The 54,484-nt window shown below is 63.8% G+C and carries 48 protein-coding genes (1 of these 48 only partly in view); 26 read left to right on the top strand and 22 right to left on the bottom strand.

Annotation, left to right across the window (positions count from 1 at the left end):
* Together QD208_RS06105 and QD208_RS06100 are read left to right on the top strand one after the other, a co-directional pair.
* A partial coding sequence (locus QD208_RS06105; RefSeq protein ID WP_279836193.1) for a hypothetical protein occupies positions 1-436 on the top strand: 436 nt, incomplete at its 5' end.
* Between the two features lie 96 nt (positions 437-532).
* The gene (locus tag QD208_RS06100; RefSeq protein WP_153636314.1) at positions 533-811 is read left to right on the top strand and encodes an SEC-C metal-binding domain-containing protein; all 279 of its coding nucleotides are present in this window, start codon (positions 533-535) and stop codon (positions 809-811) included.
* A gap of 72 nt (positions 812-883) precedes the next feature.
* Here QD208_RS06100 and QD208_RS06095 read toward each other — a convergent pair whose 3' ends face one another.
* Positions 884-2,635, bottom strand: coding sequence for a cobalt chelatase (locus QD208_RS06095; protein WP_153636313.1), 1,752 nt, complete (start codon positions 2,633-2,635; stop codon positions 884-886).
* Positions 2,632-3,732: an AAA family ATPase gene (locus QD208_RS06090; protein WP_242007674.1), complete on the bottom strand. Its 1,101-nt coding sequence runs from the start codon at positions 3,730-3,732 to the stop codon at positions 2,632-2,634. Before QD208_RS06090 ends, QD208_RS06095 begins: the two co-directional genes overlap by 4 nt.
* A gap of 171 nt (positions 3,733-3,903) precedes the next feature.
* Here QD208_RS06090 and thiO point away from each other — a divergent pair, with 171 nt between their 5' ends.
* The 3 genes from thiO (at position 3,904) to QD208_RS06075 (ending at position 7,273) form a co-directional block, all read left to right on the top strand.
* Positions 3,904-5,043: a glycine oxidase ThiO gene (gene thiO, locus QD208_RS06085; protein ID WP_153636312.1), complete on the top strand. Its 1,140-nt coding sequence runs from the start codon at positions 3,904-3,906 to the stop codon at positions 5,041-5,043.
* A 263-nt stretch (positions 5,044-5,306) separates the two neighbouring features.
* Positions 5,307-5,693, top strand: a complete 387-nt coding sequence (locus QD208_RS06080; RefSeq protein WP_153636311.1) for a nuclear transport factor 2 family protein — start codon at positions 5,307-5,309, stop codon at positions 5,691-5,693.
* A gap of 116 nt (positions 5,694-5,809) precedes the next feature.
* Positions 5,810-7,273 (top strand): FAD-dependent oxidoreductase, encoded by a 1,464-nt coding sequence (locus tag QD208_RS06075; protein ID WP_279836183.1) that lies wholly within the window; start codon positions 5,810-5,812, stop codon positions 7,271-7,273.
* Positions 7,274-7,498: 225 nt separating this feature from the next.
* On the opposite strand, the gene QD208_RS06070 is transcribed toward QD208_RS06075, so the two are convergent.
* On the bottom strand, positions 7,499-9,118 hold the full coding sequence (locus QD208_RS06070) for a PLP-dependent aminotransferase family protein (RefSeq protein ID WP_153636310.1): 1,620 nt from the start codon (positions 9,116-9,118) through the stop codon (positions 7,499-7,501).
* Between the two features lie 487 nt (positions 9,119-9,605).
* Here QD208_RS06070 and QD208_RS06065 point away from each other — a divergent pair, with 487 nt between their 5' ends.
* From QD208_RS06065 to QD208_RS06050, 4 genes are all read left to right on the top strand, one after another.
* Complete coding sequence (locus QD208_RS06065) at positions 9,606-10,697, top strand: TRAP transporter substrate-binding protein (protein WP_279836181.1); 1,092 nt, start codon at positions 9,606-9,608, stop codon at positions 10,695-10,697.
* A gap of 161 nt (positions 10,698-10,858) precedes the next feature.
* Positions 10,859-11,452, top strand: a complete 594-nt coding sequence (locus QD208_RS06060) for a TRAP transporter small permease (protein WP_279836180.1) — start codon at positions 10,859-10,861, stop codon at positions 11,450-11,452.
* Positions 11,449-12,792: a TRAP transporter large permease gene (locus tag QD208_RS06055; RefSeq protein ID WP_197738683.1), complete on the top strand. Its 1,344-nt coding sequence runs from the start codon at positions 11,449-11,451 to the stop codon at positions 12,790-12,792. The genes QD208_RS06060 and QD208_RS06055 overlap by 4 nt, the downstream gene beginning before the upstream one ends.
* A gap of 45 nt (positions 12,793-12,837) precedes the next feature.
* Positions 12,838-13,314 carry a universal stress protein gene (locus QD208_RS06050; protein ID WP_043331347.1) on the top strand — a complete coding sequence of 159 codons (477 nt, stop codon included), beginning with the start codon at positions 12,838-12,840 and terminating at the stop codon, positions 13,312-13,314.
* Between the two features lie 191 nt (positions 13,315-13,505).
* Here QD208_RS06050 and QD208_RS06045 read toward each other — a convergent pair whose 3' ends face one another.
* The 4 genes from QD208_RS06045 to dctP all read right to left on the bottom strand — a co-directional run bounded on the left by QD208_RS06045 (position 13,506) and on the right by dctP (position 17,531).
* Positions 13,506-14,264: an IclR family transcriptional regulator gene (locus tag QD208_RS06045; RefSeq protein ID WP_043331346.1), complete on the bottom strand. Its 759-nt coding sequence runs from the start codon at positions 14,262-14,264 to the stop codon at positions 13,506-13,508.
* 171 nt (positions 14,265-14,435) lie between these two features.
* Positions 14,436-15,713: a TRAP transporter large permease gene (locus QD208_RS06040; protein WP_054555518.1), complete on the bottom strand. Its 1,278-nt coding sequence runs from the start codon at positions 15,711-15,713 to the stop codon at positions 14,436-14,438.
* A gap of 10 nt (positions 15,714-15,723) precedes the next feature.
* Positions 15,724-16,305: a TRAP transporter small permease gene (locus QD208_RS06035; RefSeq protein WP_082388272.1), complete on the bottom strand. Its 582-nt coding sequence runs from the start codon at positions 16,303-16,305 to the stop codon at positions 15,724-15,726.
* Entirely contained in the window at positions 16,305-17,531 is a 1,227-nt protein-coding gene (gene dctP / locus QD208_RS06030; RefSeq protein WP_172978708.1) for a TRAP transporter substrate-binding protein DctP, read from the bottom strand. The genes QD208_RS06035 and dctP overlap by 1 nt, the downstream gene beginning before the upstream one ends.
* A gap of 711 nt (positions 17,532-18,242) precedes the next feature.
* On the opposite strand from dctP, the gene QD208_RS06025 reads away from it, so the two are divergent.
* The 3 genes from QD208_RS06025 to trxC all read left to right on the top strand — a co-directional run bounded on the left by QD208_RS06025 (position 18,243) and on the right by trxC (position 21,723).
* Positions 18,243-19,886 (top strand): choline dehydrogenase, encoded by a 1,644-nt coding sequence (locus tag QD208_RS06025; RefSeq protein WP_153636308.1) that lies wholly within the window; start codon positions 18,243-18,245, stop codon positions 19,884-19,886.
* A 79-nt stretch (positions 19,887-19,965) separates the two neighbouring features.
* Positions 19,966-21,033 (top strand): YeiH family protein, encoded by a 1,068-nt coding sequence (locus tag QD208_RS06020; RefSeq protein WP_279836173.1) that lies wholly within the window; start codon positions 19,966-19,968, stop codon positions 21,031-21,033.
* A gap of 252 nt (positions 21,034-21,285) precedes the next feature.
* Positions 21,286-21,723, top strand: coding sequence for a thioredoxin TrxC (gene trxC / locus QD208_RS06015; protein WP_279836171.1), 438 nt, complete (start codon positions 21,286-21,288; stop codon positions 21,721-21,723).
* Between the two features lie 123 nt (positions 21,724-21,846).
* Here the strand turns inward: trxC and QD208_RS06010 are convergent, their stop codons facing one another.
* Complete coding sequence (locus tag QD208_RS06010; protein WP_279836169.1) at positions 21,847-22,668, bottom strand: SDR family oxidoreductase; 822 nt, start codon at positions 22,666-22,668, stop codon at positions 21,847-21,849.
* Between the two features lie 466 nt (positions 22,669-23,134).
* Between QD208_RS06010 and QD208_RS06005 the strand changes: the two genes are divergently transcribed.
* Positions 23,135-23,503 carry a hypothetical protein gene (locus QD208_RS06005; RefSeq protein ID WP_043331343.1) on the top strand — a complete coding sequence of 123 codons (369 nt, stop codon included), beginning with the start codon at positions 23,135-23,137 and terminating at the stop codon, positions 23,501-23,503.
* Positions 23,504-23,721: 218 nt separating this feature from the next.
* On the opposite strand, the gene QD208_RS06000 is transcribed toward QD208_RS06005, so the two are convergent.
* From QD208_RS06000 to QD208_RS05975, 6 genes are all read right to left on the bottom strand, one after another.
* Complete coding sequence (locus QD208_RS06000; protein ID WP_043331342.1) at positions 23,722-24,057, bottom strand: zinc ribbon domain-containing protein YjdM; 336 nt, start codon at positions 24,055-24,057, stop codon at positions 23,722-23,724.
* Between the two features lie 220 nt (positions 24,058-24,277).
* Positions 24,278-25,219, bottom strand: a complete 942-nt coding sequence (locus tag QD208_RS05995) for a hydroxymethylglutaryl-CoA lyase (RefSeq protein WP_279836166.1) — start codon at positions 25,217-25,219, stop codon at positions 24,278-24,280.
* 5 nt (positions 25,220-25,224) lie between these two features.
* Entirely contained in the window at positions 25,225-27,492 is a 2,268-nt protein-coding gene (locus tag QD208_RS05990; protein ID WP_279836164.1) for an acetyl/propionyl/methylcrotonyl-CoA carboxylase subunit alpha, read from the bottom strand.
* Between the two features lie 166 nt (positions 27,493-27,658).
* Entirely contained in the window at positions 27,659-28,498 is an 840-nt protein-coding gene (locus QD208_RS05985) for an enoyl-CoA hydratase-related protein (protein WP_279836161.1), read from the bottom strand.
* A gap of 83 nt (positions 28,499-28,581) precedes the next feature.
* Complete coding sequence (locus QD208_RS05980) at positions 28,582-30,189, bottom strand: carboxyl transferase domain-containing protein (RefSeq protein WP_054555514.1); 1,608 nt, start codon at positions 30,187-30,189, stop codon at positions 28,582-28,584.
* A gap of 56 nt (positions 30,190-30,245) precedes the next feature.
* The gene (locus QD208_RS05975) at positions 30,246-31,415 is read right to left on the bottom strand and encodes an isovaleryl-CoA dehydrogenase (RefSeq protein ID WP_279836159.1); all 1,170 of its coding nucleotides are present in this window, start codon (positions 31,413-31,415) and stop codon (positions 30,246-30,248) included.
* 493 nt (positions 31,416-31,908) lie between these two features.
* Here QD208_RS05975 and QD208_RS05970 point away from each other — a divergent pair, with 493 nt between their 5' ends.
* The 3 genes from QD208_RS05970 (at position 31,909) to QD208_RS05960 (ending at position 34,586) form a co-directional block, all read left to right on the top strand.
* Positions 31,909-32,649, top strand: coding sequence for an ATP-binding cassette domain-containing protein (locus QD208_RS05970; protein WP_153636301.1), 741 nt, complete (start codon positions 31,909-31,911; stop codon positions 32,647-32,649).
* Positions 32,650-32,657: 8 nt separating this feature from the next.
* Positions 32,658-34,223 (top strand): glycine betaine ABC transporter substrate-binding protein, encoded by a 1,566-nt coding sequence (locus QD208_RS05965; RefSeq protein WP_279836154.1) that lies wholly within the window; start codon positions 32,658-32,660, stop codon positions 34,221-34,223.
* A gap of 189 nt (positions 34,224-34,412) precedes the next feature.
* Positions 34,413-34,586, top strand: a complete 174-nt coding sequence (locus QD208_RS05960) for a hypothetical protein (RefSeq protein ID WP_165873989.1) — start codon at positions 34,413-34,415, stop codon at positions 34,584-34,586.
* A 363-nt stretch (positions 34,587-34,949) separates the two neighbouring features.
* Here QD208_RS05960 and QD208_RS05955 read toward each other — a convergent pair whose 3' ends face one another.
* From QD208_RS05955 to QD208_RS05935, 5 genes are all read right to left on the bottom strand, one after another.
* The gene (locus QD208_RS05955) at positions 34,950-36,254 is read right to left on the bottom strand and encodes a TRAP transporter large permease subunit (protein WP_043331336.1); all 1,305 of its coding nucleotides are present in this window, start codon (positions 36,252-36,254) and stop codon (positions 34,950-34,952) included.
* 1 nt (position 36,255) lies between these two features.
* Positions 36,256-36,813, bottom strand: coding sequence for a TRAP transporter small permease (locus QD208_RS05950; RefSeq protein ID WP_043331335.1), 558 nt, complete (start codon positions 36,811-36,813; stop codon positions 36,256-36,258).
* Positions 36,814-37,073: 260 nt separating this feature from the next.
* On the bottom strand, positions 37,074-38,093 hold the full coding sequence (locus QD208_RS05945) for a TRAP transporter substrate-binding protein (RefSeq protein WP_248377138.1): 1,020 nt from the start codon (positions 38,091-38,093) through the stop codon (positions 37,074-37,076).
* A 224-nt stretch (positions 38,094-38,317) separates the two neighbouring features.
* On the bottom strand, positions 38,318-39,229 hold the full coding sequence (locus QD208_RS05940) for a LysR family transcriptional regulator (RefSeq protein WP_107336255.1): 912 nt from the start codon (positions 39,227-39,229) through the stop codon (positions 38,318-38,320).
* 132 nt (positions 39,230-39,361) lie between these two features.
* On the bottom strand, positions 39,362-39,802 hold the full coding sequence (locus tag QD208_RS05935; protein ID WP_054555510.1) for a VOC family protein: 441 nt from the start codon (positions 39,800-39,802) through the stop codon (positions 39,362-39,364).
* Positions 39,803-40,085: 283 nt separating this feature from the next.
* On the opposite strand from QD208_RS05935, the gene QD208_RS05930 reads away from it, so the two are divergent.
* The 3 genes from QD208_RS05930 to QD208_RS05920 are packed head-to-tail and all read left to right on the top strand — an operon-like array spanning position 40,086 to position 42,558.
* Positions 40,086-40,853 (top strand): 5-oxoprolinase subunit PxpA, encoded by a 768-nt coding sequence (locus QD208_RS05930; RefSeq protein WP_153636297.1) that lies wholly within the window; start codon positions 40,086-40,088, stop codon positions 40,851-40,853.
* Positions 40,853-41,599 (top strand): allophanate hydrolase subunit 1, encoded by a 747-nt coding sequence (locus QD208_RS05925; RefSeq protein WP_279836144.1) that lies wholly within the window; start codon positions 40,853-40,855, stop codon positions 41,597-41,599. Before QD208_RS05930 ends, QD208_RS05925 begins: the two co-directional genes overlap by 1 nt.
* On the top strand, positions 41,596-42,558 hold the full coding sequence (locus QD208_RS05920) for a biotin-dependent carboxyltransferase family protein (protein ID WP_279836142.1): 963 nt from the start codon (positions 41,596-41,598) through the stop codon (positions 42,556-42,558). The genes QD208_RS05925 and QD208_RS05920 overlap by 4 nt, the downstream gene beginning before the upstream one ends.
* Before the next feature lie 482 nt (positions 42,559-43,040).
* On the opposite strand, the gene QD208_RS05915 is transcribed toward QD208_RS05920, so the two are convergent.
* The 3 genes from QD208_RS05915 to QD208_RS05905 form a co-directional block, all read right to left on the bottom strand.
* The gene (locus QD208_RS05915) at positions 43,041-44,036 is read right to left on the bottom strand and encodes a class I SAM-dependent methyltransferase (protein WP_279836141.1); all 996 of its coding nucleotides are present in this window, start codon (positions 44,034-44,036) and stop codon (positions 43,041-43,043) included.
* Positions 44,033-45,730 (bottom strand): AMP-binding protein, encoded by a 1,698-nt coding sequence (locus QD208_RS05910; protein WP_279836214.1) that lies wholly within the window; start codon positions 45,728-45,730, stop codon positions 44,033-44,035. Before QD208_RS05910 ends, QD208_RS05915 begins: the two co-directional genes overlap by 4 nt.
* A gap of 373 nt (positions 45,731-46,103) precedes the next feature.
* On the bottom strand, positions 46,104-46,625 hold the full coding sequence (locus QD208_RS05905; protein WP_324690366.1) for a MerR family DNA-binding transcriptional regulator: 522 nt from the start codon (positions 46,623-46,625) through the stop codon (positions 46,104-46,106).
* A gap of 314 nt (positions 46,626-46,939) precedes the next feature.
* Here QD208_RS05905 and QD208_RS05900 point away from each other — a divergent pair, with 314 nt between their 5' ends.
* The 7 genes from QD208_RS05900 to QD208_RS05870 all read left to right on the top strand — a co-directional run.
* Positions 46,940-48,535 carry a CoA-acylating methylmalonate-semialdehyde dehydrogenase gene (locus QD208_RS05900; RefSeq protein WP_279836139.1) on the top strand — a complete coding sequence of 532 codons (1,596 nt, stop codon included), beginning with the start codon at positions 46,940-46,942 and terminating at the stop codon, positions 48,533-48,535.
* Positions 48,536-48,620: 85 nt separating this feature from the next.
* On the top strand, positions 48,621-49,787 hold the full coding sequence (locus QD208_RS05895; RefSeq protein WP_279836138.1) for an acyl-CoA dehydrogenase family protein: 1,167 nt from the start codon (positions 48,621-48,623) through the stop codon (positions 49,785-49,787).
* Between the two features lie 53 nt (positions 49,788-49,840).
* Positions 49,841-50,659, top strand: coding sequence for an enoyl-CoA hydratase (locus tag QD208_RS05890; RefSeq protein ID WP_279836137.1), 819 nt, complete (start codon positions 49,841-49,843; stop codon positions 50,657-50,659).
* On the top strand, positions 50,656-51,840 hold the full coding sequence (locus QD208_RS05885) for an enoyl-CoA hydratase/isomerase family protein (RefSeq protein ID WP_215823244.1): 1,185 nt from the start codon (positions 50,656-50,658) through the stop codon (positions 51,838-51,840). The genes QD208_RS05890 and QD208_RS05885 overlap by 4 nt, the downstream gene beginning before the upstream one ends.
* Positions 51,841-51,925: 85 nt before the next feature.
* Positions 51,926-52,840: a 3-hydroxyisobutyrate dehydrogenase gene (mmsB, locus tag QD208_RS05880; RefSeq protein WP_279836130.1), complete on the top strand. Its 915-nt coding sequence runs from the start codon at positions 51,926-51,928 to the stop codon at positions 52,838-52,840.
* 63 nt (positions 52,841-52,903) lie between these two features.
* Positions 52,904-53,317, top strand: coding sequence for a rhodanese-like domain-containing protein (locus QD208_RS05875; protein ID WP_107336265.1), 414 nt, complete (start codon positions 52,904-52,906; stop codon positions 53,315-53,317).
* A 120-nt stretch (positions 53,318-53,437) separates the two neighbouring features.
* Positions 53,438-54,484 carry the 5' portion of an MATE family efflux transporter gene (locus tag QD208_RS05870; RefSeq protein WP_279836124.1) on the top strand. It continues 333 nt past the right edge of the window, so only the first 1,047 of its 1,380 coding nucleotides appear in the window; it begins with the start codon at positions 53,438-53,440; the stop codon falls past the right edge of the window.

Below are 54,484 nucleotides of genomic sequence, written 5' to 3'. Positions count from 1 at the left end.
CCCCGTCGGTGGCGATCAGGCACCAACGGCAGGATTTGTGCAGTGTTTCCTTAATAGTGATTGTGTAGTTATAGACGGTGAAGGTATTTCTAATCTTTACGATACTTATTCTTTTAGATATAAGTCTTCAGAGAATAAAGTAAGTTATTTCTGGGACGATATGATTGAGGCTTTTACTTATCATATACTTAACAATAGTGCTGAGTATACTAATTTCATAAGTCATAGTGAAGCTGAGGAGGGTATTCGAGAGTTAGCTAGAAGCAATAGATTTGAGAGGCGAATGTTAGCGGAAACTTTTTTGGAGTTTTATTATAAGGCTGTACCATCAAAGCGTGGTACTAGGCTCATGATAGATCCATATGACTCAACCAAGGCATATCTTTTTTTGCACTTCCCGATATGTTTGCAGCAGACAACAGATATAGAAGATTAAGGCGAGAGTTGCTAGGAGGCTATTGTGCTATTAATTTGTATCTCAATAGAGGGGTTAGTAGAATATATGGTATAGGTTTTAAAACTCGTGAGAATAATGCTAAGCTCACTAGAGATTTTTTTTGGTGAAGGGCAAGATTTTGTTTCTCTCAAAGTAAATGAGCTAGATGCCGATTTCTATAATGAAGCAGAGAAGTTACACGATAGATATGTGGAAGATGGTCTGCTTGCCTCTAGAGAGATATTTAATAGAACTTCAAATGAATTTCCTGAGGCGCGAGAAGTAAAAGTAAGTAAGAAATTAAAAGGTAGCGCACGAAATCATCTTTGCCCATGTGGTAGTGGTTTGAAAGTCAAGAAGTGCTGTGGCATATGATTTAGATGAATGCCGTGGTTAAACAGCAACACTTTTCTCATATAACTTATAGCTTGTTAATTATGTTTCCCATTAGTTTATCCCCTGATGCCGGCACGCTAGCGCCATGTGATAGACGATTTCATCGGCGAGGGCGTTGTCGAGGGTGCGTTCAAGATCGATGATCAGCTGGTTGGGGTAGTAGGCGCTGAGGTCCAGCCCGACGCCGAGGCCGAGGATGGCCTGGCGGCCGGAGCGGGTCTGTTGCGCGACAACCTGCTTGAGGTGGCTGTCGAGGTACTGTTCATCATTGGCCATGTTGGTGGCGCTGTCACAGGGGCTGCCATCGGAGATGACGACCAGCAGACGGCGCGCGCCTTCGTCGGCAGGAGTGTTGTCCGCGAGTCGTGAGCAGGCCCATTGCACGGCTTCGCCATCCACGCCTTCGCGGTAGAGATCAGCCTTGAGCAGGGCGCCGAAGTTGCGGCGTGCACGTCGCCACGCCAGTGAGGCGGGCTTGAAGACCAGATACTGCACTTCATTCAGGCGGCCCGGACGCGCGGGCTTGCCGGCGCGTCGCCAGTCCTTCAGGGCGCGGCCGCCATTCCAGGCGCCAGTGGTGAAGCCGAGCACCTCGGTGGGCACACCGGCCATGTCGAGCGCGCGGGTGAGTATCTCGATCAGCATCGCCACCGCCTCGCCATGCACCTTCATCGAACCGGAGCAGTCGATCAGGAAGCTGACCTGCGCACTGGCCTCGGGCACCCAGCGCTCGCGCTGGAAGACCCGCCGCTCGGCCGGCGAGGAAATCACCTGACTCAGCCGCCGCCCATCGATGATTCCTTCCTCCTCCCCGAAGTGCCAGCCCTCACGCTGCGGCGAGCTGAAATGGCGCGCCAGCTGACGTGCCAGGCGCCGCACGTTGATCTTCTGCTCCGCCAGACGCGTATCCAGCGCCTGACGATACTCATCGAGCAGGGCAGCGCGCATGCGCCTGGCCGGTTCCAGCTCGCGGTCATAGGCCGTGGTGAACACCTGATAGGGCAGCAATTCCTCCGGTGCGCCACGCCGATGACTCGGCAGCTGCGACGCCGCCTGCTCCTCGAGCAGACTCGCTTCCTCATCCTCGTTTTCCAGAAACAGCGCGAAGCGCTGACTGGCCTCTGACTCGTCATCCTTCTCGCCGTCCTGCTCCTCCAGTGATTCGGCCAGTTCCTGCTCCAGCCACAGGCTGATGTTCAGCGCATGCTGCTGATAGGCCGCCTGATCGAAACGCGTGCGTCTCAGCCCCGCCATGTCAGCGCCCAGCGCCTGATAGAAGGAGGCGCGCGTCGTCTCGATGTAATCCTCCGTCTCGTGGATCACCGCACAGGCCATCAGGCGCGACCAGCACGACTGGATGACGCTGTAGATGAGGATGCCGCTGCTCGTCTCGGTCAGGCCCGCGTGATAGAAGGCCAGGCACCAGTCGGTGAAGCGCCGCGCCAGATTCTCCTTCACGCCGGGCATGTCAGGGTCGACCAGCGCCTCGACGCGCAGCTGCTCCAGCAGGTCATAGATCAGGCGGGTTTCCGGCAACGCCGGACGCGCCGCCAGATGCAGCGCCTCGTCGGTGTGGAGCAGGCGCAGCGCGATGGCATCGCTGACCGCGCGATAGTTGTCGAGCGTGCAGTCATCTTCCTCAAGGCGCAGATGCGGCGTGCGCAATGGCAGCGCCTGAGCATGCCGACTCAGACGCCGCCCCCGATAGGCCCAGCCGGCCTGACCGCTGAGTGCCCCGAGACTCGCCGCCGAAAGCTCCTCGAGATACTGCTGACGACGGCGTACCTGCTGGGCCGCACTCATGCCCGGGCTCCCTTGTCGCTGTCCTGTTCATCCATCAGGTCGCTCTCCATTAGCGCCGCGGATTCCTCCAGCTCCTTGGCGAAACAGCGCTGATAGAACTCGGCGACCAGCGGGCGCTCATGCTCATCGCACTTGTTGAGGTAGGAGAGACGGAAGGCCAGCGCCGGATTGCGGAAGATCTCGCAGTTCTCCGCCCAGGTGATCACGGTACGCGGCGACATCAGGCTCGACAGGTCGCCATTGGCGAAGCCCTTGCGGGTGAGGTCGGCCACCGCGACCATCGCGCGAATCAGGGCGCGGCCACGCTCGTTGTCCTTGGCGGGCACACGCGCCAGCACGATCTTCACCTCTTCCTCACGCGGCAGGTAATCCAGCTTGGCGACGATGTTCCAGCGGTCGATCTGCGCATGGTTGAGCAGCTGGGTGCCGTGATAGAGCCCATCCTGATTGCCAAGCCCGACGGTATTGGCGGTGGCGAACAACCGGAATTGCGGATGCGGGCGAATCACGCGGTTCTGATCCAGCAGCGTGAAGTGGCCGTCACGCTCCAGAATGCGCTGGATGACGAACATCACGTCCGGACGGCCGGCATCGTACTCATCGAAGATCAGCGCGATGGGGCGGGTCAGCGACCAGGGCACGATGCCCTCCTGGAATTCGGTGACCTGCACGCCGTCGCGAATCACGATGGCGTCCTTGCCGACCAGGTCCAGCCGGCTGACATGGCCATCGAGATTGACGCGCAGGCACGGCCAGTTGAGACGCGCGGCGATCTGCTCGATATGGGTCGATTTGCCGGTGCCGTGCAGGCCCTGAACCATCACGCGGCGGTTGTTGGTGAAGCCGGCGAGGATGGCGAGGGTGACATCGGGATTGAAGCGATAGGCGTGATCGATTTCCGGCACGTGGGCGTCGCGCTCCACAAATACCGGCACCTTGAGGTCACTGTCGATGCCGAACAGCTCGCGCACGCCGCGCAGCTCAGTGGGCTGCAACTGACCGGCGGGCAGCGGCTGCTCGGCAGAGGCGGCGGGGCCTGCATCGCTACTGGCAGAGCTTGTATCACTGCTGGAAGGCGTCAAGGTGGCGTCGCTCACGGGGTGTCTCCCTCGTCATTCTTGTTGGTGGCTGCCCGGTGGACCTGTCGCGGGGAGACAGGCAAACCGGGCGGCGGCAATGCTGTGAATATAGCTTTGTTTCTAAAAATAATGCAAATCGTATCGAAATATGAGATTTGTGATTATTCATTCCCCGCAGGAGCAAGGCAGATGAGCGATACCCTGATCATTGGTGGCGGCGTGATGGGCATGATGATGGCGTGGCAGCTGGCCGAGGCCGGCCAGACGGTCACGCTGCTGGAGCGCGGCCAGTGCGGACGCGAGGCATCGTGGGCCGGTGGCGGCATCGTCTCGCCGCTGTATCCGTGGCGCTATTCGAGCGCCATCTCGTCACTGTCACGCTGGTCAGAAGGCGAGTACCCCAGGCTTGCCGAGGCGCTCAAGGACGCCACCGGCATCGACCCCGAATACCGCCAGAAGGGCCTGATCTATCTGCGGGTCGAGGATGAGGCGCTGGCGCTGGACTGGGCGCGCACCCAGCACAAGCCGCTGGAGGTGATCGAGCGTGAGGCGCTCTATGCGCGCGAGCCGCATCTGGTCAGCGGCCATCAGCAGGCGCTGTGGATGCCGACGCTCGGCAGCATCCGCAATCCGCGACTCGGTCAGGCGCTGCGTGCGCGTCTGCTGGCGCATCCGCGTATCCGGGTGCGTGAAGACTGTGAGGTCACGCAGCTGGTGCTTGCCACGCCGTCGCGTGTCACGGGCGTCCGGCTTGTTGATGAGACCGTCAGCGCAGACAACGTCGTGGTGTGTGGCGGCGCCTGGAGTGGCAAGTTGCTGGCGGCCGCCGGCGTGCTGCTGCCGGTGCGCCCGGTGAAGGGCCAGATGATGGTCTTCAATCCGGTGGCGGCGGGGCTTTGCAGTGTGGATGAGCCGCTGCTGTCGCGGGTGGTGCTGTGCGATGGTCGCTACGTGATTCCGCGCGCCGATGGGCGGATTCTGATCGGCTCGACCCTGGAGCATCAGGATTTCGACAAGTCCACCACCGCGCAGGCACGCGAGTCGCTGCATGCCAGCGCCGCGAGCATTCTGCCGGCGCTGGGTGAGCTGGTGCCGGAGCATCACTGGGCCGGCCTGCGTCCGGGTACGCCGGATGGCACGCCCTTCATCGGCGCGGTGCCGGGGCTTGATGGCCTCTACGTGAATGCCGGTCACTATCGCAATGGCCTGGTGCTGGCGCCCGCCGCCACGCGCCTGCTCAGCGACATCCTGCTCGGGCGCGAGAGCTTCATGTCAGCGGAGGCCTTCATGCCACCGGGCGTGGCAGCGCCCACGGCCCTCGCAGGCTGACTCTCCCCAGGGCGGCGCTTGGTTGGCGATTGGACGGCCTTGGTACAGCATCAGCGCGGCGCGATGGGACCAGTTGGCGCCAGGGCAGCCCCCTTGGTGCCAACTGGCCCAATCGGTGGCTGCCAACTGGTGCTAAAGGGCGGTGCGAGTGTCGGCGTAGTCTCGGGTCATGGCGCAGCGCTTGCTGCCGCTCATCAGCTCAACAACAAGCTCAGCCAAAAGCTCAACAACAAGCCCAACAACAAGACTGCGGAGCCCGACCCATGACTCACCAAGCCACCATCGAACTGCTGACCGCCTTCTGCGACGCCCTCAACCGTCACGACATCGACGACTGCCTGTCGATGATGACCGATGACTGCGAATTCCTCGCCATCGCCGGGCCGGAACTCGAAGGCAAGACCTTCGCCGGTCAGGACGCCGTGCGTGCGGGCCTCTCCGCCGCCTGGCAGAACGCGCCGGATGCCCAGTGGATCGACACGGAAATCTTCGCCGATGGCGAGCGTGGCTTCGTCATCAGCACCTATACCGGCACCACCGCCGATGGCGCGCGCAGCGAAGCGCGCATGATCGACGCCTTCACGCTGCGAGACGGCAAGATCGCGATCAAGAACGCCTTCCGCAAGAACCGTCCGCCCGTCAACGTCTGAGCGCCAGCGGCGCACCGACCAGGGAAGAGGTTTCTGAAGCTGTCTTTGCCTCGGGGGCAGCACGTCATGGCGTCAGGTCATGGCGTGCGCCCCGCGGGTGAGAGGAGGTGTTCGAGATGGAAACTATCGTGCAGCACGGCGCCCGGCCGTCGGACATGGGCAACGAATCAGAGCAGCGTCCGGCCACTCAGGCCTCGCGGCCGTATGACCCGGCCTACGACCCGCTGGTGAGTGCCACCCCCGGCGAAGGGCGCGACTACGCGCCGACCTACTGGGTCGCCACCGCCGGTGAGCCGCCGGCAGACGATGGCCCGGTGATGGGCGATATCGACGCCGATGTGGTGATCGTCGGCTCCGGCTTCACGGGGCTGACCGCCGCCATCGTGCTGGCCGAGAAGTACGGCATCAAGGCCACCGTGCTGGAGGCCAATCGGGTCAGCTGGGGCTGTTCGACCCGCAATGGCGGTCAGGCGCAGTGTGCCACCGGTCGCCTCAAGCGTTCGCAGTGGATCGAGCGTTACGGGCTCGAGGCCGCCCACGGCCTGCACCGCGAGTGCGTCGAGGGCATGGAGAATTTCAAGGAGCTGATCAAGGACATCGACTGCGATCCGCAGCCGGGCGGCCATCTGTACATCGCCCACCGCGAGCGCATGATGCCGGGGCTGGAGAAGGAAGCGCGCCTGTTGCGCGAGACCTTCAACTACGATGCCCGCATCATCGATGGCGCCACGGTGCGCAATGAGTGGGTCGGTGATGAAGAGGCCTGCGGTGCGATGCACGAGCCGGAAGGCATCGGCGTGCACCCGGGCAAGTTGGCCTTCGGCTATCTGCGCAAGGCGCGCCGCCTGGGCGTCAAGGTGCACCCGGCAAGCCCGGTGGAGAGCTGGGAGACCCGCGATGGCGTGCACTATCTGACGACGCCGGGTGGCGTGGTCAAGGCGCGCTCGGTGGGCATGGCGACTGGCGGCTACACCTCCGGCAAGCTGCATCCGGAGCTCGACAAGCGCCTGATGCCGGTGCTCTCCAACTCGCTGGTGACGAGCCCGCTGACGGCGCAGGAAATCGAGGCGACCCGCTTCCATACCCATCAGGTGCTCACCGACACCCGCGTGCTGCGCCACTACTATCGCCTGCTGCCGGACAACCGCCTGCAGATCGGCAGCCGCAGTGCCGTCTCGGGGCGTGATGCGCCCAAGGCGCAATACGAGCAGCTGCTGATCGCCGACATGCACCGCAAGTTCCCCGCGCTGAGCGGCATCGAGGTCGATTACTCCTGGTGGGGCTGGGTGGATGTCAGCCACGACATGATGCCGCGCATCCATCAGCCGGACCCCAAGCAGAGCATCTATTACGCCATGGGCTATGGCGGCAACGGCGTGATGTATTCCGCCCAGGCGGGCAAGCGCCTCGCTCAGTGGATCGCCAGGGACGCGGCGGATCTGGTGCTGCCGATCTTCCAGTCACGCCTGCCGTATCCCAATGTGCTCAACAAGGTCGAATCCCCGCTGTTTGCGCCGTTCCGTCGCACCGGTCAGCGTTGCCTGTATCGCTGGTACGCGATGAAGGATGAAGCGCAATAGGTGTGACTTGGCACTGATGCCACGATGACCCGGATGCTCCCGTATTGATCGCGCTTCATGATCAGTGAGGGAGCATCTTTGTTATCCATAGGATAATCATTGCGAGTTATCGTTGCTTGGGAATGGGCAGGGTTTGCCTCAGCCATGGCCGATACGGCGGCTCGCCTCGCCTTTTTTCTCCTTGCCTTTCATCTCCTCGCCTCTCATCTCCTCGCAAGGATCAGGCTAGCTGGCGCGCTGTTGACGTGATGCGCCGTGGGGAGTGGGCAGGGCGGGCTGAGGGGGTAACGGCTGTGCTTGTGTTTCCGGTGCGTCCGTCTTCGTTGCGTCCATCTCCGGTGCTTCTGTCTCTGCGCCTGCAACTGACGGCGCCTCCTCCATCGCCAGCGGCACCTGCGCGGCCAGCTTGAGGATGCCGGCTTCGATGCGTGATTCCGGAATCGCCGAGAAGCCAAGCCGGAAGTAGTGGCGGTGGCTGCTGCGATCGCAGAAGAAGTGCAGGTCACCGACCTCGATCAGGATGCTCTGCTCACGGGCGAGGGCGGCCAGGCGGTGGGCATTCAGGCTCTTCGGGCCGTGCATCCAGAAGCAGGAGCCGCCGTAGGTGGCCGGCGTGCTCATCATCGGTAGATGGCGCTGGATGGCGTCACGCATCAGCAGGAAGCGACGCTGCATCACCTGGTGCATCTGATTGATCAGGCTGTCGTGATAGCCGCGCGCGATGAAGAGTCCCACCGCACGCTGATTGTTGGTCGGCGGATGGCGCAGCATCAGGCGGCGCAGGGCGCGGGCCTCTCGAATCAGGGTCGGGTGCGCGACCATGTAGCCCAGACGCAGACCGGGGGCGAGGGTCTTGGAGAGGCTGCCGACATAGATGACGCGCTTGTGGCGGTCGAGGCTCTTGAGCGCGGGTGTCGGGTTGTCGGCGTAGTTGCTCTCGCTCTCGTAGTCGTCCTCGATGATCAGGAAGTTGCCGGTCTCGGCCATGTCCAGCAGCTGGCGGCGGCGCTCCAGCGGCAGGGTGATGGTCGTCGGCGACTGGTGGCTGGGCGTGACATATACCAGGCGGCAGTCCTTGAGCGATTCCAGCGGCTGCATGCCCTTGTCGTCGATGGGCAGCAGCTGGATGTCATCGGTGAAGGTGCTGGCGATGTTGTACATGTCGACGTAGCCGGGGTTCTCCATCGCGAAGCGCTGGCCCTGCTTGAGCAGCAGCATGCAGCTGATCCACAGCGCCTGCTGGGTGCCCACCGTGATCAGGATTTCCTCCGGGCTTGCCCAGACGCCGCGGCGGGGCAGCAACCGCTGGTGGATCTGCTCGATCAGCAGCGGGTCGTCATTGTTGAGGTGGTCCACCGACCAGCTGCGAATCGACGGCACGCTCATCGAGTCGCGGCTGCATTCGCGCCAGTGCTGGGTGGGGAAGAATTCCGGGTCCAGCTGGCCATAGAGAAAGGGGTAGTCGTACTGGTGCCAGTCGCCGGGCTTCTCGATGGCGCGCTGCACAGAGGGCTTGAAGGCCAGCCGCTCATCCCAGTCAAGGCTGTCGGCCTCGATGTCATTGAGGCGCACCGGCGTGTCGGCGCGACCCTTGAGAATCTCGGGATTGATGAAGTAACCGCTGCGCTCGCGGGCGATCAGAAAGCCGTCTTCCAGCAGCTGCTCATAGGCCAGCATCACGGTATTGCGCGCGACATTCAGCTCGCGGGCCAGCTTGCGGCTGGAGGGCAGCGCGACATCACGTGGCAGATGGCCTTCGAGAATCGCCTGGGAAATCTGCTCGCGAATCTGGAATTGCAGGCTTTCCTTGCGCGAGGAATCGAGGTGAAACAGCGGGTGGCTCATGCGTGTTCTCTATTGTTTTCGCGAGCGTGTCGTCACGAGGACTTTCCAGCGGAAGTGTCCGTTTTATATGCATTTTCTGTACCTGATTGCCCCGCGGTGCGCCGTCAGTGAGTGGCGCGTGTGACACTGCTTGCCCTGAGGTGGCAGCCACCGGTACGGCTTCATTGAGGCAGACCCCTGTCGGGAGAGCAATAGCCAGCCGGGACTGGCCCCATCGATGCCGACGGACTGGTTCTATCGAGGAATGGCGCACGGGGAGAAAGTGATCTGGCAGGTACAACGAAAGCACAGTTCAAGCACGACGCGACTTCACACTCCCTTTCCTGGGGCTGTAGATGAGCAGGTGATGGCAATCGTGAATGACATGAGGCGCTGCAGGATAGTGGTGCAGACGCCAGGTCATTGACGATATGAGGTGCAGTACCCCGCTCGCTATCACGCGCAGCCGTCAGGAGCCCGCAACAACAATAACGACGGGACAGACAAGATGATCGACTCGACACAGACCCTTTCAGACCTCCGCTTGCTGACTCGCACTGGCGTATCTCGCACCAGTGTATCTCGCACCAGTGCCTTCAAATCCTCGCTGGCCGTCGCGGTGGCTGCCGCGAGCCTGAGCATGGCCGCCGGCGCCAATGCCGCGACCTGGAAGATGGCCCTCGGCGATGCGGCCGGCGGTACCCAGTATGAACTGGGCAAGACCTTCGCAAGCCTGGTGGAAGAGAAATCCGGCGGCGACATCAAGGTGGACCTGTTCCCCAACGGCCAGCTGGGCAGCGAGCAGGATACCGTCAACAACGCCAGCATGGGGCTCGTTGACCTGTCCGTGGTGGCGATCAACAACCTGACGCCATTCTCGCCGACCGTCGGCGTGCTGACCCTGCCGTATGTCATCCACGGCCCGGACGATGCCAAGGCGCTGACGCAAGGCAAGATCGGCGATGAGCTGCGCGAGAATACCCTGCGCGATTCCGGTATCCGCATTCTGGGCTGGGCCTATTCCGGCTGTCGTCGTCTGACCAATTCCAAGCAGGCGGTCGCCTCACCGGAAGACCTGGAAGGCATGGTCATTCGCGTGCCCAAGAACGAGATCATGATCTCCTCCTACCAGTCCTGGGGCGTCAACCCCAACCCGCTGGCGTGGTCCGAGACCTTCACTGCCCTGCAACAGGGTGTCGTCGATGGTCAGGACAATCCCTACATCACCATCGATGCCATGAAGTTCTATGAGGTGCAGAACCACGTCACCGACAGCTGTTACGTGTTCTCGATGGAACCGCTGATCATGGGCGAAGGCACCTTCCAGAGCCTCAGCGAAGAGAATCAGCAACTGGTGCTGGCCGCCGGTGAAGAGGCGACTTCGCACAGCTACGACTATCTGCTGGCCACCGAGGATTCCATCAAGAAATCACTGGTGGAAGAGCACGGCATGACCATCACCCAGCCCGCCAATGACGAGAAGGAATGGATCGCCAAGGCCTCCAGCATCTGGCCGGACTTCTACGACAGCATCGGCGGCCGCGACAAGCTGGTCGAGGTGCTCGAGACCCTCGGACGTGATCCGTCCAGCGCGCCCTGATGACCTCCTGAACGGCTGAGGCTTTCAAGGCCCGCCCGGATTCCCCTGCCTGCCGGCACCTGTCATGAGCATGCCAGGAGCATGTCGTCGACATGTGATCGCTGGCAGGGGAAACGTGGCGTCAAGTGGTCATCGCTGGCGATGTCGGGGGATGTGTATCCATGCGGGTATTGTTGAAGTTTCTGGATAATATCGAGAACTATCTCTGCCAGTTCCTGCTGGTGGTGTTCGTCATCATTCTCTTCACGCAGATCATGCTGCGTAACCTTTTCAGCTACTCGATTCCCTGGGGAGACGAGTTGGCGACCTATGCCTTCGTGTGGTTTGCCTATCTAGGCGCCGTCTACGCCACACGCATGTCGGCGCATAACCGCGTGACCTTCCAGTTTCGATTCCTGCCGCGTTGGGTGGAAACCCTCTGCGGTGTGCTGACCGATATCATCTGGATCGCCTTCAATGCGGTGTTCATCTATTACAGCTACGACTTCGTGTTCAACAAGATGAATCTGTTCTGGAAGTCACAGACGCTGGGTGTGCCGATGAAGTACTTCTATCTGATTCTGCCGCTGGCCTTTACCGCCATGACGGTGCGCATCATCCAGACCAATTATCTCAAGTTCGTGCGCAAGGAAGACATCGTGGACCCGGATTCCCAGGCAATGGAGGAATTGAAGCAGGGCGGTGACGGCCAGGCCACTGATCCACAGGCCAGCGACGCACAGCTCAGTGACAGACAGGAGGGCGGCAAGTCATGATCGATTCCACCATCATCTACATCCTGTTTGGCGTCTTCTTCCTGCTGCTGGTGCTGGGTGCACCGATCACCGTCTCGCTGGGTGTCGCGGCGCTGGCGACCTATCTGAGCATCGATGAAAACCCGATGGCGTTCGTGCAGATCGCCTTTACCTCGGTGGGTTCCTTCCCGCTGATGGCCTTGCCGGCCTTCATTCTGGCCGGGGCGCTGATGGAGGCCGCCGGCATCTCGCGACGGCTGGTCGATATCGCCGAGGCCTTCGCCGGACCGGTAACTGGGGGGCTCGCCGCCGCCACGGTATTTGCCTGCATGTTCTTCGGTGCGATTTCCGGCTCGGGACCTGCCACCACGGCGGCGGTCGGCATGCTGATGATTCCGGCGATGGCCAAGCGCGGCTACGACCGTGGCTATGCCTCGGCGATCACGGCCTCTTCCGGTGGGCTGGGGGTGGTGATTCCACCGTCGATCCCGATGGTGATCTTCGGGATTTCCGGCATGGGCCTGCAGCCGCCGCCCGAAGCGGTGGCCATGCACGGGGATTTCCAGACCCTGTCCATCCCGAAACTGTTCATCGCCGGCGTCATGCCCGGCGTGGTGATCGCCGGCTTCCTGCTGATGATCAACTACGTGATCTCGAAGAAACGCGGCTATCGCGGGCTGACCAACAGCTGGTCGTGGCCCCATATTCGCGCCACCTTGAAGAAGGGCGTCTGGTCGATGCTGGCGCCCTTCATCATCCTGGGCGGTATCTACAGCGGCCTCTTCACGCCGACCGAATCCGCCATCGTCGCCATCGTCTACACCCTGATCGTCGGCATCTTCCTGCACAAGGAACTCAAGTGGAAGCCGACGCTGCGTACCCTGGAGACCACCACCTGGATCACCGGTCGCGTGCTGCTGATCCTGTTCACGGCGACGGTCTTCGGGCGGTTGCTGGTCGAGCAACGCGTGCCGGCGCATATCGCCGAGGGCATGCTGGCGATGACCGATAACCTCTACCTGATCTGGGCGATGATCATCTTCTTCCTGCTGTTCGTCGGCATGTTCATGGAGACGCTGGCCGCGATCATGATTCTCACCCCGGTGCTGCTGCCGATCATGTACATGCTGGGGATGGACCCGGTGCACGTCGGCATCGTGGTGGTCTGCGCCTTGGCCATCGGCTTCCAGACGCCGCCATTGGGGGAGAACCTCTTCGTGGCCTCGGGGATAGGCGGGGCCTCCATCGAGGAGATTTCCCTGAAGGCATTACCGTTCGCGGCGGGCTCGGTGGCGGCCATCTTCCTGATCGCCTATGTGCCTGAAATCTCGCTGTGGCTACCCAGGGTGATGGGTTACTGAAGCGCCATCTGAACGCTAGCCCTGCAATGAACGAGGAGAAGGACGATGCCGGCAGTCAAACGAATTCTGTGTTGTGTAGGCCTGCGCGGAGACTGCGAGCGGGTACTGGCGCGCTCGGTGTGGTTGGCGGGTGCGACGGGCGCCGAGCTGCATGTGCTGCATACCGTCAAGTCATTGTCGGATGACGTGATGAACACTCTCAAGGTCAACATCCGCCACAAGCCGACGCTGGAGGGCCTGATGCAGCAGCGGCTCGATCAGGCCAAGGAGAGTCTGGAAAAGATGCTGGAGGACTTCTGGAGCACTCATGACAACGGCGACCCGCGGCCGGTGATCGCCGGACTGAATGTGGTGGAGGGCTATCCGGCCTCGGAGATCATCCGCTACGCCACGCGCCATGACTGCGACATGATCATCATGGCCACCAACAAGCGCGGCTTCGTGGCCTCCTATGCGGGCAAGGTCACCAAGGGGGTGATCAAGCGCGCCAGCATTCCGGTGGTGGTGGTACCGACGCCCTGACCACAGGAGAGAGACGCTTGAGGGATAGCGGTACTCAGCAAGTTGGCACATGAAAAACGCTCGCCCCCGCAGACAATCACTGTCTGCGGGGGCGAGCGTTTTGGATCATGGCCCATCGTCAGCGTGGCTCAGGTGTCACACGGGGCTGGACGGGATTGCCTCTTGAGGCATGTGCGCACAGGGCGCACGCCTCAGAGCGTGCCTTCCAGCTCAGTGGCGATCTGGCGCATCAGCGGTGCCCACTCCAAGAGGGAGTCGATGGAGTGGCGCAGGCGCGGCGCGTGGATCGCCAATGTCGCCTGGATCTGGCCGACCTCATCGAAGACCGGCACCGCGATGGCGACCATGCCCTGGATGAACTCCTCATCATCGGTACTCAGCTGGTTGCGCGCCACGGTGTCGAGCGCCTCTTCCAGCGTGGCCCGCGAGGTCAGGGTGCAGGGCGTGTGCGCTTCCAGCGCCAGATGGGCGAGCAGGGCGCGGCGGCGATGCAGCGGCATCAGCGCCAGAAACAGCTTGCCGCTCGCGGTGCAGTGCAGCGGCAGGCGTGAGCCGGGCGCCAGCTGGATGCGCACTGGCCAGTTGGTTTCCACGCGGTCGTAATACATCACCTCGTGGCCATCGAGCAGCGTCAGGTTGCAGGTCTCGCCGACTTCCTTTGCCAGCCGTTCCAGCAGGACACGGCGCGGCACCTTGAGGCCCTCATTGGCCAGTGCGCCCAGCGACATGCGCCGAAAGCGCGGGCCGGGCAGCAGGTGACGGCCATCCAGATCACGGCTGATCAGCTGCTGTTCTTCCAGTTGCTTGAGCAGGCGATGGACGGTCGGCTTGGGGATGTCGAAGCGCTTCTCGAGGTCGGCGGCGCTGACGGCGTGCTGGGTGGTGACGATTTCTTCCAGCAGGCCGAGTGCGCGAAAGAGCGTCGAATTGGTGGGCGTGTCTTTGCTCATCTAGTGTCCTCATCCTGCTGTCGGGCACATGTCACTCGGGGTGACCGGGGCCGACAGGGGCAGGGTGGCAAGGCGTCAGTGCATCGATTCATCACGGCAGTGGGCCCCTTGGCGAAGGCTGCCCTGATGAGACGAAGACAGCCCCTCGCGGGGCTGTCGATGAGGCTAGTGTTACAGGTTTACCAGGAACAGGGAAAGGGAAGGCACCAGGCAGATGGCCAGCCAGCAGGCGATCAGCGCGATGAAATAGGGAATCACGTATTTCACCAGTCTGACGTAGGAGATGCCGGTGATGCTGCTGGCCACGTACAGGTTGAGCCCGAAGGGTGGCGTGACGAAGCCGATGGCGGCACCGACCAGGAAGATGACCGAGAAGTGGATCGGATCGACCCCGGCCTGCTGGGCGATGGGCGCGAGAATCGGCGCCAGGATGATCGTCACCGGCAGGCTTTCCAGAATCATGCCCGCCAGCAGGATGATCAGCATGCAGGTGCCCAGCGTCAGGTAGTAGTTGTCGATGCCGCTGAGCATCTCGCTCAGCGCCTGACCGGCACCCAACACCGACAGCAGCTGCTGCATGACCACCGAGATGGCGATCAGCGGTGCCAGCATGCCGGCGATCTGGCCTGAGCGCAGCATGATGGTCGGCAGCTTCCTGAGGCTGATCTCGCGGGTGATCAACAGCCCCGCGATCATGGTGAATCCCACGGTGATGGCGGCGGCTTCGGTCGGCGAGAACTTGCCCGAGTAGATGCCGTAGACCACCACGCCGATGGTCGCGAAGCCCAGATAGGCCTTGCGCGCCAGTCTGGCGCTGACACCGGCCTTGAAGGGCTGCAGCTGGCCCCAGCCATTCTTGCGCGCCACCAGATAGCAGGCGCCCATCATCGCGACCACCATCAGGGCGCCCGGCACCATGCCGGCGATGAACAGGTCACTGATCGACAGGTTCATCATGAAGCCGTAGACGATGAAGATGATGCTGGGCGGAATGATGATGCCCACGGTGCCGCCGGAGGCCGCCGTGGCGGCGGCGAAGCGTTCGTCATAGCCGTTCTTGACCATCTCGGGCTGCATGATCGAACCGATGGTGGCGGTGGTGCCGGCGTTGGAGCCGGAAATCGCCGCGAACAGCCCACAGGCGCCGAGGGTCGACATGCCCATCCCGCCGCGCATCCAGCTCAGCGTCGAGTAGGCGAAGTCGGAGAGTCGCTTGGCGATGCCCGCCGCGTTGATCAGGTCCCCCGTGAGGATGAACAGCGGCAACGCCAGCAGGCCGAAGAAGCTCAGGCCCTGGAAGAGGGTGACGCCGACATTGGCCAACGTGAAGTCGATCACCAGACTGGTGCCGACCACCCACAGGCCGATGACGAGGAAGATGGGCACGCCGAGCAGGAAGAAGGCGGTCACGCCCGCCGTGATCAGGGAGATCCAGATACCGTCTGTCATGCTGACCTCCTCAGTCCATGATGGACGGTTGCAGGTTGAAGGAATCGCCGCGGCGATAGCGCGCCCAGTCGGCGTAGAGGTTCTGCAGTACGCGATAGATGATCATCACCCACGCCAGCGGCGTGGCGAGGTAGAACCACCACTGCATGACGTTGTCGGTGCCCGGCACGATGGCGTAGTTGTCGTAGGCCAGCGTCACCTGGGTGGTGGTGAAGTAGATCACCATCAGCCCGAAGCCGATCCACAGCACGGCATCGAGGATCAGGCAGGCGAACTGGCCACCGCGCGGCAGCTTCATGCGGATCTCGTTGAGGCTCAGGTGGGTGCGCTTCTTGACGTTGAGCGAGGCCCCGAACCAGGTCAGCCACAGGAACAGCAGCACGGGAATGCTGGTGCTCCAGGGGGCCTGCAGGCCGAAGAAGAAGCGCCGGATGACTTCGACGAAGATGATGCCGGCCATGCCGGAATAGGCGATCAGGATGACGACCTGTTCCAGGTGGGCGTCCAGCCACAGGAAGGGACGCGCCCAGGGCGCGGCCTTCTTGAGGGCAGGTTTCTTGGTCGGTTGGCTGAAGATGGTGGTATCGCCCATTACCCCCTCCACCAGCGCTGCGGCTTGACGTTGACGGCGGCGACATCACGCGGAATCTCGCGCGCGACATCATGGATTTCCTGATAGATGTCGAGACCGCCGGACCACTTGTTGAGGCGTTCGCGCCACTGCTCCCACGGCTCGGGATTGAATTCCGGCGAGCACATCTGCTCCGCGCGTGAGCGTTCGGCGTCCGACAGCGGCGCCACGCGCACGTTGTTCTCGGCGAAGACGGTGCCGGCGGCGGGGTGCTCGGTGGCACCGACGATCTCGAAGCGCCCGGCCTCGTTCATGCCCTGGGTGAAGATCTGCGCGCAGTAGGCGGACTCCATCACCTGGTCCTGCAGCTCGGAACCGAGGCTGTCGAACTTGGGCAGGCTCATGCCGGTGTGCTCGGTGCCGGCGAAGAAGCGCAGGTCGACCGCCTGGGACACCACTGGTGCCATGCCGGCGTAGGCCACGGCGCTCATCCAGGTCTCGGCGCCATCCAGCAGGCCCTGACGCAGGCCATCGAGGGTCTCTTCCCAGGCGACCGGCACCGGGTTCAGGCCCAGCTGCTCCATCGCGATGCGGCCCATCTGGGTGCCGGTGACGCGATTCTTGGTGCCCTTGAGGTCATCGATGCTGGTGACCAGCGGTTTGTCCTGCCACTTGAGGCCGAGCATGATGCCGCGCAGGTCACAGTGGGTGAACAGGAACTGCAGGTTGTGGCGCTGGCGCAGCGGTTCGCGCAGCAGCTGCTCACTCTTCTTGTGATAGAAGAAGTGGAACATCGAGGCGACGGTGGGGAACAGGTAGGCGAAATCCAGCACGTTCAGATACGGCGCGCTGCCCGAGGAATTCTGGGTGGAGGCCGAGTAGATATCGACGATGCCCTGCTGGGTCTTGCCGACGCAGTCCAGCTGGTTGCAGACCTCGTTGCTGCCCATGAACTCGACGCGGATGGCGCCGTTGGTGCGCTCTTCCAGGTCGCGCGCGAAGAACAGCTGACCGGATTTCTGGATATCGAGATTGCGCTCATTGAAGCCCGAGGCACCGAAGCGCAGCTGGAACTTGGGCGCTGTCTTGTAGCGTTTCTGCTGCTCCTGGTCGGCGGCGCGCGCCAGCGTGGACGCGGTGAGACCTGCGCCGAGGCCGGTGGCGGCCAGCAGGGTCGAGGTCAGACCGAAGCGACCCGAGATGTCGAGGAAGTCACGGCGTGACAGCTTGCTGAGTGGCGATGGCATGGTAGTGCTCCCGGTATTGTGTTTGCTTTTGTGGTGGGATGCAGGCCTGGCGGCCGGGAAGTGATGTCGTATCACTCGCCCTGTGTTGGCGTTGTTATGGGTCTTGCGGTGCGGGGCTTGCTTCCGCTGCTTGTCTGGCAAGCCGTTCGTTGATCACTTCTTTAGCCAAGTGATTGTTTATCCTTCCTTATTTGCTGTCCTGATTTGCCCGTCTTTATTTGTCAGGCGTTTTCGCAGTGCCTGTTCAGAGTGTGTCTGTTCAGCGAGTGTCTTTTCTGAGCATGTCTCTTCAGAGAGTGTTTTTTCAGAGCATGTCTCTTCAGAGAGTGTCTGTTCAGAGCGTGCTGGGGCGCTTGTCAGACATATCCGCTATTTCTTCAAAGCCTCTCCAAAACCACTCCAAAGTCTCTTCAAATTCTCTCCACTCCCTCTTCAAACTCTCCTCAATCATGTCTCCAGAGCCCATGAGCCCTGCTTCTGGCCTCTCTGGTGACTGCCATTGATGGCGGTCTGTGTCGTTCTCGCTAGTTCGTATTACATAGTTGGTCGTATAACGAGACGAAAAGTACCGTTACCGGCGTTTCAAATCTCAATGTAGGGCACTTTTTCAGCTTTGGCAAAGATATTGAGACAATACGTTTCGTATTTGACGAATCCAATTTTTGATACCATGATTATGAGACAATATGTCTCGATATGGTATATAAAATAATGAAAACAACACGTTACGCCAATGCCGACGCATCAGCCGCCTATGACTACATCGTGATCGGAGCGGGTTCAGCCGGTTGCGTGCTAGCCAATCGTCTAACCGAAGACCCCTCCATCAAGGTCTTGCTGCTGGAGGCCGGCGGCTCGGACTGGAATCCGTGGATTCATGTGCCGGTGGGCTACTTCAAGACGATGCATAACCCGGCCACCGACTGGTGCTATCTCACCGACCCTGACAAGGGCATCAATGGTCGCCGGCTGCAGTGGCCGCGGGGCAAGGTGCTGGGCGGTTCCAGCTCGCTCAATGGGCTGCTGTATATCCGTGGCCAGCACGAGGATTACGACGACTGGGCGGCCGCGGGCAATCAGGGCTGGGACTACGCGTCAGTGCTGCCGTACTTCCGCAAGTCGGAGTGTCAGGCGCGCGGCGCCAACCAATGGCACGGCACCGATGGGCCGCTGCATGTCTCTGACCTGCGCCTCAAGCGCGAGATCGCCGAGCGCTTCATCGAGGCGGCGGTGGAGGCGGGGATTCCGCTCAACCAGGACGTCAATGGCGAGCGCCAGGAAGGGGTCGGCTATTTCCAGCAGACCACCTACAAGGGCCTGCGCTGCAGCACGGCCAGGGCTTTCCTGCGCCCGGCGCTCACGCGCAGCAATCTGACGCTGGTCAAGCATGCGCACTGTCGCCGCGTGTTGCTGGAAGGCAAGCGTGCGGTAGGAGTGGAGTACGAGGTGAAGGGCACGATCCACACGGCACGCGCCGAGCGCGAGGTGCTGCTGTCCAGCGGCGCCATCGGCAGCCCGCAGATTCTGCAGTGCTCCGGTATCGGTGAGCCCGAGCATCTGGCCAGTGTCGGCGTCGAATGCCTGCACGCGCTGCCGGGGGTCGGGGAAAACCTGCAGGACCATCTGCAGGTACGGCTGGTGTTCAAGACCCAGTGCCGCACCCTCAATGACGAGGTACGTCATCCGCTCAAGAAGCTGGCGGTCGGCACCCAGTACCTCTTCACGCGTACCGGCCCGCTGACGCTGGCAGCCAGTCAGGTGTGCGCCTTTACCCAGTCGCGCGAGGGGCTGACGCGCCCCGACATCCAGTTCCACATGCAGCCGTTGAGTGCCGACAAGCCCGCCGATGGCGTGCATCCGTTCTCGGCGTTCACGTCCTCGGTGTGTCAGCTGCGCCCGCACAGTCGCGGCCAGGTGCGCATCACCAGCGCCGACGCCAGCATCTATCCTTCCATCCAGCCCAACTATCTCAGTGCCGAGGAAGACCGCCGCGTGGTGGTCGATGCCATCAAGGTGGCGCGGCGTATCGCCCAGGCAGCGCCGCTGGCCTCGGTGATCAGCGAGGAGTACGTGCCGGGCGCGCACTACCAGAGCGATGAGGAGTTGCTGGAAGCCGCGCGTCAGTTCAGCCAGACCATCTATCACCCGGCGGGCACCTGCAAGATGGGCCACGATGCGCTGGCGGTGGTGGATGACGAGCTGCGTGTCCATGGCCTGCACGGCTTGCGCGTGGTGGATGCCTCGATCATGCCGGTGATCGTGTCCGGCAATACCAATGCGCCGACCATCATGATCGCCGAGAAGGCCGCCGACATGATCAAGGCCGCCCAGGTGAACATGGCCCAGGCCAGCTAGCAGGCCTGCGTGCCTGAACGACACATCGCGGCGGGGCAGCTTGCCCGTCACCGCTTGCTGGTCTTCAAGAGGAATCCGCGTGGCCACTGACAACAGTTCATCACTGCACGACACACCCACCCCGCCCACCAGCCTGTGGCGGACCCTGGAAGGGTGCGTGCGCACCATCATGCCGGGCCTGTTGATCTGCATCATCATCGCGCTGGCGACCACCTTCATCGCCGATCATTACGGCGGCCCGACGCTGCTCTATGCGCTGCTGTTCGGCATGTCGCTGCACTTTCTCTCCGAGGAGGGGCCGTGCAAGGCGGGCATCGAGTTCGCCTCCAAGACGGTACTGCGCCTTGGCGTGGCCCTGCTGGGCGTGCGCATCACGCTGGAGCAGGTCGCGAGTCTCGGCCTCGGCCCGGTGATCACGGTGGTGCTCGGGGTGGTGGCGACCATCCTGTTCGGCGCGCTGCTGGCCCGCGTGATGGGGCTGGACCGCGACATGGGGCTATTGACCGGCGGCTCGGTGGCCATCTGCGGTGCCTCGGCGGCACTGGCGCTGTCGGCGGTGATGCCGCGCAACGCCACCAGCGAGCGCCACACCATCATGACCGTGGTCGGGGTGACGACCCTCTCGACCGTGGCGATGATCACCTATCCGCTGATCGTCAGGTTGCTGGGGCTGGATGATGCCGAGGCTGGCATCTTCCTCGGCGGCACCATCCATGACGTGGCTCAGGTGGTGGGCGCGGGCTATATCATCTCCGAGCACACCGGGGACGTCTCGACTTTCGTCAAGCTGCTGCGGGTGGCGATGCTGGTGCCGGCGGTGATGGTCTTCATGCTGCTGTTCCGCAGTGCGCGCCAGGCCAATGGCGATGAGGGCGGCAAGGTGCCGATGTTCCCCACCTTCCTGATCGCCTTCGTGGCACTGGTGTTGATCAACAGCCTCGGCTGGGTGCCAAGCGTCGCCGTGGAAGGCTTCACTGATCTGTCGCGCTGGTGTCTGGTGGCGGCGATTGCCGCGCTGGGCGTCAAGACGTCGTTCCAGAAGCTGGCGGTGGTGGGCTGGAAGCCGGTGATACTGATGGTGGTGGAAACCCTCTTCCTGCTGGTGCTGGTGACGCTGTGCATCAAGTTCGGGCTGGCCAGCATCTGAGCGACGCTTGGGTGTGCTAAAGCGCGAAGGGCCCCGCCGTGACTGGCGGGGCCCTTCAGGTTGAGGGCAGGGGGGCGTTCAATTCGTTCAGTTCGTTCAGATCAGGCGGGCTCATACAGCCAGCCAATCAGGGCGATAAGGTGGCTCAATTGCTTCCTGGCCCACGAGTCGTATGATCTGCGCTTATCGGTACGCATCTGACGGTTGACCGTCACGTGGCGCGCCGCATCCCCATTTCTCTGGAGTCCGATCATGTCTGAATCCCTCGTGCTGGCCTGTCCGCAATGTCTCGCTCTCAATCGTGTGGCCACCGCGCGTCTGGATGACAACCCCAGCTGCGGCAAGTGCAGCGCCGCCGTACTGCCCAAGGAGCCGCTGGAACTGACCAGCGACAACTTCGAGGCTCTGGTGGTGCGCAGTGAAATGCCGGTGGTCATCGACTTCTGGGCCAGCTGGTGTGGCCCGTGCAAGATGATGGGGCCGATCTTCAATGAAGTCGCCGCGCAGATGGGCACCCGTGTGCGTTTCGCCAAGATCGACACCGAAGCCCAGCAGGCGCTGGCCGGTCGTTTCGGCATCCGCAGCATTCCGACGCTGCTGGTGATTAAGCAGGGCAAGGAGCTGGCGCGCGAATCAGGCGTGATGCAGGCCGGTCAGCTCAAGCAGTGGCTGGCACCGCACGCGGTGTGACCACGGCCCGCTCAAGACAAGTCCGCAGTTGAGCGTTCAGGGAAACCCGGACGCAGCTCAAGAACTGACAACGCCTGACGTGCAATCGCGTCAGGCGTTGTCGTCTCAGTCCGCCTTGTCGTATCAGTCGACGTAAACCATCTTGCGCGTCATGCCGCCATCGACGACATGATTCTGGCCGGTGATGAAGCCGGCCTTGTCCGAGATCAGGAAGGCCACCAGCGCGGCGATGTCATCGACATGGCCGACGCGCCCGACGGGGTGCTGGGCGTGGTCTTCGTCACTCAGCGACTCGGCCTCGCCGCTTTTCTGCAGGGCGCTGACGTCGATCCAGCCCGGGCTGATGGCATTGACGCGAATCTCCGGCCCCAGACTCATCGCCATGGCGTGGGTGAGGGCGACGATGCCGCCCTTGCTGGCGGCGTAGGCTTCGCTGTGCGGCTCGGACTGCAGCGCGCGGCTGGAGGCCAGATTGACGATGCTGCCGCCAGTCTCGCGCAGATGACGCGCCGCATGCTTGGCGGTCAGGAAGCTGCTGGTCAGGCTGGTGTCGAGTACCTGGTGCCAGCGCTCGAGTGACAGCTCCTCAAGCTTGCCCTGGAAGGGATCGGCGATCGCGGCATTGTTGATCACCGCGTCCAGCCGCCCGAAGGCCTCGCAGGTAGCCGCGATGCTGGCGGCCACGGATTTCTCGTCACGCACATCCAGCGTGAAGACGCGCAATCGCTCGCCGATGTCTTCTGCGGGCTGCTCCCCCGACGGCTCTGCAGGCTCCTCTGCGAGCCCGCTCGCCTGTCGCTTCTTCATCTCTCGATATTGCTGGCCTGCCTCGGCATCGATATCCGCCACGGCCACGCGCCAGCCGTGGGCGAGCAGGTAGTCGCTGATGCCGCGGCCGATGCCTTGAGCACCGCCGGTGATATAGGCCACCTTGGCTGTCTTCATGTCATTCTCCTGATGAGGTGCCGGCAGGGCGATGTGACGAAGCGCTTCACACATGCCTCGTCGATGGCGCGGTGTGCCCCTGCGGGCAATGATATAGGTGCGGTTGGCGCGCGAGACAAGGGCGGTGCTGCAGATGCGCGCGCGGCGCCCATGCCTCAGCATGACAGGCCTCAGAGTCGTGATGGGGCTGGCGAGTGGCGCGGCGCCTCACGGCCTGCGTTGAGGACTGATCCTGATGGCTGATTCTATTGGTCAGGGAGTTATCGCCTCGCGTGGCAGCTGTCAGACTGTGCATGAGTCCACGTCAGGCGTCAGGTGCGTCTGGGTGACCACGAGATATCGCCATTCGATGCGAGGGGCGAGGAACTCGACTGCCGGGCCGTTGCCCGAGTCCCCTCAAGCCGCAAGCGAGTGAATGAGCGAGCGGGTAGCTCCCGATGAAGTATCAGTCGCGCGAGGAATGAAGATGAACAAGGGGATGCAACACTGGCTGGCGATGGTGGCCGTGGCGGTGATGCTGATGGCCACAACGGGATGCGATGGCGTCAATGGCCCGCGCCCTACCAGCGTGGCGACGCTGCTGGAACACTCCGAGGCCTGGCAGGGCGAGCAGGTGGCCGTGCAGGGCAGGGTGCGCAGCGAAGACGTGCCCAACCGCTATTGGCTGGAAGGCGAAGGACAGCAGCGCTTGGAACTGCTGCCACCGGAGCGCATCGGTGCCTATATCGGGCGCGAGGTCCAGGTGAGTGGCCGCTTTGAATTCGAGGTCGGCGGTCAGCGCCGCATACGCCTGTCCAAGGTCACGCCGCTCGACAAGACGTCGCCTGAGGAGTGAGTGAGCACTTGCTGGGGTGGTGGGCTGGAGCGGGCTTGAGAGGACTGGAGCGTATTGGCGCGGGCCAGGGCTAGCCAAAGCGGACTGAACAAGGCGCCTCGGCAAGCCGGAAATGGCGGGCTGGAAACGATAGTCCGAAAACGACAGTCCGCAAACGACGATGCCCCGTCGCGCACAGAGCGCAGGCGGGGCATCGTCGTGTCAGGCGAGCGGATCGATCAGGCTTTCTTGACGAAGATCGACTTGAGCTTCATCGGGCCGACGCCATCGATCTTGCAGTCGATGTCGTGATCGCCATCCACCAGGCGGATGTTCTTGACCTTGGTGCCGACCTTGACGACGGAGGAGGTGCCCTTGATCTTCAGGTCCTTGATGACGGTGACGGTATCGCCATCGACCAGCTCGTTGCCGTTGGCATCGCGGAATACCGGGCCGGCTTCCTCGACGGCGGCTTCCTTGGACCACTCATGGGCACATTCAGGGCAGACGTACTGCATGCCATCGTCGTAGGTGAATTCGGAATTGCAGGCCGGGCAGTTCGGGAGGGCGCTCATCACGGTGTCCTGAAAGCTGTCTCGCGCTTCACCCGCTCACAAGACGGGCGAAGATTCAGGCAGAGACATGGTGTTGGAAGGCGCGCATCGGGCTCAAGCGGTGCGCGAACGGCGGCAAGCCTACACCGATTCCATGACAGCGACCATCCAGTGCGGCCCTTGGTCGCAATCAGCGCGCGCCATTGTGGCCTCTCTTGGCAGCGCCTCAAGCCACTCGTCCTCAGCCACTGGCCATCAGCGCCTGACCGACGCGTGAGCCATTCGGCCGCCCAAGCGTGCGGCTGATCCAGTCACCAGTGCGGGCCAGCGCTGCCAGATCCACCCCCGTCTCGATGCCCATGCCCTCAAGCAGATAGAGCACGTCTTCACTGGCGACATTGCCCGAGGCGCCCTTGGCGTAGGGGCAGCCGCCCAGACCTGCCACGGAGCTGTCGATCACCGCTATGCCTTCTTCCAGCACGGCGTAGAGGTTGGCGAGTGCCTGGCCGTAGGTGTCGTGGAAGTGGGCGGCGAGCTGCGTGATCGGCACCTCGCGACTGACCTGCTCCAGCATGTGCTTGGCCTTGAGCGGCGTGCCGACGCCGATGGTGTCGCCCAGCGAGACCTCGTAGCAGCCCATGGCCTTGAGCTCGCGAGCGACGGCGGCCACCTCGGCGGGGGCTATCTCGCCTTCATAGGGGCAGCCGAGCACGCAGGACACATAGCCGCGCACACGCACACCGGCCTTGAGGGCGTGTTCCACCACTGGCGCAAAGCGCTCAAGCGATTCGGCGATCGAGCAGTTGATGTTGCGCTGCGAGAAGGACTCGCTGGCCGAGCCGAACACGGCCACCTCGCGCACACCACACTCAAGCGCCGCCTCAAGCCCCTTCATGTTGGGCGTGAGGGCGGAGTAAGTGGTCGCTGACTTGGCGGTTGTTGACTTGGTAGTTGGTGACTCGGCGGAGCTGTCGCGCAGCGCCAGCATGATCTCGCGGTGATCGGCCATCTGCGGCACCCACCTGGGCGAGACGAAGCTGGCGGCCTCGACATGCGCAAGACCGCTGTCGCTCAGGCGCCGGATCAACTCAAGCTTGGTGGCGGTCGCGACGGGCACTGACTCGTTCTGCAGTCCGTCGCGCGCACCCACCTCGACGATGCGTACCTTGCGGGGAAAGTGCATGCTGACTACTCCTTGTCCGACTCGACCTGCGCGGCCGTGAATTCGAGCAGCACATCGCCCTGGACCACGCTGTCACCGGCCGAGAAGTGGAACTGGGCGACCTCGCCATCGGCAGGGGCATTGAGAGTGTGCTCCATCTTCATCGCCTCCATCACCATCAGGGGCGTGCCCTGCGGGACATGGCCGCCCGGCGCGACCAGCTGGGCGACCACGGTGCCATTCATCGGCGCATTCAGGGTCGCCTGGGTCTCGTGGCGCGCGTGGTCCACGGCATCGGCACGTCGCCACAGCAGGCGTGACTCCCCCTGTGGAGTGCTGCCGGACTGGCTGTGCTGCGCTGACGACAGCACCAGCACTTCACCGCCGCGGGCCGGCGCGTGACTGGCCTGGAAGCGGCGACGATAGCCATCCAGCGTCACGGCGATGGCGTTGCCTTCAAGGCGAGTGAGTCGGCCGAGATGCCTTGTAGTCTGTCTTTCATCGCCGCAGTGAGTGGTCACTTCCAGTTGCCAGTCGCCGCGCGAGTCGCTCATCGGTGGCGTATCTGAGGTGTGCGTATTCGCCAGGGAGGCATGTGTTACGGGGCGGCGCGCGATGATATGCGCCACCTTGTCGCTGCGCTCATCGGTATCGGCGTCAGCGGGCAGACACAGCGCCAGGCGCACCTGGTGTGGCAGGCCATTGCGCCAGCCATCGCGGCGCTCCCACGGGCCGGCGCAGGGCTGGCGCGAATGTGATGTGGAGCGCGAAGGTGATGCGTGGCTGGCTTGCTCATTCAGGCGCGAGAGCGCCAGCAGGGCACTGGCCGCGAGACTGTCATGGTCCAGCGTCGCGCTGGGGAACAGGCTGTCGTGATGACGCTCGATGAAGCGGGTATCCAGCTCGGCGGCGCGGAAGTCAGCATGGCCAGCCAGGCGGGACAGGAAGGCGCGGTTGGTGGTGACGCCGCGCACTTCCAGCGCTGCCAGTGCGCGCAGCATTGTCTCGAGCGCCTGTTCGCGAGTCGGCCCGTAGCTGATCAGCTTGGCCAGCATCGGGTCGTAATGCATCGAGACTTCATCGCCCTCGGCGACGCCGCTGTCCAGGCGTACCTGCCGGGCGGTCAACCCGCCCCCTGCCAGATCCAGCCGGAAGCGTTCCAGCACACCGGTGGCGGGCAGGAAGTCGTTGTCCGGGTCTTCGGCGTAGAGACGCGCCTCGAAGCTGTGGCCGGTCAACGTCAGCTCATCCTGCTGGCGCGGCAGGCGTTCGCCCCGCGCGATGCGCAGTTGCCATTCGACGAGGTCTTCGCCGGTGATCATCTCGGTGACCGGGTGCTCGACCTGCAGGCGGGTGTTCATCTCCATGAAGTAGAAGGCGCCGTGGCTTTCGCTGCCCGGCTGCGGTGCGTCGAGCAGAAACTCGATGGTGCCGGCACCGACATAGCCGATCTCGCGCGCTGCCCGCACGGCGGCCTCGCCCATCTCACGGCGCAGCGACGGCGTCAGCCCCGGCGCGGGGGCCTCTTCCAGCACCTTCTGGTGGCGACGCTGGACACTGCAATCGCGCTCGAACAGATAGACACCGCTGCCGTAGCTGTCGCAGAACACCTGGACTTCGACGTGGCGCGGCTGGGTCAGGTATTTCTCGATCAGCATGCGCTCGTCACCGAAGGCGGCGCGGGATTCACGGCGACAGCTGGCCAGCGCCGCCGCAAATTCCTGTGCGCTCTCGACCACGCGCATGCCCTTGCCGCCACCGCCGGCGCAGGCCTTGATCAGCACCGGATAGCCCATGCGGTCCGCTTCAGCCTGCAGCAAATCGTCCTGCTGGTCATCGCCATGGTAGCCGGGCACCAGCGGCACATTGGCCGCCTGCATGCGCATCTTGGCGGCCGACTTGTCGCCCATGTCGGCGATCGCGCTCTGGGGCGGGCCAACGAAGATGATGCCGGCCTCGGCCAGCGCGCTGACGAAGGCGGCGTTCTCGGACAGGAAGCCATAGCCGGGATGCACGGCATCGGCACCGCTTTTGCGTGCGGCAGCGATCACCTTTTTGATATCCAGATAGCTTTCGCGGGCGCTGGCGGGGCCGAGACGCACGGCCTCGTCGGCCTCGCGCACATGCAGGGCATCGGCGTCGGCATCGGAGTAGACCGCCACTGTCTGGATGCCCATCGCGCGAGCGGTGCGCATCACGCGTACGGCGATCTCGCCCCGGTTGGCGACCAGCAGCTTGCGGATCTCGCCGCAACCGGCGGGGAGGGTCTGGTCTGTCTCGCGGTTGGCGTTCATGGCAAGCGTCCTGTGGCGAAGGTGGCTAGGGGAATCAGGAGGAGAAAAGCTCTTGAGAAAAAATCCGGCAGGCATGGCCGAGGTGGATGGCCGAGGTGGATGGCCCAGATTGAAGACCAGCGCCGAGAGCGTCGACATGCCGCCAGCGGCTTCAAGCCTCTGGCGTTCATGTGGGCTTCGACGTCTCGGTTGTTTGGTTCTCGGTCGGCACCCAGGGCGCCGGCGTGCCGGCGAAGAAGGCGGCCAGACCGGCCTGGCCCTGTTCGCTGACGCGCAGCTGGCTGATCACCTCGCAGCAGCGTTCACGGGTCGCGGCGCTGGCAGGTGCCTGAGCCACCTCGCTGAGCAGCGCCTTGGTGGCGCGACTGGCGGCAGGCGAGGTGGCCAGCAGGGTCTGCACCATCTCCGTGACGCGCGCCTCCAGCAGCTCATCGGGGCAGGTCTCGTGGACCAGGCCGATGCGCTGCGCGGTGGCACTGTCGATCACCTCGGCGCTGAGGGCATACCGGCGCATCTGGCGTGAGCCGATGGCGCGCTGCACGTAGGGACTGATGGCAGCCGGTGCCAGGCCGATGCGCACTTCGGAGAGACAGAAGCGCGCCCGCTCGGCGGCAATCACGATGTCGCAGCAGGCCACCAGGCCGACGGCACCGCCGAAGGTGGCGCCCTGGACACGACCCACGCTGGGGCAGGGCAGCTCATCGAGCAGCTGCATCAGTCGCGCAAGCTCGCGTGAGTCGGCAAGGTTATCTTCCAGCGAATACTCGACCATGCGCTGCATCCACTTGAGATCGGCGCCGGCCGAGAAGCTCTTGCCCTCTGAGGCCAGCACCACCACACGCACCTCGTCGCGGCTCGCCCTGGCGTGCAGGCTCTCCAGATGCTGATTCAGCTCCGCAATCAGCAGGTCATCGAAGGCGTTGTGCACCTCGGGGCGCAGCAGAGTGAGGCGGGCGACGCCGTGTTGATCTATCTCGAGTCGACTCGATTGGCGAGGCTCTGTCATCGTGCTTTCTTCCATTCTGTTAGCTTAAAGATGACTATCACTATTCAGTGCAGGTCACAATCATTGTTGTGGCGCTTGACGGGTTACATGCGAAGCACACCGAAGCGACTGTCCTCGATCTCGGCATTCATGGCCGCGGCCAGTGACAGACCGAGGATGTCGCGGGTCTGCAGCGGGTCGATCACGCCGTCATCCCACAGGCGCGCACTGGCGTAGGTCGGATGGCCCTGACGCTCGTACTGCTCGCGCACCGGTGCCTTGAAGGCCTCCTCTTCCTCGGCGGGCCACTCGCGCCCCTCGCGGGCATGCTGGTCGCGCTTGACCTGTGCCAGCACGTTGGCGGCCTGCTCGCCGCCCATCACCGAGATGCGTGAGTTGGGCCACATGAACAGCAGGTTGGGGTCATAGGCGCGCCCGCACATGCCGTAGTTGCCCGCGCCGAAACTGCCACCGATCAGCACCGTGAACTTGGGTACCCTGGCGCAGGCCACCGCCGCCACCAACTTGGCGCCGTGCTTGGCGATGCCTTCGTGCTCGTAGCGCGAGCCGACCATGAAACCGGTGATGTTCTGCAGAAAGATCAGTGGAATCCGGCGCTGGGTGCACAGCTCGATGAAATGCGCGCCCTTGAGGGCGCTTTCCGAGAACAGCACGCCATTGTTGGCGAGGATGCCGACCGGATGGCCATGCAGATGCGCGAAGCCGGTGACCAGCGTCTCGCCGTACTCGCGCTTGAACTCGTCGAAGTCCGAGTCATCCACCAGGCGGCCGATCACTTCGCGCACGTCGTAGGGTTTCTTGAGATCGGTGCCGACGATGCCGTAGAGCTCCTGCGGGTCCAGGCGTGGTGGACGCGATTCGCGCAGCGCGAGCTGGCCCTTGCGTTGCCAGTTGAGGCGCGACACGGCGCGGCGAGCCAGCTGCAGGGCATGGGCGTCGTTGTCGGCCAGATGGTCGGCCACGCCGCTGATCTTGCAGTGCACCTCGGCGCCGCCCAGTGCCTCGGCGCTGATGTCCTCACCGGTGGCGGCCTTCACCAGCGGCGGCCCCGCCAGGAAGATGGTGCCTTGCTCGCGCACGATGATGGATTCGTCCGCCATCGCCGGCACATAGGCGCCGCCTGCGGTGCATGAACCCATCACCACGGCGATCTGCGGGATACCCTCGGCAGACAGCGTGGCCTGGTTGTAGAAGATGCGGCCGAAGTGGTCGCGGTCCGGGAAGACCTCGTCCTGGTGGGGCAGATGCGCGCCACCGGAATCGACCAGATAGAGACAGGGCAGGCGATGCTTGCGGGCGATTTCCTGGGCACGCAGATGCTTCTTGGCCGTCATCGGGAAGTAGGTGCCGCCCTTGACGGTGGCGTCGTTGGCGACGATGACGCACTCCACGCCGCTGACGCGGCCGATGCCGGTGACCAGGCCCGCGCCGGGGACAGGGCTGTCGTAGACGTCGTGGGCCGCCAGCGCAGAGAGTTCGAGGAAGGGCGAGCCTTCATCGATCAGGTGGTCGATGCGTTCGCGCACGAACAGCTTGCCGCGCGACTCGTGACGTTCACGCGCCTTGTCGCCGCCACCGGCCGCGACGGTCTCCAGCAGCTGGTGCAGGCGATCGACCTCGGCCTGCATCGCCGCTTCATTGGCGCGGAACTGGTCACTGCGCGGATTGATCAGGGAGGTCAGTATGGCCATCGAGCAAGCTCCAGCGGCGAAGGGTTGCGAAAAAGAGTAGGGGATGACGAGAGGTATCAGGCACTCTCGTTGAACAGTTCACGCCCGATCAGCATGCGGCGGATCTCGCTGGTGCCGGCGCCGATCTCGTAAAGCTTGGCGTCTCGCAGCAGGCGCCCGGTGGCGTACTCGTTGATGTAGCCATTGCCGCCGAGCAGCTGGATGGCATCCAGCGCCATCTGGGTGGCCTTCTCGGCGCAGTAGAGAATGACGCCCGCGGCGTCCTTGCGTGAGGTCTGGCCGCGATCACAGGCATTGGCGACCGCATACTGATAGGCGCGACAGGCATTGAGGGTGGTGTACATGTCGGCGACCTTGCCCTGCACCAGCTGGAATTCACCGATGGCCTGGCCGAACTGGCGGCGCTCATGCAGGTAGGGCACCACGATATCCATGCAGGCCTGCATGATGCCGATGGGGCCGGCGGCCAGTACGGTGCGCTCGAAATCGAGCCCGCGCATCAGCACCTTGACGCCACGATTGACCTCACCCAGCACGTTCTCGACCGGCACCTGGCAGTCCTGGAAGACCAGTTCGCAGGTGTTGGAGCCGCGCATGCCGAGCTTGTCGAGCTTCTGGGCGGTGGAGAAACCGGGGAAGTCGCGCTCGATGATGAAGGCGGTGATGCCCTTGGAGCCGGCGTCCGGGTCGGTCTTCGCGTAGACCACCAGGGTGTGGGCATCCGGGCCGTTGGTGATCCACATCTTGTTGCCGTTGAGCACGTAGTGATCGCCACGCAGCTCGGCCTTGAGCTGCATCGAGACCACATCAGAGCCGGCGCCGGGTTCGGACATCGCCAGCGCGCCGACATGCTCGCCGCTCATCAGTTTCGGCAGATAACGTGCCTTCTGCTCGGCAGTGCCGTTGAGCTTGATCTGGTTCACGCACAGGTTGGAATGCGCGCCGTAGGAGAGCGCCACCGAGGCGCTGGCGCGCGAGATCTCTTCCATCGCGATGCAGTGCGCCAGATAGCCCATGCCGCTGCCGCCGTCCTCGTCCGGCACGGTGATGCCGAGCAGGCCCATGTCGCCGAACTTCTGCCACAGGTCATCGGGGAAGGCATTGCTGGCATCGATCTCGGCGGCGCGCGGGGCGATCTCGTCGCGGGCAAAGGCGTTGACCTGCTCACGCAGCAGGGTGTGTGTCTCGTCGAGTCCGAAATCCAGCGGTGAATAGAGGCTGTGCATGATCTGGCATCCTGTAGATCGGTGAAGCGCGATGAGCAAGGCCCGCCAGGGGCTGTGATGACCTGATGGCAAACGGTCTGTCGCGACCGGCTTATCAAGTCCGCCCGTCATGGGCCGCCTTGGCGTGTGATGGAAATTACTCTAGGTCAAAGTTGACGTTAACGTAAAGGTCATTATGCGGCGCTTTGACCAAGGTCGCAGGGTTTGCGGCAGAAGGTCAGCAGGGAGACTCGGGAAGGGGAGTGTCAGGTCGAGAAGGTCAGGTAGAGAAAGTCAGCTCAGGAAACGAAATTGCTCCGGCATCGCCGAGGTGACTTGATAAGCTGAGACGCTGTAGTCACTGTTGATTGAGGAAGTCGTGAGGGCGTCAGTGGGGGAGCATTCCCGTCACCTGCCTGGTGTCACCGGCACTCTTTAGTGTGCAAGTGCGCTGACTCGCCAGCGCTTTTTACCATTCCAGACTCATGCTCACCTGCCTAGAAGGACCTACTCGATGAGTGATGACACCGCCCCGGCAGTCCGCTTCAGCGGCCTGCACAAGGGCTTTGCCGGTCAGCGCCTGTTTGAAGGCATTGATCTTGAACTGCCGCGTGACCGTATCACCGCCCTGGTCGGTGCCAGTGGCTGTGGCAAATCGACCCTGCTGCAGCTGATCAACGGCCTGATCCGCCCGGATGAAGGCGAGGTGAAGGTGTTCGGCGCCGCCGTCGATTACGCCAACCTGCCAGTCATGCGTCGCCGCATCGGCTATGCCGTCCAGCAGATCGGCCTCTTTCCCCATCTCAGCGTGCGCGACAACGTCGCCATTCTTGCTGACCGCGAAGGCTGGAGCGCCGAGCGCGTCAAGGCACGCATCGCGCGTCTGTTCCAGATGATGGATCTCGACATGGCGCTGCTGACCCGCTATCCCCACGAGATTTCCGGTGGTCAGGCCCAGCGCGTCGGGCTGTGTCGCGCCATGATGCTGGAGCCACCGTTGCTGCTGCTCGATGAGGCCTTCTCGGCGGTCGATCCGATCACGCGCATCGAGGTGCATGCCCAGTTCCAGCGCATGCAGCAGGAGGAACCGCGCAGCGTGGTGATGGTCACCCACGACATGAACGAGGCGCTGAGCCTGTCCGATCACATGGTGGTGATGGCGCCCGGCGTGGTGCTGCAGGCCGCCAGCCCCGACACCATCACCACGGCGCCGGCGGATGAGCGCGTGGCCCGACTGCTGGAGGCTCGCGCATGAAGACGCTGATGACGACTCCCGTCCTGCAACGCTCGCGCCGCGGGCTGTCCGGTGCGCTGATGGTCGCCGGCCTGGCGCTTGCCAGTCTGGGGGCACTGGTGTCCAGCCCGCTTGCCAGCGCGGAAGAGCAAGCCGCGGCATGGCCCGAGGACAAGCCGATCGTGGTCGGCTCCAAGGCTGACCGCGAAGGGCATCTGCTGGGCGAGATCTTCGCGCAGGTGCTGGAGGACGCCGGCTTCACGGTCGAGCGCCGTCTGGGGCTGGGGCAGACCATCATCACCTATCAGGGGCTGGCGGAAGGCGAGCTGGATGTCTATCCCGAATACACCGGCACCCTGGCCCACGCGATTCTCAAGCTGGACGACGTGCCTCCGCTCGAGAAGCTCGATGAGCTGAGTCGCGAGCAGGGCCTGCGCGTGCTCGAGCCGCTGGGCTTCAACAATACCTACGCCGTCAGCATGCGCCGCGATCAGGCCGAGTCGCTGGGAATCAGCACCATTGGCGATATGGCCGATCACCCGGATCTGTCCGTCGCGATGTCGCATGAGTTCATCAAGCGTCCGGATGGCTGGCCGGGACTGGCCGCGGAATACGGCCTTTCCCAGGTGCCGCGTGGCATCGAGCACGGCATCGCCTATCAGGCGCTGCGCGAGAGCAAGATCGACGCCACCGATGCCTATTCCACCGAGGGCGACATCAAGCGCTTCGACTTCGTGCTGCTCGACGATGACAAGGGCTACTTCCCCGAGTATCTGGCGGTACCCTTCGTGAATGCCGCCTTGCCGGAAGATGCCGTCGCGGCGCTCAACCAGCTGGCGGGGAGCCTCGATGAAGACAGCATGCAGGCGCTCAACGCCCGCGTTTCCACCGATGAGCAGAGCTTCGCTCAGGTCGCCAGTCGCTTCATTCAGGAACAGGGCATCACCACCGAGCAGCGTGAAGTCAGCGGCGCCAAGTGGGACAAGCTGGGTACCAATCTGATCGAGCACCTGCAGTTGACGCTCTCGGCGCTGCTGCTGGCGTGTCTGGTCGGCCTGCCGCTGTCCTTGCTTGTCTATCGCAATCCGAAGGTCTCGCGGGTGGTGCTCTACGTCACCGGCCTGCTGCAGACCATCCCCTCCATCGCGCTGCTGGCACTGATGATTCCGCTGTTCGGCATCGGGGTGGTACCGGCGGTGATCGCGTTGTTCGTCTACTCCTTGCTGCCGATCATCCGCGCGGCGATCACCGCGTTGCTGACGGTGGACCCGCTGCTGGTCAAGGTGGCACGTGGCATGGGCCTGACGCGTCGCGAGCAGTTGCGTCACGTCATCCTGCCGCTGGCGACGCCCAATCTGCTCACCGGTATCAAGACCGCCGCCATCATCAATATCGGCACCGCGACGCTGGCAGCCTTCATCGGCGCCGGAGGGCTGGGCGAGCCGATCGTCACCGGGCTTTCGCTCAATGACTATGATCTGGTGCTTTACGGGGCGATTCCCGCGGCATTGCTGGCCATCTGCGCCGAGCTGCTGTTCGAGCTGTTCGAGCGCCTGGTGATACCGGCGCATATGCGGGGCTTGAAGTCGCGCTGAGCCGGAAAAAAACGGCGTAGTACATTACACGACAATCATGTCGCAACTCTTGTACAAGGCGTGCAGTAAAAAAGGAAGGCTGCTGCGAAGGTTTAACGTTGGTCGCCGATCAGAGTAATGTGAAGGGGAAAGTAAGGGCTTGCTGACAGGCCTTGCAGCAGCCTCTACCCCCCTTTGAAGGAGAGATTCATGCGTATCAAAAATCTGTTTCCGATTGCGCTGGTCGCGGCGACTCTGGCCCTGAGCGGTTGTGGTCTGTTCGGTCATGGCCACGGCCATGGTGGTCACGGCGGTGGCGGTGGTGGCAAAGGTCACGCGATGATCGATACCCCGGCCAGCGCACCGGCGGATCATCTGTCCTGATCTAGCCTCGCCTGTCGGTTGACGAAAAAGCCGCCCCTTTCTGCCTCACGGCAAGGAAGGGGCGGCTTTTTTGTGTTCGTGTCCGAGTGCCGATCTGAGCTGAGCTGTGTGGGGTTGGGCTGTGTGCGAGGACGGTGCTTTCCGTCGCGATGCTTTGAGTCGCGATGCTCTGCGAGCGGCAAGCGCCGGGCAGGCGGCAAAAAAAAGACCTCCCCGAGGGGAGGTCTGCAAGCACGTCACCGTATGTCTGCCGTGACGCTCGGCGCCCTTGAGGCAAGGGTCGACCGATAGAGGTGCCGACAGCTGCGGTTCCTGAGTCTGGAAGCGCTACCAGCTGCCATCCTTGGCATCGGGGTCAGATGATCAGTTGTTCATGGCCTGCGGAAGATAGAGCACGATCTCCGGGAAGACGTGCATCAGCACGATGGAGAAGATCATCAGCAGGAAGAACGGCAGTGTCGCCTTGGTGATGGTGATGATGTCCTTGCCGGTCAGGCTCTGGATCACGAACAGGTTGAAGCCGACCGGCGGGGTGATCTGCGACATCTCGACCACGATGATCAGGTAGATACCGAACCAGATCAGGTCGAAACCGGCGGCTTCGATGACCGGCATGATGATGGAGGTCACCAGCAGGATCAGCGAGATGCCGTCGAGGAAGCAGCCCAGGATCAGCAGGAACAGCGTCAACACCACCAGCAGCATGGTCGGCGACAGTCCCAGGGTGGCGATGCCTTCGGCCAGCTGCATCGGAATCTGGGTGAAGCTCATCGCCGAGGACAGGAAGGAGGCACCGGCGATGATGAAGGCGATCATGCACGAGGTGCGCAGCGCCGCGAACAGCGATTCCTTGAAGGTGGCGGCGGTCATGTGGCCGTTGAGGCGCGCGATGATCAGCGACAGTACCACGCCGACCGCGGCCGCTTCGGTGGGTGACGCCAGGCCACCGTAGATGCTGCCGAGGATGCCGCCGATCAGTGCCAGCAGCGGAATCAGCTGGGCGCTGTTGCGCAGCTTGGCCATGAAGCCCATGTGCGGCTCGTCATGGCCGGCGCGGCCCTGCGGCTCACCGACGACCTTCGACCAGATCGCCAGGTAGCCCATGAACAGGGCCAGCAGCAGCATGCCCGGCAGGACACCGGCGATGAACAGACGCGAGATGGACTGCTCGGTGACCACGCCATAGACGATCATCATGATCGACGGCGGAATCAGCAGGCCGAGGGTCGAGGCACTGGCGAGGGTACCGATGGCCAGGTTGCTGTCGTAGCCGCGGCGTTCAAGCTCCGGCAGCGTCATCTTGCCGACGGTGGCACAGGTGGCGGCGGAGGAACCGCACACGGCGGCGAACAGACCGCTGCCGATGATGTTGGAGTGCAGCAGGCGTCCCGGCAGGCGATTGAGCCACGGTGCCAGCGCGCGGAACATGTTGTCGGCCAGCCCGGAGCGGAACAGGATCTCGCCCATCCACACGAACATCGGCAGGGCGGTCAGGTCCCAGCCGTAGCTGGCACCCCAGAAATCGGAGGCCAGGATCGGGCCGGTCTCGAAGGTGGAGAAGAAGGTCAGCACGATCCAGCCGGTGCCGATCAGCGAGAAGGCGACCCACACGCCGCTGCCGAGCAGCAAGGCGAGGGCCAGCAGAGTGACGAGGATGAGTGTCAGCATGTCATTCGGCTCCGTCTTCGGGCTCGGGCGCCACGTAGCTTGAGGGCGCGGTGAAGGCGGTGCGCAGCGTGGCGATCAGGGTCTCGAGAATCGCCAGGCACAGCAGGCCGGTACCGGCGACCAGCACGCTCTGCGGAATCCACAGCGGCAGCGCCAGCAGGCCGGAGGAGATGTCGTGGTACTCGAGGCTCTCGCCGACCAGCAGTACCAGTTCATGGGTGATCAACACGCTCAGGCCGAGTGCGATCAGCAGCGCGAGGCTTTCGATCCATACGCGCACGGCGGCCGGCAGGCGGTTGATGACCAGCGTCACGCGGATATGGGCGTGATGCGTGAAGGTGTAGGCGAGGCTCAGGAAGGTGGCGCCGACCAGCAGGAAGGCAGCCATTTCCGACACGCCGGAGATCTCGAAGCCGAGACGCTCGGCACCGAACATCACCATGATGGCGTCGATCAGGCGCAGGAAGACTTGCAGGCTGACGAGGGTGCAGATCAGCAGCATGCAGGCCGCCGCACCCCACGCACCGAGGCGATAGAGTCTGTCGAAGAAATAGGTCATGACGGGCGCTCACAGGGAAGGTGAGGGTGGCCACGCGATGCTGCGCACAGGCTTGTCCGTGGGTCACCTGCCGGCGGACGGCAGGTGTCGGAGTCTCGAGTGGCGTATCGCGTGGCGGGATAGCAACGCTGCAGCTGGGGTCGGTCAGGACATCTACAGCGCTCAGGCAATGCTCAGAGGTTGCTCAGGCAGTGCACGGTCGATGCGCTCAGCCGCATGTCCAGCATTCAGCGCCGGGCAGCCGGGCTTGCGAGCGAATCTCAGGCATCCAGGTCTGCGCGGTAGCGCTCGAGCAGCTGCTGGCCTTCTTCACCGGCACGCGACTTCCAGTCCTGGAACAGCTTGTCACCGGCGGCCTTCAGGTCTTCTGCCAGCTTGGCGTCAGGCTCGCTGATGGTGAAGCCATTCTCGGTCAGCACCTTGGCGCTCTCGTCGGCATCGGCCTTGCTGGCTTCCCAGCCGCGGGTCTCGGCGGCCTTGGCGGCATCGAGCACGGCTTGCTGGGTGCTCTCGTCGAGACGATCGAAGGCACGCTTGTTGACGAAGACGATGTTCTTCGGCAGCCACAGCTTGGCGTCGTTGTAGTGCTTGACGTAATCCCAGGCCGACATGGACTTGCCGGTGGAGCTGGAGGTGATCATCGCGTCGACACGGCCGGTGCTGAAGGCGGTGGGGATGTCGGCTTCTTCGGTCTCGGTGGGCTTGCCGCCGACGTTCTCGACGAAGCGCTGGGTGTTGATGTTGGGTGCGCGGATACGCAGCCCCTTGAGCTGGGAGACGTCGGTCAGGTCGAAGTCGGTGTAGATGCCCTGGGCCGGCCAGGCGACCGCGTACAGCGGCATCAGACCTTCCTTGGCGAACAGCTCGGTGATGTCCGGCTTGGAGGCCTGCCAGAGGGCGAAGGCTTCTTCGTAGCTGGAGGCGACGCCCGGCAGGGTGTCCAGCTCGTAGACCGGCGATTCGTTGGAGAGGATCGACAGGAAGATCTCACCGGCCTGGACGGTGCCGCGACGCACGGAAGGCTTGATCTCGCCGTGGGAGATCAGGGAACCGCCGCTGTGCACGGTCACGGTCAGCTCGCCATCGGTGGCCTCGGTGACGTCCTCGGCGAACTGCTTGGTGTTCTTGGTGTGGAAGCTGGCATCGCCATACGGAGTGGCGAGGTTCCACTGTGCCGCGAGTGCCGAGCCACTGAAGGCCAGGGCACCCACTGTCGCCAGCCAGGCGAGGGACTTGACTGTCGGGGTCTTGCGAGTGAGGGAATCGTTGGGCTTACGCATGTCCTGTTCCTCATTATTATTGAATGTTGTCGGCAGACAATTTCATTCTTCAAGCGACGGGCCATCCCGTCCAATCGTTAATTCTGATGCGTAGTATCGATGAAATCTTTCACAGTGTCGTCGCATGAAAGCCTTTGACGATATTTTTAGACCTTGGTCTGACGCTGATCTGATGCGAGGCGGGGCGCGATCAACCCTGACTCAGCGCATGACAGGCGGTCTGATCAGGGATCGGAATGCGCGTGTTGCTGCGAGTAGGTCTCGGCACATTGGCGGCCGAGGCGTGCCACGCTGGCGCAGAAATCGGGATAGTTGGCATTGCGCCAGATGGCTTCATAGACCATTGGCGGCAATGGGGTCTTCAGTGGCAGGCGCACCAGTTCGCCGTGGCTGATGACATCCTCCACCGTGGCGACCGGCAGTACGCCGATGCCGAGCCCTTCGCTGCTCATGCGCAGGATGGTCATCAGGGTGCTGGTGCAGTGCACCTTGGGCTGGGTGATGCCCTGTTCCGACAGATAGCTGACCAGCTCGGTATAGGGGCGCGCCTGCTTGCTGAAGGAGATGAATGGCGTGGAGGCGAAGCGCTCGCCATCCTCGGCCAGCTGCTCGGCGAGGGTCGGCGAGGCGAACATGCCCATCTCGAAGGTGCACAGCGGAGTCTGGGTGGCGTAGGGCCCCATGGCGGCGCTGTCCATCGCGAACAGCATGTCGAGATCATTGTCGGCCAGACGCTGATGCAGGGAGGGCGAGATATCGACGGTCATTTCCAGCGTCAGCTTGGGATAGCGTTCGGCCAGCTGGCGCATGAAGGCGGGGAACCAGCTGTTGGCGATGGTCTCGATCACGCCCAGACGCAGGGTGCCTGAGAAGGCGCCTTCTTCCTGAAACAGGCGCATGGCTTCGTCGCGGCCACTGAGCAGGCGCTCGGCGTGGGCGAAGAACTCTCGCCCGCGCAGGGTGGGCTGGATGGGGCGGGTGGCGCGTTCCAGCAGGGATTCGCCGACGGTGGCTTCCAGGCGGTTGATGCGGTCCGAGATGGAGGGCTGGGTCAGGTGAAGCTTGGTCGCGCCTTTGCGGAACGAGCCAAGCCGGACCACCCAGACGAAGGCCTCGAGTTCCTTGAAGTCGAACATGGCAGATGCCCCGTGATGAATCGTGAAGACCGCCCATCTTGCCGCATGCGGCGCGGGGCGTCAGCTTTCATCTCGGGGCATGGCCCGCGTCAGGCCGGGAGCGGGCTCATTCGCTTGCGCGGGTCGCTCACGTCATTTGCGAAACAGCTGGCTCTCGCGGTCCTTGAAGGCCTTGAATTCCAGTGCATTGCCGGTGGGGTCGAGGAAGAACATCGTTGCCTGTTCGCCGGGTTCGCCCTTGAAGCGGATATGGGGTTCGATCTCGAAGGTGACGCCCTCGGCGATGAGGCGGTCCGCCAGTGCCTGCCAGGCATCCATCTCCAGCACCACGCCGAAGTGCGGCACCGGCACGCCATGGCCATCGACCGGATTGCGGTGCTGAGCGACGGCGCTTGCCGGGTCGGCCAGCGCCGGGTTCAGGTGGCAGACGAACTGGTGGCCATAGAGGTCGAAATCGACCCAGCTGTCGGACGAGCGGCCCTCGGGGCAGCCCAGAAACTCGCCATAGAAGCGGCGTGCCTCGGCGATATCGCGGACCTGGATGGCGAGGTGGAACGGGTCGCTGACGGCCATGGTGAAACTCCTGTTGTTGTTGGGGGATTCGGCTGAGCAAAGAATGACTTCAGACCAGCGGTGGGCGGGGTGACAGGCCCTGAAGTCACCGCTCGGCTCGCACAAGACAGAAGCATGACGCGCGCTGTCGGGCAAGCGATACACGGCCGGTGCTTTCATGGCGCAAGATGATGAAAGATTTCACCGATATGACGAATCATAAAATACGATTGGATACCAAGGCGGCCCCTTACATAAAGTGGAGGCATAACAACACACAAGATCTGACCTGTGAGGTTCCGCTATGTCCCGCTCTGCTCCCTCCCTCCCCCTGCTCAACTGCGATATGGGCGAAAGCTTCGGCAACTGGAAGATCGGTCTGGATGAAGAGGTCATGCCCTTCGTCGACTGCGCCAATATCGCCTGTGGTTTCCACGCCTCCGACCCCAGCATCATGCGCCGCACCGTGCGTCTGGCGGTCAAGCATGACGTGCGCATCGGTGCGCACCCGGCCTATCCAGACCTGCAAGGCTTCGGCCGTCGCTCGATGGCGTGTTCGCCTGCCGAGGTCGAGGACATGCTGCTCTACCAGATCGGCGCGCTCGATGGTATCTGTCGCGCCGAGGGCACTCGCGTCCAGTACGTGAAGCCGCATGGCGCGCTCTACAACGACATGGCCGCCGACCCGACGCTGCTGCGCGCCGTCATGCAGGCCGTGGTGCGCTATGACGCCAGCCTGCCGCTGATGGTGATGGCGACCGCCAACCCCGCGCCGATGCAGGCGCTGGCCGACGAGATGGGCATCACGCTGTGGTTCGAGGCCTTCGCCGACCGTGCCTATGACTCACGCGGCCACCTGGTGTCGCGCCGTGAGCCGGGTGCCGTGCATCACGACAGCGAGGTGATCATCGCCCAGTCCGTGACATTGGCGCGTGGTGAAGCACTGACCGACAGCAGCGGCGGTGACCTGGTGCTGTCCGCCGATACGCTGTGCGTGCACGGTGACAACGCCGAGTCCGTGGCCGCGGTGCGCGCCATCCGTGAAGCCTTCGATACGTTGGCGGGTGCCTGATGGCGGGGGCTGACAGCCACGGCCGTGGCACGTCACCGCAACTGCGCCTCGAGACCGTCGGCATGGACTCGCTGATCATCCGGCTGTTCGATCGCATCGAGGAATCCAACATGGCCTGGGTGCTGGCCGCCGACAGTGCGCTGCGTGAGGCCTTCGGCGCGGCGCTGGTCGATCTGGTGCCGTCCTACACCACGCTGCTGCTGCACTACGATGTGGCCGCGCTGGAAGAAGGCGAGGCGCGTGCCCGCATCCAGGCCGCGCTGGCGGATCTCGCGCCGGGCAGTGGCCAGCAGGGCCAGCTGCATGAAGTGCCCGTCTGGTATGACGACAGTGTCGGGCCGGAACTGGCGCCGATCGCCGCGCGGCTGGGCATCAGCGTCGAGGCGCTGATCGAGCATCACGGGGCGCATGATTACTGCGTGTTCGCCCTCGGCTTCGCGCCCGGTTTTGCCTTCATGGGCGTGCTGGAAGAGGCGCTGACCACACCGCGCCTCAAGACGCCGCGCCAGAAGATCGCCCCCGGCAGCGTCGGCATCGCCGACCGTCAGGCTGCCATCTACCCGTCCCGCTCACCCGGTGGCTGGAACATTCTGGGCCGTACGCCTATCACGCTGTTCGGGCGCAATGAGGCCGGTGAACCGTCCAGTCGTTTCATGCCCGGTGATCGCGTGCGCTTTGTCTCCGTGAGCCGAGAGGAATTCGTTCGCCTGGGCGGCGATGTCACCCCGCTGGAGGAACGCGCATGAGCGACGTGAAGACGAAGACGACGCTGCGCGTCGAACGCAGTGGTGCACTGGCGCTGGTGCAGGATGCTGGCCGTCTGGGCGTGCGTCACCTGGGCGTGACCCAGGGCGGCGCGGCGGACTGGGTGTCGCTGGGCTGGGCCAACTGGCTGCTGGGCAACGCTCATGATGCGCCGGGGCTCGAGATCACCATGGGCGGCGGCTTGCTGCTCAAGGTCGAACAGGCCGGCACTCTGGCGCTGTGCGGGGCAGATCTGGCCGCGACCCTCGACGGCGAGGCGCTCGCGCCGGGTCAGGCCTTCGAGGTGACCAGCGGACAGCAGCTCAAGTTCGAGCGTCCCGTTGCTGGCCTGCGCGCCTATCTGACCTTCCCCGGTGGCCTGGATGTCGCCCCGGTGCTGGGCAGTGCCGCCAGCACGGTGCGCGACGGCCTCGGCGGGCTGGATGGCGAAGGGCGGGCACTGGCCAGCGGTGATGTGCTGACGGCTGCCAGCAATGAGCTGTCGCTGCGCGAGCTGCCGGCCTCGGCACAGGCATGGCAGCAGTCGCTGGCCGCCAGGGAAGGCGAGGCGCTGGAGTTGCCGCTGGTCGTGGGGGCGCAGATCGCCGAGTTCAGTGGCGACAGCCTCTATCGCGCCTTCAACAGCGAATGGGCGGTGGATGGACGCGCCGATCGCATGGGCGTGCGCCTGACCGGCCCGCGTCTGGAGCGTGAAGGGGCGGGCATGGTGTCCGAGGGCATTCCGCTGGGCGCCGTGCAGGTGCCGGCCGATGGCCAGCCCATCATATTGCTCAATGATCGCCAGACCATCGGCGGTTACCCGCGCCTTGGCGCGCTGACGCCACTGGCCTGCGCACAGCTCGGGCAATGTGTGCCGGGCACCCGGGTGCGACTGGCGGCCGTGACACCGGGTCAGGCGCGTCGTGATCACCTCGAGGTGCTGGCCGGTTGGCAGTCGTGATGCGCTGCAGCGAAGCTGTCAGCTCGACGCCTGCAGGCCAGAGTGACTAGACCGAAGCGTGCAGGCCCGAGCCTGCAGATCAACGCGTGCAGACCTGAGCGACTGGATCGAAGCGCGCAGACAAAAAAAGGGCCTCCAAGTGGAGGCCCTTTCGGTTTTCCCGTGAGGGAATCTTTGATGCTGTTGGGAGTGATTGATCAGATCACGCCCTCGATGAACAGATTCCCGGAGAAACGTTGCGCGAGCATCGGGAAACGTTGCACTGACTCGTGGGTATCGATGAAACACGAAGCAATGCGGTCATCATGTCGGGCACATTACCCTCACATGCTGACGGGTAACGAACGGCTTATCCCCCGAACGGGACTGTACTGGCAAGAATAACGGTTGAGGCAGGCGGATGCCAGTCATTTGCGAGCGCTGTTTCCTAATTTTTTCCTCGCCGCATCCCTGCGGTGAGTTCTGCTGATTCATCGCGCCTTTCACTGCCTGGCAGGACGCTTGCGCAGGCGCCACAGGTGAACCTCCAGCCAGCCGGCTTCCAGGGCCAGCATCAGGTTGCGTTGCATCTGGGAAAAGGCCGGGCCGAACACCAGTTCCGGCGTCAGGCCGCGGGCGGCCAGCATGGCCGGCGAGGGCGCAGGCGCATCATCCCGGTAGGCGCTGGGTTGCTCGCTGGTGCTCTCGCGCATGCGCCGCGCCTGCCAGCTCAGCACCTGATCGGTCAGCTCGACATGGGCATCGACCTCGAAGCCACTGCTGGCCATCGCCTCATGCAACTCCTCGCAACTGGCCAGCTGATCGCCACGCGGTGACAGCGCCCAGGGCAGTGGCAGGGCAGGGCGCTCGCCAAACGCCTGCGCCTGCACGCTGAGCACCGGCTCGTGCAGCAGGAGATAGCCATCCTGCTCGAGACAGTCATGCCACTGGGTGAGCGTGCTGACCTTGTCGCTCAGATGCACCAGCAGGTGCTGGCTGAAGAGGCGATCAAAGCGGCGGCCCGAGAGTGCCGGATGCAGCTCGGGGTAGCAGGCGTCGCCCTCCAGCACGCGAATCGACTCGCGCAGTCCGGTGGCCCGGTTGAGGGCGATCGCCAGCTCGCAGAGGCTGCTCGAGAGATCCAGCGTGGTGATGTGGTGGTCCGCGCCGGTGTCACGCGACTGGCTGGCAATATGCCGTGCCAGCCCGCCAAGGCCGGCGCCGAGTTCGAGCATCGCCAGCCCCCGCGACTGGGGTTCCAGCCGGGCGAGGGCCAGCAGCTCGCGGGTGCCCGTCACGCCACCCAGATGCAGTTGGTCCAGCCCGGCCAGTGCCATGATCGGCAGTGCGCCGCTCGGGTGGGCATCGATCAGCGTCTCGAGTGCCTCGTCGAGGGCCGCATGATGGTGACTCGCCGCATAGTGGGCGACCTGCTGACGAGCGCTGCTCAGGTGGCGTGTGGCGGGGGCGTCATCCTCCTCCTCACGTGACGTGCTCACCTGGCCAGGCCCAGTTCTTGCGTTGCGGCCTCGCGCATCTTGAACTTCTGGATCTTGCCGGTCACGGTCATCGGGAATTCCTCCACGAACTTGATGTAGCGCGGCACCTTGAAGTGAGCGATACGTCCCTGGCAGAACGCCTTGAGCGCCGGTTCATCGAGCTGCTCGCCTTCCTTGAGCTTGACCCACGCCATCACTTCCTCGCCATACCGCTCATCGGGCACGCCGATCACCTGCACGTCCGACACCGCCGGGTGGGTGTAGAGGAAGTCCTCGATCTCGCGCGGATAGATGTTCTCGCCCCCGCGGATGATCATGTCCTTGATACGTCCCACGATCGTCACGTAGCCGTCTTCATCCAGCGTAGCGAGGTCGCCGGTATGCATCCAGCGGCCGGCATCGATGGCCTTGGCGGTGGCCTCCGGGTTGTTCCAGTAGCCCAGCATCACGCTGTAGCCCCGCGTGCACAGCTCGCCCTTCTCGCCGACTGGCACCACGCGCCCGCTGTCAGGGTCGATGATCTTGATCTCCAGATGCGGGTGCAGGGTACCGACGGTGGAGACGCGCTTGTCCAGCGGCGCCTCACGCGTGGTCTGCAGGCTGACCGGACTGGTCTCGGTCATGCCGTAGGCGATGGTGACCTCGCGCATGTGCATGCGTTCGATGACCTGGCGCATCACCTCGATGGGGCAGATGGAGCCGGCCATGGTGCCGGTACGCAGGCTGGTGAGGTCGAATTCGGCGAAGCGCGGGTGTTCGAGTTCGGCGATGAACATCGTCGGCACGCCGAACATCGCGGTGGCGCTCTCCTCGCTGACCGCCTGCAGGGTGGCCAGCGGATCGAAGCCCGCTTCCGGATAGACGATGGCGGCGCCGTGGGTCAGGCAGCCCAGATTGCCCATCACCATGCCGAAGCAGTGATAGAGCGGTACCGGCATCACCAGTTTGTCGTGCTCGCTGAGGTTCATGCGCTCGGCGACGAAGAAGCCGTTGTTGAGGATGTTGTGGTGCGAGAGGGTCGCGCCCTTGGGCGCACCGGTGGTGCCGGAGGTGTACTGGATATTGATCGGGTCATCGAAGGTCAGGCTGGCCTGCAGCTCGCTGAGTGTTTCCCGCGAGACGCTATCGGCACCGCTGAGCACATCCTGCCAGTTGAGCATGCCGGGCAGGGCATCCTCGGCCTCGAAGCAGATCAGGCGCCTGAGGTCCGGCAGCGCGCCATTGTGAATGCCATCACGGCCGCGGGCCTCTTTAGCCTCAGGGAACAGCTCCTCGAGGATCGCCACATAGTCGGACGCCTTGAAGCGAGACTGGAAAATCAGCGTCGCCGCACCGGATTGCTTGAGGGCGTAGGCCAGTTCATGGCCGCGGTAACTCGGGTTGAGATTGACCAGCACCACACCGATCTTGGCGGTGGCGTACTGGATCAGCGTCCATTCGGCGCGATTGGGCGCCCAGATGCCGACGCGGTCGCCGCGCTCGATGCCCATCGCCAGCAAGCCGCGCGCCACGCGCTCGACCTCTGCGTGCAGTTCGGCCCAGGTGTAGCGCAGTCCCTGATGGCGACTGATCAGGGCATCGCGCTCGGGCCAGCGCGCGCAGATGCGATCGAGGCAATCCCCGATGGTTTCTCCCATCAGTGGGGTGTCGGAGGTAGCGCTGAGATAGCTGGCTGACTGGCTTGCGTGTGCCATTTCGCTGGCAGGCTGGCGTGTGGCGATGGCGTCCTGTGACATGGTGCTTTCCTGTGTCCTTGGTTGTTATTGGTGAGGCAAGGCTTGTCAGGGGGAGCCGCCTCAGGGAGGCGGTGACGCAGTGTTGTCGTTCTTTTCGTTCTTTTCGTTCTTTTCGTTTTTGTCGTCTGGTCGTGCTGTCGTCTTGTCATGAGTCGCGTGATCAGCGGGCGACGCGCTGCTCTCCGGCAGTCTGCTGTCGCCCGCACTCGCGAGGCGCTGGTCAGTTTTCGACAGACGATTCTCTATAGGCAGTCTAGTCGCTGTCACTTGTGTAGCCGGCAGTTATATAGCTGCTGCTGGCGCGAGTGGGTTCTGGCGTTGTTGACTCCAATCAGCCCTCGCTGTCGCCGGCCAGGCGGGCGAGGGCTTCGCGGGCACGCGTCTCGACGTCATCCAGCTCGCGCTGCATGGCGGTGAGATCGCGCAGCTGACGCTCAAGGCCCTCACGCTTTTCGCTCAGGATGCCAAGCAGGCGGGTGAGCTGCTTCTCGCCACCGCCGTCGGCGGCGTCGTAGAGGTCGACCACTTCACGAATCTCGGCCAGCGAGAAGCCCAGTCGCTTGCCGCGCAGGGTCAGCTTGAGACGCACGCGGTCCTTGTCGCGATAGACGCGCGTCTGACCGCGCCGCTCCGGGTGCAGCAGACCTTCCTGCTCGTAGAAGCGGATGGTGCGCGTGGTCACGTCGAAATGCCGTGCCAGCTCGCCGATGCTCCAGGTGCGCTGGGTCGGACGGATGGCGTCGCTGGTGCTGGTGGTGCTCAGCAGGGACTCCACACCGGCATCGTGTGTCGCGCCATCAGGCGTTGCCCGGGATTTGGGGTCAGGACTTGGGGTCATCATCGTATCTGTCATGGGCGCTGCCGCTCCGGATGCTGTGCGCGCCAAGGAGAGGGGAATGCTCCTTGGCGCAGTGGGTGCCAGCGGCGTCTGGCCGTGAATTTTCTACAGACTAGCATTGTTTACGTTAACGTAAAGGGTAATAGTATTTGCAGCCAACCAAGCAGATGCTAGGTTGAATCAGATCACAGTCTCGGCTTGCCGCTTTCTGCAGGACGGCCTGGTTCTGCAGAACGTCTTCAGCTCTGCAAGGCGGCTCGCCTGACGACTTCGGCTCTGTTGACACACTGTCTTCCTCCCAATAACAACAGCCACAGGAATGCCACGCCATGTCTTCGACGTCTCTCACGCCCTCTACTGCCGCGCCCTCTACCGGTTCACTGGATCTGCTGTCACGCCTGCGCGCCGTGGTCGCCGGTGACAGCGCGCCGCTGGTGCTGCCTCAGCTGATCAATGGCCAGTTTGTCGAAAGTCGCGCCGATCAGCACCTGAGCGTCACCAACCCGGCCACCAACGGCGAGATCGCCCGCGTGCCCCTGTCACCGCTGAGTGAGCTTGATGAAGCGCTGGACCACGCCGAGCAGGCCTTCCAGGGCTGGCGCAACACGCCGGTGCCGTCCCGTGCCCGCCTGATGCTCAGCTATCAGCATCTGCTCAAGCAGCATCATGACGAGCTGGCCGAGATCATCTCCCACGAGCTGGGCAAGACCTTCGAGGACGCCAAGGGCGATGTGTGGCGCGGCATCGAGGTGGTCGAGCACGCCGCCAACATTCCCAGCCTGCTGATGGGCGAGACGGTGGAGAACGTCGCCACCGGCATCGACAGCTATTCCGTGACCCAGTCGCTGGGAGTCTGCTTAGGCATCACGCCGTTCAACTTCCCCGCCATGATACCGCTGTGGATGTTCCCGCTGTCCATCGCCTGTGGCAATGCCTTCGTGCTCAAGCCGTCCGAGCAGGTGCCGCTGACCACGCTGCGGCTGGCGGAGCTGTTCATGGAAGCGGGTGCCCCCGAGGGCATCCTGACCGTGGTGCAGGGCGGGCGCGATCAGGTCAATCATCTGCTCGCCCACGAGATTCCGCGCACCGTCAGCTTCGTCGGCTCGGTACCGGTGGGTCAGCACATCTATCGCACCGCCACTGACAACCTCAAGCGCGCCCAGTGCTTCGCCGGGGCCAAGAACCACATGGTGATCATGCCGGACGCCCCGGCCGACCAGGTGGTCAACGCGCTGGTCGGTGCCAGTGTCGGCGCGGCGGGTCAGCGCTGCATGGCGATCTCGGTGGCGGTCTTCGTCGGTGATTCGAAGGCCTTGATCGAGCGCGTGCGCGATGCGCTGGCCGAGGTGCGCCCGGGCGCCTGGGATGACAAGGGCGCCAGCTACGGGCCGTTGATCTCGCCGCAGGCGCTGGAGCGCGTGACCGGCTGGATCCAGCAGGGCGAGCAGGAAGGCGCCGAGCTGCTGCTGGATGGTCGTGGTGTCTCGGTGGCGGGCTATCCCGATGGCAACTGGCTGGGGCCGTGTCTGTTCTCCAAGGTGACGCCGGAGATGGTGCTCTATCGCGAGGAAATCTTCGGGCCGGTGCTGTGCTGCATGGAGGCGGCGGACCTGTCCGAGGCCATCGAGCTGATCAACAACAACCCCTACGGCAACGGCACCTCCATCTTCACGCGCTCCGGCGGCGCGGCGCGGCGCTTCCAGAACGAGATCGCGGTCGGTCAGGTCGGCATCAACGTGCCGATTCCGGTGCCGCTGCCGTTCTTCTCCTTCACCGGCTGGCGCGGCAGCTTCTTCGGCGATCTGCATGCCTATGGCAAGCAGGCGGTGCGCTTCTATACCGAGACCAAGACGGTGACGGCGCGCTGGTTCGACGATGCACCGGCCGAGGGCAATCAGCCCAACTTTTCTATTCAAATGCGCTGATGGCTCCTCAGATGCGCTGAGCCGCTTTGACAGGCCCGGGCGATAGACCCGGGCCGACAGAACAAGGACAACAGGAGGCAGCTGCATGAACTTTTCGCTGACCGATGACCAGCGTGCCCTCCAGGAGGGGGCGCGTGCCTTCGCGGATGCCGAGCTTGCCCCGCATGCCGCCGAGTGGGACGCCACGGCCCACTTCCCCATCGAGACACTTCGCAAGGCGGGCGAGGCCGGCTTCATGGGGCTTTACGTCCCCGAGGAGCATGGCGGCCTTGGCCTGCCGCGCCTCGACAGCTCCATCATTCTCGAGCAGCTGGCGACTGGCTGCATCTCGACCACCGCCTACATCACCATCCACAACATGGTGGGCTGGATGATCGCCAGTTTCGCCACGGACAGCTGCCGTGAGCAGTGGGTGCCGGCGATGGTGGCGGGCGACAAGCTCGGTTCCTACTGCCTGACCGAGCCGGGCAGCGGCAGTGATGCTGCCAGTCTGCATACCCGCGCCGAGCGCGAGGGCGATGACTACTATCTGAGTGGCTCCAAGATGTTCATCTCCGGTGCCGGCGCCACGGACGTGCTGGTGGTGATGGCGCGCACCGGCGAGCCGGACAGCGGCGCGGCGGGTATCTCGGCCTTCGTGGTGCCGGCTGACGCCGAGGGCATCAGCTACGGCAAGAAGGAAGACAAGATGGGCTGGAACAGCCAGCCGACCCGACTGGTGAGCTTCGATCGCGTGCGGGTTGCGGCGGCCAATCGTCTGGGCGAGGAGGGCGAGGGCTTCCGCTTCGCGATGAAGGCGCTGGATGGCGGTCGCATCAACATCGCCACCTGCTCACTGGGTGCGGCCCAGAAGGCGCTGGAGCTGTCGCGGGATTATCTCGGCGAGCGCAAGCAGTTCGGGCGCGAGCTGGCCCAGTTCCAGGCCCTGCAGTTCAAGCTGGCCGACATGGCCACCGAACTGACCGCGGCGCGCACCCTGGTGCGGCTGGCGGCCTTCAAGCTCGATGAGGGTGACGCCGAGGCCAGCGCCCACTGTGCGATGGCCAAGCGCTTCGCCACCGACATGGGCTTCGAGGTCTGCAATCAGGCACTCCAGCTGCATGGCGGCTACGGTTATATCCGCGAGTACCCGTTGGAGCGGCTGGTGCGTGACACCCGTGTGCACCAGATTCTGGAAGGCACCAACGAGATCATGCGTCTGATCATCGCGCGCCGTCTTCTGACGCCGGGCATGATCGAGTCGCTGGCGTAACGCCGCCTCCACTTCAGTTCGTCATTGGTTACCATCTTTCAGGGAGTTACATGATGTCATCCAGTCAAGGGCCATGCCTCATTCTCGAGAAGGATCGTCATATCGCCCGGGTCACCATCAACAACCCGCCGGCCAACACCTGGACGGAAGCGTCCTTGATCGAGCTGGAGCAGCTGCTCGACGAGCTGGAGGGCGATGGCAGCATAAGTGCCGTGGTGATCACCGGTGAGGGCGACAAGTTCTTCTCCGCCGGCGCCGATCTCAAGACCTTCGCCGATGGCGACAAGGGCGTCGCCGCCACCATGGCGCGTCGCTTCGGGCTGGCCTTCGAACGGCTGGCCAACTTCCCGGGCGTGACGATCGCCGCCGTCAACGGCTACGCGATGGGCGGCGGGCTCGAGTGCGCGCTGGCCTGTGACATGCGTATCGTCGAGCGGCAGGCCAGGTTGGCACTGCCGGAGGCCAAGGTGGGGCTGTTGCCGTGTGCGGGCGGCACCCAGCACCTGCCGTGGCTGGTCGGCGAAGGCTGGGCCAAGCGCATGATCCTGTGTGGTGAACAGGTGGATGCCGAGACCGCCGGTCGCATCGGGCTGGCGGAAGAGGTGGTCGAGACCGGCCAGAGCTTCGAGCGCGCGCTGGCGATCGCCGAGAGCGTCGCCAACCAGAGCCCGAGCGCGGTGGCGCGCTGCAAGGCGTTGATCATGTCATCACGCCATCGCGGCATGAGCGATGGCCTGCGCATGGAGCGCGAGCTGTTCGTCGAGCTGTTCGATGACCCCAACCAGAAGGAAGGCGTAAGCGCCTTCCTCGAGAAGCGCGCCCCGCAGTGGGTTTCGCGTCAGGAAGAGGTGAAGGGAGGAGGGCGCTCATGAGCCAGATAGAAGGTGTCACCGCCAAGGCCGCGACCGATGTCGAGGCGCCCGTGGTGTTCGAGACGCGTCGCGCCCGCGACGGCAAGCAGCTGGGAATCGTGCGCCTGAACGCGCCGCGTTCGCTGAATGCGCTGTCGCTGGCCATGATCGAGCGCATCGAGGCGCAGCTGGATGCCTGGGAGCTGGACAGCAGCATCGCCATGGTGTGGCTGGAAGGCGCCGGCGAGCGTGCGCTGTGTGCCGGTGGCGATATCGTGGCGCTCTATCAGGCGATGACCACGGCGCCTGCCAGCGAAGGCGCAGACCCCCTCGAGGCGCTGGATGATTTCTTCGCCACCCGCTACTTCACCGCCGAATACCGGCTCGATCACCGCCTGCATACCTTCCCCAAGCCGCTGCTGGTGTGGGGTGGCGGCATCGTGATGGGCGGCGGCATGGGGCTGTTCGCCGGCGGCTGTGAGCGCGTGGTCACCGAGAGTTCGCGACTGGCGATGCCGGAAGTCAGCATCGGCCTGTATCCGGATGTCGGTGCCAGCTGGCTGCTCAATCGCCTGCCGCGTGGCATCGGAGAATATCTCGGCGCGACCGGTGCGCAGCTGAATGCCCGCGATGCGCTGGATCTGGGGCTTGCGACACGCCTGATTCCCGATGAGCAGCGCGAGGCGCTCAAGCAGGCGCTGTGCGAGGGAGAATTCGGCCGTCACCCGTCGCGTCATCTGAGCCAGGTGCTGAGCGAGTTCGAGCGCCGTGAACTGGCGCCGCCGGGGCAGGTGCTGCCGCTCTTCGATCACCTTCAGCAGCTGGTCGCCGGGCGTGAAGTGCTGAAGGCCTGCCAGCGAATCATTGATGACCCCCAGGCGCGCAGTGACTGCAATGCGTGGCTGAACGCCAACCGCGAGCGTCTGCTGGCCGGCTGCCCCAGTTCACCGCATCTGGTATTTCGCATGCTGGGGCGCCATCGCCACTCCTCGCTGGCTGAAGCCTTCCGCGACGAGCTGACTCTGTCGGTGCGCTGCTGCATGGGCACCGAGCTTGCCGAAGGGGTGCGCGCCCTGCTGATCGACAAGGACAAGCAGCCTCAGTGGGCCTATGCCTCGATCGCCCAGGTCTCCGAGGAATATATCGACGGCTTCTTCGCGCCGCTGTGGGAAGAGGACGAGCATCCGCTGATGGACCTCTGAGCGCACTTTTCAGTACAGGCGGCAGGCGCGGCCATGCCGCCGGACGCCAATGACAACAAGAATCTGTTCACAAGGAAGCATTGCCATGACATCCATCGGTTTCATCGGACTCGGCAACATGGGCGGTCCCATGGCGCTCAATCTGGTCAAGGCTGGCCATGCGGTAAGGGTTTTCGATCTGGTCGAGTCGGCCATGAGCGAGCTGGTCGAGGCGGGCGCCACCCGTGCGGCATCTCCCGGAGAGGTCATCGAGGGTGTCGAGGTGTTGATCAGCATGCTGCCGGCCGGTCAGCACGTGCGAAAGCTCTATCTGGGCGACAAGGAAGACGGCGCGGGTGGCCTCCTGGCCACGCTCGACGCCTCGGTGCTGGTGATCGACGCCTCGACCATCGCGCCAGATGATGCCCGTCTGGTCGCGCGCCACGCCGCCGAGCGTGGCATCACCTTCATGGATGCCCCGGTGTCCGGCGGGGTCGGTGGCGCGCGTGCCGGCACGCTGAGCTTCATCGTCGGCGGCGAGGCCGACGGCTATGCGCGTGCCGAGCCGCTGCTGGAAGTGATGGGCAAGAATCTGTTCCATGCAGGCCCGGCCGGCAGCGGCCAGGTCGCCAAGATCTGCAACAACATGCTGCTGGGCATCCTGATGAGCGGCACCGCCGAGGCGCTGGCGCTGGGGGTCAAGAACGGACTGGACCCGGCTGTCCTCTCGGAGGTGATGAAGCAGTCATCCGGCGGCAACTGGGCGCTCAACGTCTACAACCCCTGGCCCGGCGTGATGGAAGCCGCACCGGCCTCCAATGATTATCAGGGCGGTTTCCTGGTCGATCTGATGACCAAGGATCTTGGCCTTGCCTGGGAGATGGCGCTGGGCTCGAAATCGGCGGTGCCAATGGGCTCCCAGGCGCGTAATCTGTTCGTCCAGCATGCCGCCCAGGGCGCAGGCCGTCTCGATTTCTCGAGCATCCAGCGCTTCTATCGCTGTGGCGAGGCGGATGCGTGAGCTGATACGCCGCCAGCCGCTGGCATGCACCCCGAGGACAACATCACCTGCAAGGAGCACCCCATGATTCGACCGGTCAGTGAGCTGGTGGCCGCCGCCGAGACGGAGATCGAGACCCTGTCGCCCCGCGAGCTGCGCGAGGCGCTGGAAGAGGCCCGCGCCGGCGGCACGCCGCTGACGCTGGTGGATATCCGCGATGTGCGTGAGCTGGAGCGGGAAGGGCGTATTCCCGGCGCCATCCACGCGCCGCGCGGCATGCTGGAGTTCTGGGTCGACCCGGCCTCGCCCTATCACCGTGCCGACTTCGCGCGCGAAGGGCGCTATGTGCTGTTCTGCGCCGGCGGGCTGCGCTCGGCGCTGGCCACCAAGTCGCTCAAGGACATGGGCTTCGGGCCGGTGGCCCATCTGGGTGGCGGCTTCGCGGCCTGGCGTGAGGCGGGGGGAGAGGTCGTCTCGCCCTTCATGCAGGGCAACTGACGCAGCGCTGGGATCCTCGGCGCGATCCGGCGTTGCCCCTCACCTGACACGCTGATGCTTTACACTGTTCGGCCCCGCTGGCGCCTCGCCGGTCGGGGTCGTTTTCTGTCCGGAGCCTGTATGTCTGACCCTGATACCCCTGCCACCCCCAAACGTGCCTCGTCTCGGCGTGACACGCGTGATCTGGTGCGTGACCCGATCGCCTCGACGCTGGCGCGCATGACGGGGCCGGTGATCGGCGGCATCGTCACCATGATGCTGTTCAACCTAGTGGATGCCTGGTTCATCGCCCAGCTGGGCACGCCGGAGCTGGCGGCGGTGACCATGACCTTCCCGGTCACCTTCGGCGTGATCAGCATCGCCATCGGTCTGTCCATCGGCACCACCGCGGTGGTGGGGCGCCGGCTGGGGCGAGGTGAGCTCGAGACCGTCAAGGCGCGCACCACGGATTCCAGTCTGCTGGGGCTGCTGCTGGGGCTGGTGATGCTGGTGCTGGGGCTTGCCAGCATCGAGCCGCTGTTCGGGCTGCTGGGGGCCGATGACACCCTGATGCCGCATATCCGCGATTACATGCAGGTGTGGTATTTCGGCGCACCCTTCGTGTTGCTGCCGCGTGTGCTAGGCAGCGTGCTGCGCGCCGAGGGCAATACGCTGGTGCCCTCGCTGGTGATGGCGGCGGCGGGGGTGCTCAATGCGCTGCTCGACCCGCTGCTGATCTTCGGCATCGGTAGCTGGCAGGGCATGGGCGTGGCGGGCGCGGCGCTGGCCACGGTGCTGTCATGGCTGGCGATGACGCTGGGCTTGCTGGCATTGCCACTGCTGCGCGCGCGGCTCGATTTCCGTCACCTGAGCGTGACGCGGCTGGTGACGTCATGGCGCGAGGTCGGGGCGATCGGCCTGCCTGCCGCGCTGACCAGCGTGATGACGCCGATTGCCACCGCGCTGGTCACGCGTATCGTCAGTCAGCATGGGCACGCGGCGGTGGCGGCTTACGGTATCGGCTCACGCATCGAGTCGCTGGCGCTGATTCTGGTGCTGGCGCTGTCCATGACGCTGTCGCCCTTCATCAGCCAGAACGATGGTGCCGGGCAGCACAAGCGTGTGTGGCGCGCCATCCACGGCGTGCTGGCCTTCATTCTCGCCTGGCAGCTGGTGGTCTGGTTGGGG

This window comes from Cobetia sp. 29-18-1 (assembly GCF_029846405.1).
GTDB lineage: Bacteria > Pseudomonadota > Gammaproteobacteria > Pseudomonadales > Halomonadaceae > Cobetia > Cobetia amphilecti.
The sequence above is the reverse complement of the archived record's forward strand: the minus strand, read 5'-3'. Positions and strand labels throughout refer to the sequence as shown.

Excerpts from the sequence above, each read along its gene's own strand:
- QD208_RS06100 (WP_153636314.1), top strand. The coding sequence starts at position 533 with ATGCTAAGCTCACTAGAGATTTTTTTTGGTGAAGGGCAAGATTTTGTT.
- QD208_RS06095 (WP_153636313.1), bottom strand. The coding sequence starts at position 2,635 with ATGAGTGCGGCCCAGCAGGTACGCCGTCGTCAGCAGTATCTCGAGGAG.
- thiO (WP_153636312.1), top strand. The coding sequence starts at position 3,904 with ATGAGCGATACCCTGATCATTGGTGGCGGCGTGATGGGCATGATGATG.
- QD208_RS06080 (WP_153636311.1), top strand. The coding sequence starts at position 5,307 with ATGACTCACCAAGCCACCATCGAACTGCTGACCGCCTTCTGCGACGCC.
- QD208_RS06075 (WP_279836183.1), top strand. The coding sequence starts at position 5,810 with ATGGAAACTATCGTGCAGCACGGCGCCCGGCCGTCGGACATGGGCAAC.
- QD208_RS06070 (WP_153636310.1), bottom strand. The coding sequence starts at position 9,118 with ATGAGCCACCCGCTGTTTCACCTCGATTCCTCGCGCAAGGAAAGCCTG.
- QD208_RS06065 (WP_279836181.1), top strand. The coding sequence starts at position 9,606 with ATGATCGACTCGACACAGACCCTTTCAGACCTCCGCTTGCTGACTCGC.
- QD208_RS06060 (WP_279836180.1), top strand. The coding sequence starts at position 10,859 with ATGCGGGTATTGTTGAAGTTTCTGGATAATATCGAGAACTATCTCTGC.
- QD208_RS06055 (WP_197738683.1), top strand. The coding sequence starts at position 11,449 with ATGATCGATTCCACCATCATCTACATCCTGTTTGGCGTCTTCTTCCTG.
- QD208_RS06050 (WP_043331347.1), top strand. The coding sequence starts at position 12,838 with ATGCCGGCAGTCAAACGAATTCTGTGTTGTGTAGGCCTGCGCGGAGAC.
- QD208_RS06045 (WP_043331346.1), bottom strand. The coding sequence starts at position 14,264 with ATGAGCAAAGACACGCCCACCAATTCGACGCTCTTTCGCGCACTCGGC.
- QD208_RS06040 (WP_054555518.1), bottom strand. The coding sequence starts at position 15,713 with ATGACAGACGGTATCTGGATCTCCCTGATCACGGCGGGCGTGACCGCC.
- QD208_RS06035 (WP_082388272.1), bottom strand. The coding sequence starts at position 16,305 with ATGGGCGATACCACCATCTTCAGCCAACCGACCAAGAAACCTGCCCTC.
- dctP (WP_172978708.1), bottom strand. The coding sequence starts at position 17,531 with ATGCCATCGCCACTCAGCAAGCTGTCACGCCGTGACTTCCTCGACATC.
- QD208_RS06025 (WP_153636308.1), top strand. The coding sequence starts at position 18,243 with ATGAAAACAACACGTTACGCCAATGCCGACGCATCAGCCGCCTATGAC.
- trxC (WP_279836171.1), top strand. The coding sequence starts at position 21,286 with ATGTCTGAATCCCTCGTGCTGGCCTGTCCGCAATGTCTCGCTCTCAAT.
- QD208_RS06010 (WP_279836169.1), bottom strand. The coding sequence starts at position 22,668 with ATGAAGACAGCCAAGGTGGCCTATATCACCGGCGGTGCTCAAGGCATC.
- QD208_RS06005 (WP_043331343.1), top strand. The coding sequence starts at position 23,135 with ATGAACAAGGGGATGCAACACTGGCTGGCGATGGTGGCCGTGGCGGTG.
- QD208_RS06000 (WP_043331342.1), bottom strand. The coding sequence starts at position 24,057 with ATGAGCGCCCTCCCGAACTGCCCGGCCTGCAATTCCGAATTCACCTAC.
- QD208_RS05995 (WP_279836166.1), bottom strand. The coding sequence starts at position 25,219 with ATGCACTTTCCCCGCAAGGTACGCATCGTCGAGGTGGGTGCGCGCGAC.
- QD208_RS05990 (WP_279836164.1), bottom strand. The coding sequence starts at position 27,492 with ATGAACGCCAACCGCGAGACAGACCAGACCCTCCCCGCCGGTTGCGGC.
- QD208_RS05985 (WP_279836161.1), bottom strand. The coding sequence starts at position 28,498 with ATGACAGAGCCTCGCCAATCGAGTCGACTCGAGATAGATCAACACGGC.
- QD208_RS05980 (WP_054555514.1), bottom strand. The coding sequence starts at position 30,189 with ATGGCCATACTGACCTCCCTGATCAATCCGCGCAGTGACCAGTTCCGC.
- QD208_RS05975 (WP_279836159.1), bottom strand. The coding sequence starts at position 31,415 with ATGCACAGCCTCTATTCACCGCTGGATTTCGGACTCGACGAGACACAC.
- QD208_RS05970 (WP_153636301.1), top strand. The coding sequence starts at position 31,909 with ATGAGTGATGACACCGCCCCGGCAGTCCGCTTCAGCGGCCTGCACAAG.
- QD208_RS05965 (WP_279836154.1), top strand. The coding sequence starts at position 32,658 with ATGACGACTCCCGTCCTGCAACGCTCGCGCCGCGGGCTGTCCGGTGCG.
- QD208_RS05960 (WP_165873989.1), top strand. The coding sequence starts at position 34,413 with ATGCGTATCAAAAATCTGTTTCCGATTGCGCTGGTCGCGGCGACTCTG.
- QD208_RS05955 (WP_043331336.1), bottom strand. The coding sequence starts at position 36,254 with ATGCTGACACTCATCCTCGTCACTCTGCTGGCCCTCGCCTTGCTGCTC.
- QD208_RS05950 (WP_043331335.1), bottom strand. The coding sequence starts at position 36,813 with ATGACCTATTTCTTCGACAGACTCTATCGCCTCGGTGCGTGGGGTGCG.
- QD208_RS05945 (WP_248377138.1), bottom strand. The coding sequence starts at position 38,093 with ATGCGTAAGCCCAACGATTCCCTCACTCGCAAGACCCCGACAGTCAAG.
- QD208_RS05940 (WP_107336255.1), bottom strand. The coding sequence starts at position 39,229 with ATGTTCGACTTCAAGGAACTCGAGGCCTTCGTCTGGGTGGTCCGGCTT.
- QD208_RS05935 (WP_054555510.1), bottom strand. The coding sequence starts at position 39,802 with ATGGCCGTCAGCGACCCGTTCCACCTCGCCATCCAGGTCCGCGATATC.
- QD208_RS05930 (WP_153636297.1), top strand. The coding sequence starts at position 40,086 with ATGTCCCGCTCTGCTCCCTCCCTCCCCCTGCTCAACTGCGATATGGGC.
- QD208_RS05925 (WP_279836144.1), top strand. The coding sequence starts at position 40,853 with ATGGCGGGGGCTGACAGCCACGGCCGTGGCACGTCACCGCAACTGCGC.
- QD208_RS05920 (WP_279836142.1), top strand. The coding sequence starts at position 41,596 with ATGAGCGACGTGAAGACGAAGACGACGCTGCGCGTCGAACGCAGTGGT.
- QD208_RS05910 (WP_279836214.1), bottom strand. The coding sequence starts at position 45,730 with ATGGCACACGCAAGCCAGTCAGCCAGCTATCTCAGCGCTACCTCCGAC.
- QD208_RS05905 (WP_324690366.1), bottom strand. The coding sequence starts at position 46,625 with ATGACAGATACGATGATGACCCCAAGTCCTGACCCCAAATCCCGGGCA.
- QD208_RS05900 (WP_279836139.1), top strand. The coding sequence starts at position 46,940 with ATGTCTTCGACGTCTCTCACGCCCTCTACTGCCGCGCCCTCTACCGGT.
- QD208_RS05895 (WP_279836138.1), top strand. The coding sequence starts at position 48,621 with ATGAACTTTTCGCTGACCGATGACCAGCGTGCCCTCCAGGAGGGGGCG.
- QD208_RS05890 (WP_279836137.1), top strand. The coding sequence starts at position 49,841 with ATGTCATCCAGTCAAGGGCCATGCCTCATTCTCGAGAAGGATCGTCAT.
- QD208_RS05885 (WP_215823244.1), top strand. The coding sequence starts at position 50,656 with ATGAGCCAGATAGAAGGTGTCACCGCCAAGGCCGCGACCGATGTCGAG.
- mmsB (WP_279836130.1), top strand. The coding sequence starts at position 51,926 with ATGACATCCATCGGTTTCATCGGACTCGGCAACATGGGCGGTCCCATG.
- QD208_RS05875 (WP_107336265.1), top strand. The coding sequence starts at position 52,904 with ATGATTCGACCGGTCAGTGAGCTGGTGGCCGCCGCCGAGACGGAGATC.